This is a genomic window from Candidatus Vicinibacter affinis, assembly GCA_016714365.1.
Lineage (GTDB): Bacteria > Bacteroidota > Bacteroidia > Chitinophagales > Saprospiraceae > Vicinibacter > Vicinibacter affinis.
This window is the reverse complement of record JADJNH010000005.1, coordinates 897,843-955,513: the sequence shown is the minus strand read 5'-3', so window position 1 is coordinate 955,513 and position 57,671 is coordinate 897,843. Positions and strand designations below refer to the sequence as shown.

Genomic DNA, 57,671 nt, shown 5'->3' with positions numbered 1-57,671 from the left:
CGTACCCCATAAATAAATTATGGTTTGCGGTTGTATTAGCCGATCCGGCATTAGTTCCAAGAAATAAATTCGAAGACCCTGTTGTATTATGATCACCAGCTGATTTACCAATAAAGAGATTATCAGAACCTGAGGTATTTGCTATACCTGAATTTATGCCAAAAAACATATTATATGATCCTGTTGTATTTGAATTGCCTGCGTCATTACCAATTGCCATATTTAATTGCGAACCGGCCCCAAAATTTTGTCCAATTCGTCCACCAACATGAAATTTAGATGTTGCATTGGATGATCCAATTGAAACTGTAGTTCCATTATCTGTAATTTGACTATTTCCAAGTGTAGTTGAATTTGGTGTCCACTTTGGTATTGCATTCACAGTTCCTGATCCAGCAATACCAATAGGCAAATAGACTGTACTGTTATTGGGTATTAATGTTAATGCGCCACTTGATGTATCATAGGATAGTGTACTTGAATTAATAAGTGTTAAGTTTGAGCCAGATAATTGTAAATCAATTCCTGTTGAAGAACCACCTGTAAGAGTCACGTCTGAGCCAGTTGAGGAATTCAATGTATATACATTACTTGATCCTGTAAATGATAAATCAGTTGGAGAGTCCGCAGGTAAATTAAATGAACCGCCGTTTTTACTTAGACTTACAGTATTACCTGATAATGAAATAACTTGAATCTCATTTAAGGAATCTAAATCATTTCCACAGGAAACCCAGTTTGAACCATCCCACCAGAATGTCTTCTTAAAATAAGTGTCATAAACTTCAAGCCCGGGAACCTTATTAGCGATTGCTTTTCGAGCTGCAGTATCCATTCTGGGTTTCAAAAATCCTTTATTAGTACTATGCACTTCAAGCTTTGCAGATGGTGTTATGGTGTCTGTGCCAATTCCAACACTACTAATTCCATTTACTTTTACTTGTGCATAGTTTGTAACCAATAATGAACATTGGAAAATAAGTATAAAAAGATATTTTTTCATAAATTCAAATTTAAAGCTTAACATATTTACAATTTAATAATTTAATTCCACAATATTTGCTTAGAAGCGAACATAAAATGCCAGCCTTCAATCTAAAAAGATTTGAACACAAATATTTTCAATGAATAGCAACACACTGTTTGGTGATAACCATACAGAAAAAATAATATTTTAGAAAAACAACTGTGTTAAATTATGTCTATAAAATACCGAATCCGAACTAATCTTTTGCGAGTTAGTGAAATCAAATAATCATTGTCTTGTATTATTACGAACAAAATACACTACATAATTCAGTTGTTTCTTTTCATTTTAAAATCTTTCAATTTTAGATTCATGTAATTAATTTTTAGTACAATAAAATGAATAGAATTTGACAATAGAGGCTATTACATCCTTAGGCAATGATTGTTCATTCAATACAAACCAAAAGCCTATACCACATCTATCAAATAGACATAAGCCTATCGTAGGATCATTTTAAAATTTGTTTTGAAATTAGAAATGGGTTAATAATACTTCTCAAATACTTAGTAGGCATAGTGTTAATACCAAGTCATGTCTCTCTTTTCTTAATATTTCAGCAATAAACAAATGTAAAATGCTTAAAAATAAAATCCTAATTTTTTGTAAAATATTTTTAAATATTTATTTAACATATTCGTATTTTATTAAATATCAATAAATTAATTTATAATACAAGTCATCTAAAATAATATTTTTTGCTATATCTTAAATTCTAATTGAAAAAGATCATTAGAATGATTCAATTGAATTAAAACCCAGACAACAATCATTCAATTTAGTAATGAATAATTTAATTTATAACTTTATTTAGGACGAAAAACTATATTAATTGTTTAAGCTACATTTATTGATATATCTGAACATCTAATGTTTCTCTTTTATAGCCAAGTTCTTTATAAGTTTGATCATCCATACCGATGCCATGATGTAACTGATTTATTTTTGCTGCATTAATTCTCAATGCAGTCCTTAATTTTGTTTCTACATCTCCGGACATGTCAATAATGTAACAATTGTGTAATTCATATATGTAAGCTTTCTGTTTTCCATATATATTGATTTTGTCCATCCTGTGTAAATTCAATCCTGGCACTTTTATTTTAGATATTTCCCATTTTAATTTTTCTTCATCTATATTGTCAACACAGAATAAAATCGAATATTGACAATTTAACATTTGCATACGAACATAACACCTCCTAATTGAATTAAAATCAAAGCTACCTGCTTTACATTCAAAATAGGCAAGATTAGTATCTCTAAGTACAACCAATGAATCAAAATCACCTGATTCTTTTTCATTTGAATTTCTCTTTAAATCCTTAATTGTTACTCCATGAGATGCAGAAAAAGCAGCAAATTTTCTTATCATTAATTCACCCGCATACCATTCAAAAGTATTGTCGAATCGGCTTCTTTCCTTAACTATACACGGTTGATTAAGAAGCATTAAAATTTCATTCGAAGTAGGCACTTTTCTTTTGTAAAGAAAATCTTTTAATTCAGTTCTAAGGCTGGAATTGTTATAAATGTCGAATAGCAATTTCCAAATATCATTGTCTTGATTTGGTTCAGTAACTAAAAGTTTTTCTTCTGTATTGGTAGTTTTAATTTCAAAACCTCGAGATAATAGGATTTGTTTAACTGAAAAAAGTTCTCTTGTATTTACTTGACTTTGAGATATTTTTGTTTTAGCCATATTCAAAATTGATTTAAAAATCTAAGAAATATTTTTGTAGACGATATAATTATTTATTACAAATATTTGAAATTAAGCTTACATTTATATTTATTTGCCAGAGTGAAAATTCTCTTAGCCATAAATATTTTTCATAAAATTCTAGTATGGGTTTATATTTCCAAAGTTTTAATTTCAAATTATCTCATACTTTTTTCCTTAATGTTGCATGTCCTTTTTCCTGTTCGGTTCCAAGCATCTTACCATTGCCTGGGAAGGCAGTGTATTCATATTGCACAAACTCTTATGCCAATAATAAATGACCTTTAATAACACAGTAAATCGCTCAGCTACTTCCCTATCTAACAGATTGTCTTCTAGTGACATTTTGACAATCTCGAGCTTTTGCTCCTTGGTGAATTTTCTTTTCAATTTTGACATCTAATAAGATTTAATAGGTAAATTTATTAATTTTCTATCTTATATTTCTGTCCACTTTTATGAGGAAGTCTAAACACCGCACTTAGCTAATTTAGTAAACTAAACTAATTGATTATCATGTATGTATATAACATAGTCCCAAACAGATCACATAAAGCCCTTGTAAGTCATTGACTTGCAGTTTTTTTTTGTTTTAATGGGACAATTATATGGATGTGGTTGGCCTCCCGTTAAGGACTATAAGTTTGATTGCTTTTACCGTTTTGAGAGCTATACTCTAATTAAACTGAATTTCATTTTAATTTTTCAATTTGTTATTGGCCACAATTAAAGTTTCTGAACTAATTCTCTGGTATTCTTCAAAACTCAGTGGCTTCATTTGTTAGAACTGTGTATCTGTCCTACTATCTGTCAATTGCCATTGGTCACTATTAACAATAGCTTTGTGGAAAAAAGCATGACTAAACAAGGATTTGAGACATTGCAAGAAGGCTATAGGAATAGCATTGTGAGTTTGAAATGATACTTAACAGGGAAGAATCCGTCCTGCTAACTGCCACTTGTCATTGGTCGCTATGAATTATAGCTTTGTGCAAAAAAGCATGACTAAGGAAGGATTTGAGAAATTGCAAGAAGTCAATAGGAATAGAAATCAGACCTTAAAATGCTGCTTAGCATGGAAGGAAATGTCCATACCCCGTATTATTACTGAAAGAAAAAGTACAACCATTCCCCAAAGGAATTGTCCGGACAACTGGTAAACTTCTTGGCGGAAGTTTTTAAATTGGAATAGAAATTCTAATGCATAGAATGGATTTATCAAGACAAAAAAGAACAATGATACCAGGATGGAATTCAGGACAACTTTAGTGAATAACGGGGTCCGCAAAACTGGTTCTACCAAAATTATTAAATTGACCCTTTAGATTTTGACCATTCGGATTCTCGATTTGGAAGTTTCTAAAAACAAGAAATAGATTCCTGATTCCAGAGAACCTACATTCAATGAATTTTGATGAATGCTGGTCTCTTTTACCAATTTACCATTTGCTGAAAATATCCTACAATTTTCATCTTGGATAGGTGGATCAAAGTAAATCACATCATGACTTGGATTTGGAAATAAACGAATGGTCATTTTTTTGTCAAAATCAGCTACACTTGTTGCTGGCAAAACTTCTACGTAACAATCTTTTGCAATCATGTGACTTCCTAAACCGTTTTCAGCTTGCAGTCCAACTGTAAAAATACCTGGATTGAGATAACGAATACTCTTTGGATGTTGCTGATCAGAATGATCAATTTCCGCACCTTCAAATTCCCAATTCCATTTTTCAGGTACATACGATGATTGATCATAAAAGTCAATGGATTCTCCCGCCCTGATTCTTCTGACAGAGGCGCGAAAATCTACCACAGGACTGTGCGCTTTTGCAGTCTGATAGGCACGGATATTATATCCACCACCTGCTAAAACCATCACTCCCTCCTGCAATATTGCAGGCGCACAATAATGATTGCCCGATAAATTTAAATTCCATTTAACAATTTGTAGATCGTCTGTAAGGGCATAATATTTTCCTTCCTGATCATTCACATAAACGGTTGAATCCACCCCTACACAAATGCTTCCCTTTGGAAGATCCACCACACTGACCATCAAAACTTCTCCGGATGAATGACTGATTTTTTTTAAATAACCATTGTCAAAAATATAAATATTTCCATCCATGGCCTCTGCCATATTTCCGCTAAGTGCTACACCGGTAGTGATCTGTGGCATGTACTCCCACTTCTTTACAAAATCACTTCCGGTATCTTCGTATGCATAAAATGATCCGCCATCACGCCAAAAATAAATGATCCCATCACTTCCGATCATGATAGGATTTTCCTGATCTCCGTCGCCGGGTATAGGCGCGGATGAATATTTTGTTTTACCGGTTTCTACATCCATCGCTGTGAGCCTTATCGGCAGGGTAATTCCTCCTGTAATTCGGTACACCGTAGTTTCTGTTGCTGCAAGTCCAACAGCAGGTCCTATGGCAATCAACTCCTTGTTAAACCATTTTACTTGACCATTATGCTTATCCACCCTCATGGTAAAATTACCCGAAGCAACCGGTGCATTCAGTATCAAATCTCCATCACAACTGTAAACTACTCCCGGATACGCACCGAAAGTTTGTGACTTCACCTTACCTCGCCATTTAATCAATCCATTTTCAGGACTGAGTGCATAAAGACTGTCATTGTTGTAGTCATGAGCATATACCGCATCTTCTGTGAAACCTATGGCATAAAGGATAGAAGTACTTCTAATACTAGGAGATGTCCACAACAACATACCATTTGAAATTCTTCTGCATTCGATAAGTCCGGAGTACGGACTGAATTTAATGCGACTGGTAACAAACCGATCGCCAAATGAATAAATGGCTTGCGCAAGATTCGTTTGATTTCCACTGGCCACATTCCAAACAGGTGTACTTATCTCACCTGGACCTGTCATGCTGCTAAGCGCATTTCTGTAGCTGCCTCCTCCATAGGTGCTCCAGTTTTGTGCATCCACAAAATGCTCTATTACCAGAAGAAAAAATAAACTTAAAAAAAAAGTTCGTAAAATCATCTCCCATAATTTAATTCAAATTCAAATCGGAAATCAACTTTATATTGGTGCAGCTAAAAACTCACTACAAATAACTCAACCACCATTTTTCTTTGTGTGCGGTCTTATACCGATCATACCATTTGCACAACGGATAAAGTAAAATCAATACCAATATCCACACTCCATATACCACCGGCAAACCATATCCTTCTCCCTGCACCAAAAAATAAAATGGAAAGTGAGATTCCTTATGATAACCCTCAGCAAACGTATGGCCGCGCATAAAAAAACTTATCGTAGATAATTGGTGAATGAGATAAATGTGGACCAAATAATAGAATAATGATACACGCCCGAATGTCCTGAGAAAATCAGTAAATATATTTTTTACCGACTCCACCCAGGCCAATACCATCATCCCCAATCCGATCATCAGACTCATGAACATCAAAGACGGCGGATACTTGTTGACATTTATAAAAGATAAAAAACTTTTTATCCCATCACTTTGATAAGCCCAGGCATGAGGATCTCCATATTGATTGATCCCACGAAGCAACACAAATAATCCAATCAACAAAATACCCATACCAAATATTTTCTTTCGCCGGATGGATGGTTCCGGAAAGGAACTAAAATATTTCCCAAAACAATAGCCCAGCATCATCAATCCTGTCCAGGGAACAAAAGCATAGATGATTAAAACATAATGATCTCCATCAAGAAAGTAGGGAGTAAAAAATCCATGATGAAATAGGTTCCAAAAAAAACCGACCTGAAAGCCTTCTGCGGATTCTAAATAATCCAATCCATTGTGTCCAAGCACAATCAAAGCTCCTATGGCCAAAATTGCATTAAATGGTAAATTAATCAGCAGACCCAGCACAACCATACTGATTCCAATAGCCCAGATTACCTGCAAAAATATACCATGATAGGCAGGGTTAAATGACCAACCAAAACTGACGACCACAACCTCCAGAAAAATCAACCACAAACCTCTTTTAATAAGAAACAAACTTAATTCCTTTTTCGTCTTCCTGAGGGATTGCAGATAAATGGACGTCCCTGAAAGAAATACAAAAACCGGTGCGCAAAAATGGGTAATCCATCGTGTAAAAAAAAGTGCCATCGTCGTCGTATTCAGATTCAGGGGATCATCCGTGTTGGCAGTAAGGTGAAAATAGTCTCGCACATGATCCAGTGCCATGATGGCCATGGCAAGTCCCCTGAGTAGGTCAATGGATTCAATCCGGTCTTTCATTTTGGTTGTTTGAAGAGCTAAGCCAGAATAAATATAGTTCTATTATCATGCCTGAGGTACAGAACGTAAAAAAATATTACAAGCGATCTCGCTCCGCTCGTACACAGACCTCAAGCAGCTGGCAATCCAATTTGACCTCTATCCCATCAGATAATTCATCCCCTTTTCTACAAATCAAAAATGCACTTTTCCAAATAATCCATACCTTTAAGACCTCGATAAAAATTCTTAGGTCTCCATGAAAATAATCAGCATCCAGGCCCTCCGCGGACCCAACGTTCACAGTTTCAATCCCTACAAACTCATCCATCTGAGACTTGACCTCTCAGAGGAAAACCTCCTCAATGCGGACGATCTGGATCTCATGCTTAAGAACTTACCGCTGATACCGGAGGAAGAGATGGCACTCATCATTGAAAATCAAATTTCAGAGCCAACTCCCCAGTTGGATCTTTTGGCAAAAACCGCCGGACGATTAGCCCTGGAGTTACAAAATAAAAGTGGGCTCCACGTCCATTTCCTCAAAATATTGAAGACCATTTATCCCGGCACCTATGGGGTTATTTTTGAATACAAAGAGGAAGAAGCCGGTAAAGCTGCAGCTCAAGCATCATTTGACATCCTTCAATCTTTGTTAAACGGTCAACAACTCGACCTGGAAGCATACATCGAAAAAATTGAAAATATTAAATTAGCCAATGCCATTTCGCCAGGAATAAAAATGATCCTGGATGCTGCAGCCTCCAGAGGAATTCCCGCACAGCGATTATTCGGTAATGAGTATTTTATGTTGGGATACGGAAAATTTCAAAAGACCTTATACAAAAGCTTAAATTCACACACCAACGCGGTGGCATCACGAATGGCATCCGACAGAGATTCCATGATGGAATTGTTGTACGAGGCCTCCATACCATTCACCCGAAAAGCCATTGCCTCCAGAGAACTTTTCATAGGATTCAGGGTGCTCATCCTGAATCATGAATTTGCTAAAGTAATCATCAGCGACGGAACTTCTACCCAACAAACGCCGAATGAATCCACCGTTTTTCGTCTGGAAAGGATCAGCCACATTTTGAATATTCCGGACCTGGAAATCTGGATGCATGGTGAAAATCTGAACGACCCAAATTTACAAGTGGCGGATGTCAACATTACACCTGACCTTGAATTTTTTGCCCAAGGATCTGCTGCTCAAAGTCAGGAGATCGCAGGCTTATATCTCAATGGACTTTTCCCGCCGGGAACACCTTTCCGAATACCCATCATTTCGGTCACCGGAACAAACGGGAAAACCACCACCACAAGACTCATTGCGCACATCATCGAACAAACAGGGACGCGCACCGGATTTACCACCAGCGATGGGGTTTATGTAAATGGCGTGCTGGTAGAAAAAGGAGACAACACCGGACCCGGTAGTGCAGGTATGGTGCTGAGAGATTCGTCAGTAGCATATGCAGTTCTGGAGACAGCCCGTGGAGGATTGTTACGGGCAGGCCTGGCTTTTAGCCAATGCGACATTGCCGTGATCACCAATGTTACTGCAGACCATCTTGGGCTTTCAGATGTTCATACCTTAGACGAATTAGCGAAAGTCAAGGGGTTGGTAGTGGATGCAGTCAAACCGGGAGGCTGGGCAGTTCTGAATGCAGAAAATGAATATACTTATCACATCGGCCAACAATCAAAAAACGAAGTCGCTTATTTCAGTCTGGATAAAAATAATCCTGCACTTACCGAACACCTCGGCAAAGGCAAAACGGCTGCTTATGTCGAAGACGGTTTGATTAAAATAATGAAAAACACGGAAGCCGTTTCCATCATTCATGTAGAAGACATTCCGCTTACATTTGGGGGGAGGGTTGGATTCATGGTGGCCAATGCGCTTGCTGCCAGTCTCGCATGTTACGTAGCCGGATTTACAAAAGATCAGATCGCATCAGGTCTGAAAACTTTTCATGCTTCCGCCGAACAAACACCGGGAAGACTTAATATTTTTGATTTTCCTGATTTCAAGGTGATGGTTGATTTTGCGCACAATCCGGAAGGGTTCAGTGGTATCAGGGATTTTCTAAAAACAATTAATTCCCCTTACCACATCGGCATCATTACAGGTACCGGTGACCGCCCGGATGATTCGATCATAAAACTGGGTTACCTCTCTGCAGAAATGTTTGACCACATCATCATCCATCAGGCAAAATTTCATCGCGGAAGAACACCACAAGCCATCGTCGACTTACTGGTCGAGGGCATCAAGTCCTGTAATCCGAATTGCAGTTTCGAATACATCCCGGATGAAGTCGAACCCCTTCAATATGCCATGTCCAAGGTGAAAAAAGATGCTTTCATCACAGCCCTCAGCGATGTGTTGAACAATCCCATCGAACTCATCCGCAGCTATCAGAATTCTTATAAGAAATAATTTGGAAGAACTTTAAATACTAATTTCAATTTGTCGCATTACAAATCCAAAAGAGAAATATTATCATTTTAGCATTTTCCAATTTGCAATTTCTTCATGCACGTATTCAAAAATTATTACTCTAAGATTAAAAACAATTACACTTATAATTTTTGATGAATTTATTAATTTTCTATCTTATCTTTCAGTCTACTTTTATGAGGAAGTCTACCAATCACATCTTCACTCATCTCAACTGAGTAAATAGTATCATATTCGCTGCCAAATAGGGTTTTAATTCGTTTAATGATATCTCAAGAATAATATCATCGGTAAGAAAACTGAATAGAGAATTAGCATAGATGAATATCATTTTGCTCTTTGTTATTGCAATATTATTGGTAATTGGAATGGTTGTTTTTAAAACCTCTTTGGTAAAATCTGCATCAGATTCAAACATTTCAACAATACGTTCTTTAATTATTCTTCTGACAGAATCAAGTTTACAGCTATCGAAAATATCCTTTGGCAACATTTGTTTTCCTGTTTCTACGTCAAATATGAATCCAAATCGCTGTCCAAACATTCTTGCTCCTCCACCCTTTTTTTCAAAGTCTTCATGAATAAAGGATACTAAATAATTTGAGTTAAAAAGCATCTCTAGACTTTCATCATCACTTTCAAAATATTCTTCCTTTTGATTACTTTTTTCATGAATGATATAATTATCGACATACTTGTCTGGATTTTCAAATCCATCAAATATTAAATTCTGAATGAGTAAATTTAATTGCCTGATTCCAAAAGAGACCTCCTGAAAAACTACATAACTAAACAAAGCGGAGTACTTTTCTCTAGTTCTTTCTTGGATAATTTCATTATAGAGCAATGTGTCGCCTATAGTTAATTCTCCATATACCTTTTCAAATGCCATGTGTTCATTAAAAAGCGTGTCAACAGTTAGATTCAGGTTAATGGAATCTGATCCATTTATATGTTGATTATCACTGAAACTTAATAATAAAATTCCAACCAAGAGAATCCTTTGTTTCAAACTAAATTTATAATTTGCCATTTCAAATTTCTATTCATCACAAATAGTTCTTCAACATAATTATTCTGCAAAAGGAAAGGCGCCTTAAAATATATTGTTTACATTTGATATGTGAATATCAAGGTTCATTTCCAAATTTAATCAAAATTTTAAAATTCTTCATTAATCCAATTAAATACCTATGTATGAATATTCGTTAAAAGTAGAATTAATTAATACCACTATGATTAATAAATGGATTTTGAAATTAAAACCTCTTTCTTTCAACAAACTTACCTCCAAATAATTAGATTAACACTACCCATTACCGGAAAACAAAAATTCGCATACTATCGCTTAAAATATGGTATCATCTACTTAATTTTTGGCAATACAGCTCTTTCAGAACACAAAATAAGAGAATTAACTTTTAATCATTCTTTATATAAATATAAAATAATTATCAATCAAGAGTATTTATTTCAGCCAAATAAATATAACTTTGCAAACAAGCTAATTAAAAATTAAACAATAATCAGGATACAATATTTGAAACCTTACTAAAATAATCCTAATATTAATAATATTTTAATTCAACAGCATTGGAATCAATTTAAATCATATTATACTAATATATAAAAAATAAAATTTTAAACCATTAAAACGCTTAACATATGCAAACCAAGCCAATACTTATTTTATTTTTAATCAATTTATTGACACCAATTATTGCCAATAGTCAATTCTCAATTTCAAATCTTTCTGAAATTGCAAAAATCAAAAGCGGCACCACTTATATTGCAATGAAAGATCCTAATTCTGAAAAGACTAAAGAGTATATTGAAGTTTTTAAAAACTATTGGACAATATCTAAAGCAGAATTTATCAAATATTCAGAAATTGAAAAATACCTATCTCCAGAAAATTCCTTTCTGACAATAGGTGGGTATGAAACGAATACAGAATTTACAAGACTTTATCAAAATGGAAGCCAAAAGCATGGAATAAACTATTCAAACACTCATATATTTCTTGAATTATGGACATGTGATAAAAAGTATTTCACAAGTAAAAAAAAGAACAAAATATTTGGTAATGGTGATAAAATTCAAGTAGCCAGAATTGAGCTTTTTACTGATTTCGAAACTTTGTCTAATCCAGACTTACTCTATCAATCAGAATTTGATGGAAATGGACATATCCGTAACTGGGGACCTGGAGTATTAAAGAACTATGTGCAAGCATTAATGGGCTATTTAGCAAAGAATGAAAGCCACTCACTTTATACAGGAAGCTCTAATGCTAAGGAGCTGAAAAAACTAAAGAAGGAATCATTATATATTCCAGAATATGTTTTAACTAAATTCAATAAATTCAATGGAAATGAAACAAAAAAGCATGATGAAAAAGACATTTTTGAAGACTTTAAACTTAAATATATACTTTTATCCGGAGCTGATTTGAATCATAAAATACTTACAGATACAACAGGGTTTTATTATTTGATTTATATCAAAAGCAGCACTGACAAATATATCAATGTTATCCATTCACTAACTGGAGAAATTATATATTCTAAGTACAAACCTCTATCATACAATATTAAGTCAGATGATTTTCAAGACTTACAAGAAAAAATATAATTAGCTCATTCAAAGAAAAGAGCAGTTTCAGCAATTTAAAATTAATATAAAGGAGTTTTGTAATCAATTAATTTAAATATCCATTATTAGGTTTTAATAATAAATTATTTATTCATTAGAAATATAAGGGCTTGGATATTTTTGACTATAATATTCTATTGGTATAAATTTTTGTTTTTTGCTATTAAATAAAAATATTAGCTCAATGGGTATTTTTCGGACAGTTACAGAATATTCAAGAATGGAATCAAACAAAGATATTTCAGGAAAGTTACCATATTTCTCCTGATTGTTAAACTGTTCAATATCTCGCAATATAGTTCCATAAAACTTGACATCCGTATAGCCATCCTTATTTTCATCTGCTAGTACTAATTTTAATTCATCGCTTTCAATCCAATCGTCGTAATGATTACTATCATAGGTCCTTGGATAATTATCTATAATTGAATCTTCCAAAAAGTCGACTATCTTATTGTTTTCCATGCCACACAAATTATGACCTCCATTTCCTTTACTGGTGGAGAATGTAGCCAATAAGAATACATCCTTATTCTCAAAAATTTCAACTTGTTTTATAAAAAGTGCATCGATAATAAGTAAAACATTTTTATCATTGTTAAATATAACTTGCCATTTCCATGGAAACCCACTATCTGAAATCTTTCTGTAACCAAACTCAATATAGTAACAGTCTTCAATACATCCATAAGCCTATATTTTTTTATACTCCGTTATTTGCCAGTCCCTTTTATATCCATAGGAATTAAGGTGACAATTCACTTTCAGTTCCTCAATAAAATGAATAGTGTCAACAATAATGGGAAAATGTTCAAGTGCTTTGAATGATTCACCTTGAGTTAATGCAAGATCCTCATTGTAATAAACTGTGTCGTCAGGCACAACTTCCATCTCAAATGTTTCTTCCAACGGTTTCTTTTGTTGCGAGAATCCTTCATTTGGAAATTTGCAATTAGAAACAGTAAATAACAGCAAAATGATTATTAAAGGAATATTTTTTAAAATTTTATTAAAATTCAGGTAACCTGATGAATTTACTAAACAAATTTAAATCTGTTACAACTCAATAGTTGCCATTCTTTCGTTAATGCTGCTAAAAAAGATAAAATAGACAAACATAAAGTCAAATAAATATGTCAATTTCACTTAGTTTCTACTTTGCAAAAATCTAATTATGTAAAATTAGCCTATTAATTCAAATATTCAATAATTCTCTCTATATATTCCTTGCTTAAACTCGGATTTTCAATACATCTCAATTGTTCTTTTTTACTGGATTTTTTCTTGAACACGATGCTTTTTCTGTCAGTAATATATTTAAATACCCAGTCCATGGATCTTGTCGACAGAATGTTTTGCAAATTCGGCCCAATAAAATCCATATGTCTTTGATGGCAAGAAGCACAATAATTACGAAATAAACTTCTACCAGATCCATCAGGAATTAAATTAAACTTATCATAAGTTAATAATGGATTTTGGGTCTCATCACTTTCTGAAAACATAATAGATTTAAAAATGTCAAGTATCGTATCGGTATATATAATATCTCTTCCACTGATAACAAACCTTTGTTCTCTATTTTTGAAACTCTCAATACTCATCCCTATTCTTCCTTGACCAGCAACAACAGGAATTACAATATATGCGATTAGACCATTGACCGTATCTCTTTTCAATTTGTGTTTATTGGGTTCATCATTGTCGCAGACTGATCTACTATACAAGCCCAGATTGAAATTCAAAGTGTCTCTTCTATTGGTTAAGGAGCCAGCATAACTATCTATTCCTTGTTGATCTATCTTCTCCCAGTCCGACGGGGTTTTAAGAGTAAATAATCCGAAATCAAGTATATGCATATCCTGTTTCGGTATTTCGGAAAAGCTAATCAATGAAATCAATAATAATATATATAGTTTTATGGTCATTTGAATTAGGTTTACTAGATGGTACAGAATATTATTTTAAATAGTTTTTCTCTGAACTTTTATATTGATAAAAAAACTAGACAAAACAACAATCTAAATTCAAAATAAAAAACTACATAATAATAACAGAATTTTTCGCAACCAAGGACTCCTGTTTAGGATTTCTTTCAGGCTATAGTGCAAAATGGAATTTGCGCAGACTTTCAACAAATAATTCTTTGCAATTTATTATTATAAAACCTTCTCGTACTTTAGAACATCGTTACATATCAAACCGATCCTGATTTATGTGGTTGACTCTTACTATTGGTGGAGCTTTACTTTAATTAACTTGAAATGTGATTACAAAATATGTAAACTTTAAATGTGCAAATTATTTCATTTTGCTAAACATATCTTTAGACTTATTGCTTCAAGTAGCAACTATCACAACTGAATTGTTGGGAGACTTATGCCTGCCAGGATAAAATAAACCATTTTTAGGAATAGTTATTTTTCACCATAAATACATATATTTAACTGTATTTCACTTAAATTAATTATTTTTTACTACTTTTGTTTTTCAATTTTCACCAAAGTATATGATTAATAATCGTTTTTCACTAAAAATCACTGTTTTTCACGGACGGATGTCTCCTGAAGAAGGATTTCTTGTAGGTTATGGTGCTTTATTGGAAGCATACAAACTGGAAGTGCCGGTTCCTGATGTACTTGCACTTATAAGCACTAAAAAACGAGAATACAAGACCGATGAATGGCAGGTGTTCACATCAAGATACCTACCGGAAGATAGTTTGTATAAGCATTTGATTTTTGCTTTAAAATATGAAGGGATCAATCTCCTGTTACTGAAAAAACTATTTGAAAAACTTTCAGAGGAAGAAACATTGGCATTAATAAAACAAGAACCGACCGGACAATATAGCAGAAGACTCTGGTTTTTGTATGAATGGTTATTGAAAAAACAATTAGACACCGAAGATATACAACTAGGGAACTATATACCCTTGGTAGACATGGAATTGCAATTTGCTATAACAAAAGGAGAAAAATCAGTACGACATCGCATTATAAATAATCTACCCGGGATTAATGGCTTCTGCCCGTTGATTCGAAAAACGGATAAACTGAACCAATATATTGAAAAAAATATTTCCACCCATACAGAAAAATATATTAAAGATATTCATGCAGAAGTATTAAAACGGGCATCCGCATTTTTATTGCTGAAAGACTCCAAAGCATCTTTTACTATTGAAGGAGAAAGTCCTAAAAGCAAAAGAATGGCAAGATGGGGACAAGCTATTGGGCAGGCAGGTAGGATTGAATTAAATAAAGAAGAGTTATTGAGATTACAACAAATAATCATTGAAAATCCCCGATTTGTGGACATGGGTTTTCGTAACAAAGGCGGATTTATAGGGGAGCATGATCGAATTACCGGAGAGCCCTTGCCAGATCATATATCGGCCAAATGGCAAGACCTGGATCATTTAATGACAAGTCTGATACAAACCAATCAGATGCTATTAAAAAGTGATATGGATGCTGTGCTGTCAGCTGCAATTACTGCATTTGGTTTTGTATTCATTCATCCATTTGAAGACGGTAATGGTCGTTTACACCGCTACCTGATACATCATATACTTTCAAAAAAACAATTTTCAAAACAAGGTATGATATTTCCTGTGTCAGCTTCTATTTTAGATCACATCGTTGATTATAGAAAAGTACTGGAAGCCTATTCTTTGCCTCTTCTTGATTATATAGATTGGCGGGAAACCAATGATCACAATATTGAAGTGCTCAATGACACTATGGATTATTATGCCTATTTTGATGCGACCAAACAGGCCGAGTTTATGTATGATTGTGTCATGGATACGATTGAAAACATTATACCACGCGAAGTAAACTATATCATACGATATGACCAATTCAAGCGCTATATTGAAGATGAATTTGAAATGCCGGATAAACTGGTTGCGCTTTTGGTGCGGTTTCTGGAACAAAATGGAGGCTCCCTTTCAAAAAGAGCAAAGGAAAATGAATTTGACAAACTTAATGAAGAAGAAATAAGCAAAATTGAAACTGAATACCAGAAAATATTTACCTAAATAATAACCATCTGTTTGTACATGGCATTCCCATTGCTGGCGCAAGTTTCTAACTTGCACCTCTTTATCAATCTTTATCTTCCAGTATAAATATATCCAACTCTACTTGCCGGAACATCTAATATTTCTACTTCTATTAGTCCAATCTGACCACAATAACTAGATGCACTGCTAGATAAGTAATGTTCGGCTTCTGAAAAAATTCCTGATTCAACCGGATTGTTATGTAAATAGCTAAGCTTCTGAGAAATCACCTATGGACTATAAATTTCAATAGGATGATTATCTTGTTGCCAGAAGGGGTATTCTTTATTATTAGAACTATTTTTTCCTGCATCAGATAAAATTTCTATTATCCATTCTTTTCTACTCTCAAAAGGATTGTCTAGGATTGATTCTATTATTTTCTTTGAAGTAAATTTCTTTAGATCGCGAAGTATATCAGAATGTTTTCCTTTCTCTTTGCAAGAAAAAATAAGATGTTCATGATTGGTCATCAGACACCAGGCATGAATAATCATTCCTTTGTTTTCTGACAATACTTTAAACTACCAATAAACATTTCTTTGTATTCTTATCTGGTAAATACATCAATCCAATGAACCGTTGCGAAACTTACAAAATATATTCCGTCTGAATCTAAGAATTTATATTTGGTGCTCATTGGACGAAGATATTATAAAATGCTAATAAGGCACAAGTCGCAGACTTGCGCCAGGAGGGGGAAAAGTATTATTTATTCATCCAATAATTGAATGCAAAAGATTATTCTCTTTGCAAAACAATATTTTTATAAAGATTTGTCTCATTTATAGGAATTCTTAGCAATATCAGACCTGCAGGATACTCAGATAAATTCATCTTAAATTTTCGCTCTGAAATCATTTCAAATTTTTTTATCATCTCTCTGCCATCTGCAAATTGAATAAATGCATAATTTAAATTCGTTGGTTCACTAAATTCAAGATAAATATCTTCAGATGCAGGATTAGGAAAAATGGAATAATCAGCTATTCCTTTTTGTTCTGTGTCTGTGATTAATCCGATAGTAAATGGTGCCGACTCAGTACGAAAACATCCGTTATCTACAACTGCATGATAAGTCCCTATATCGCTTGAGTCAAATGATGCAGTAAGGTGAATTGGAAGATCTCTGCCTTCGTAAACAAGAATACTATCTCTATAAAGTTCTAATCTAAAATTAATACCTGAAAAATTTCGCAGTGCTAAATCGAGCTTTACATCATCGCCAAGGTGAAAAGATCTGACAGAAGGCAAAGATAAAATAACCGGAGGTCCGATAACATAAAAACCAAATTCAGTGCCATTGCCAAAACAATCATTCGTAGATACAGCTTCAATAATTCCCAAAACATTATCACCAATCAGATTGTACTTTAATATACATGAATCACCCTTTGGAGTAATGGACCAACTAGGACTACCCTCAAAAATGCTCCATACAACTGTATCTAAAGAAATTGCTGCTATTGCCAAAGTATCGTAATAATATATGCTGCTATCACCAACACAATAAGTATCCTTATAGGTAAGATTATTCATGATGATCCCTTGTAGAATTGGCTTATGAATAATCAATGAATCTGAATAACATTCATTCGCATCTCGAGCTATACAAGATATTCTACCCTTCAAATAAGTATTAGAGTCTCGGTGTTCCCAAGAATAAATTAAACTGTCCCCCCTTGGAAAAAAATAATTTACTTCACTGGTGGGCTCAATATTCCAGTTATAGCTCAAATTATTTACATGTTCCAATCGAATGGTATCGAGTTCGCCAGCACAAAACTTAATTCCATCGCTTTTTTGTGTAGTCAATTTTGGTCTCGGATTAGAAATTACGTTTCTAATAAAACTATCTTGAACACCATTTTTTGTTGCTACTAATTTTACATTTACAACGCCTGAATCATTAAAGTAATACGCTGCATTTGAATCTTTTGAAAGTAAGGAATCATTGATATACCACTTATAAGATTCGTACCCATTAATGTCTGAGTTATTTATAAACGTAACACTACCAGGTGCACATATATTTGAATGTTGGAAGTAGGGTCCTTTTGTAAGTTTAAGAATCTTGGGAAGGTTAGTATTGCTTTCGATCCCTGAGATAAATATTTCACTATTCATATTCAATGCTAAAGACCTACATGATACGATATTGTTGTCTCTAATCTGTTGAATAGTCCAGCAATTACCTCCATTTGTTGTTTTAAGTATATAGTTAGTACCTAAAATAAAGCCATTATTCAAATCAAGCATTTCTATACTCAACAATTGGGTATTAAATAAATTTACTTGCTTCCATACTTTTCCACCGTCATTTGAAAATATCAGTAAGCTACTGTCCGTAATGGTGTAAATATTATTTTCATCAATTGCGGAGAGGTGAGTAAAAGTATGGTTAGTAAGAATTGCTTTCCAACTACTTCCTGAATCAATTGATACAAAAATGATCCCTTTTGATTCAGTCAAGCCCCCACAAAACAATATTCCATTTTTCGCCACTTTAATCTCATTGATCACGGAATCGGTTTCATAAACAAGATTCCAATTCATTCCACCATCTATGGTTCGATATATTGCACTAGTATATATTTTTAATTTGGCATCTCTTTTTTTAACAGCAACACCGATCTTATCATTGATCATTTGAATATAACTTACCCCATTTACTTGTTGTTGAGGCTCTTGCCAAGTCAATCCTCCATCATTGGTCTTATATATTCCATTAGAAGCAACAAATCCTACACTATCACTAATAAAATCAATGGATGCAAAATTAGATTTACTAATATTTAAATTTTTTAATTGCCATGAATCACCTGAATCAGTTGATTTTAAAAAATATTTACCATTTGCGTCAATCGCAAACCCATGCCTAGTATCAATAAAATCAATATCCGTGATGTTCATAACAGATTTTGGCATCTTTGCATTGGCCCAAAGCTCTGGGGGAGACAATTGAATGTTGACATCTATAAAGCCAGTGTCCCGGCAATTTTCACGACTTTTGGCAATGGCCATCAACCTGGTAGAAACATTTCCTGAATATTTAAAATTTGATGCACTACTCAAGATATTTGAGGTATTCAAGTCAATCCAATCAATGGTAAAAATATTAGGGTCTTGAATATTGAAATGATATGAATTACCACTGCACAAATTAATTTGATTTGGCAATATGAGTTGAGGTTTTGGATAGACATTAAAATTTTTAAAGCTAGTAAAAGTATCGACACCATTACGTGAAGTAGAAACAAGGCTTATCTTATGTATAGCATTTTTGGTTGTTACAGGATAACTTATTTCAAAATCCGAAGAAAAGAGTGTGTCATCTAAATACCATTTAAAAGACCAGTGTGGATCCCCAATGTTTGTATAGAATAAAGTTAATGGCTCACAGACAGGAGGCTTTGGTGTAGCATGACTATACCCACCAATTGGCTTTAATCCTTGTAGATTCGAGGATTTTAATAAAACGCCATTATTTCCAATGGCCCAAAAAGTCGAATTAAATCTTTTGATCTTTTTTATTAACATACCTTTTGTTTCATTAAATACCTCCCAGGATCTACCTCCGGAGGATGAAAAGCATATACCCCGCTTAGTGGCGGCCAATAAAGAGTCCTGACCTATTGAAAGTAAATCGTCACATTCAAATACACTTCCAACTAATGTATCCCAATTAGTTCCGGCATTTTCTGTTTTCAACAAATAATTTTCAGTACTTACATAAAAAGTGGAATTAGAAGCTGCGCAAACAGATTTGATGTCTGAATTTGTGTTTAATGTTTTCCAATTTACACCACCATTCAATGTAAATGCGAATGTTCGCGATCCGCCAACAATTCCATGCGATACATCATTAAAATCGACATCGATCAATAAATCATCGGTTGAATATATGCCTGTCCAGGAGGAACCATAATCAGTTGTTTTTATTACACTTTTATTCTTTCCAACTGCAAATCCCACTTCATTAGTCGCAAAATCAAGTCCGTATATGGCACGTATAGGGCTGACACTAGAAATGTTTTCATAAGCCCTAATCCAGCTATTACCTAAATTGGTTGACCTGTATACAATTTGAGCATTACCTTCATAAAAGAAACCGGTCGCGACAAGGTAAGTTGAGTTTATAAATTTTACCCCAAGAACGTCGTAAGGAATGTCAAAGCCCTGATCAATATTTATAGTATTCCAGTTCAATCCTTGATTCGATGAATAAAATATACCTTTATAACTTCCAATAATGATCTGATCATTAAGCATATCAATGTCATATAGCTTTTCAGATGTAGGAATGGCTACCCTTTGCCATTGACCATTTAATGATATAATTGATAATAGCGCAAGAACGATAATTATCATTGGTTTATTTGAAAGATCGATACTTCTGTAATTGCTCCACTCCATGATTGTGATCTTCATAACTTGAATAGATAATATTATAAATGTAAAATAACTTGAATGTCCTAATTCACATAATTTTTTTATTGCAATAATGTTGTAATCATTCTACCATGAATACTTAATTCCTCCAATCCCATAATAATCCATAAATTCTTTAGTTGAATCAATATTTTTATAAATATTTCTTTGCAATCTCACCTCTATGGTTAAATTCTTTAAAACTAAATATTCAGTATTCCAATAAAATCCCACACGGTTTTCACTAGATTCTAAATCAAGATATTGAATACCAAATTGATTATTCCATTTTTCAAATAAAAATATTGAACCATTACCATCCAATGTAAATAATTTTTGACTAACATTATTTATAATTTGTTCCGGAATATAGGTTAAAGCCATTGAAATACCACCTTGTCTGAGTTGTAATGCTTGATTTATTCCCAACATTTGATATTTATATGCAACACCCGGAATATTACTATTCTGAGATTGTTGCACAAATTGAATAGAAGTATTTGATAAAATATTGCTAGTGATTTTTATTGGATAATTAAGCATTACGTTCCAAGATCTATTGTCCAATTCAAAGTTTTGACTACCAGAAATCAATTTATTATCTTGTGAGTATGGAGTATAGGATAGAATAAATACAGGCCATTTAGGAATATATAAATTACAATTCAAACCAAAGAACCGGGTATTGCTTCTGACCGTACTTAATAAAGGATTTAAACTATTGTTATCCTCCTTTGCGAAAATAGAAAATGCTATTTTCTTTTCCCAAAAGGATTGCCGTAATTCAGCTTTCCATCTGATGATATTTCGTATTAGAGTAGGAGATCCAAGGTTAATGAAATTAGGACCAATGCGCTCATGATTTAAGTTAATATCTGTACTATTTGAAAAAAGTTTAATTTTCGCATACATATTATAGGCATAGTCAAAAATGCTGCTGCTATTCATATGTTGAGGGAATAGAAATTTTAAAGGAATTGTATTAGAATTATATTCTGTGGAATTATTTGAATTCAATGACAGATCTCTTGTAAATAAAGATCCTACAATTTCCCCTCCTAAATTTATATGTTCTTTAAACAAAGAGAGTCTTCCTTCTGAACCAATGATCCTATTTTGATTAAGTGGAGATGTCGTCGTTACAACTCCTTTAGGTAATTGATCCTTAATATCAATGAAACAAAGATGCAAATGATTTCCTTGTTTGGATCCAATTCCAGTCTTAAGAGCAAATGTGGTTTGTGGCAATGTCAATTGTGGAACACTATAGCTAGTATTTAGTGCTTTTCTTGCCGATTGCCCATAATTAGTTTCTATATAAAATTTACCAGGATTATATTGCACGTGGACTCCATTGATCGCCAAACTGTTCAAAGTCAATTTTGAATAATATGGAAAGAAATTTCCAAAAGTTAAATTTTCAAAACCGTTTAATATTTTTTGCCATTTGTTCATCAAGTTAAATTCACTCAGCCCTTTTTGAATTGAATGAGGATCTCGTAAAATGGGATTTTTATTAAATTCCTTTGCTGATTTTATTTTAGTTGCTAATTTTTCATATTTATTGCCGAGTTGTTTAGATTTTTCCAGTACCATAACCCTCTGCTCTAGATTAAAAATCTCTGAATCAAATTGAATAAGACTATTAAGTTCAAGTTCCTCTCCTTCATTAAGTTTGTCTTTTGAATTTTTAAGCTGTTTTAATCTATTTCTATTTTTTCGAATATCAGGATTCGCAAGAACACTGTTTATTCGATTCAATTCTTTAAGCTTCTCTGCGCTATTTTTAATCTCTGGGTCATCCAGTTGTTTTTCCCATTCTTTTAACTTTGGAAACTTCTTACTTATTGCTGAAGCCTTAAGATCGGAAAGCCTTTGTAATTCAGCCAAATCTGTACCTGATTCAATATCCTTGATCTTAGTTTTCAATAAGTTTTGCATATTGTTTTTAAAATTTCCAGCATCGAATCTTAAGGCAATCTGATTTAGACTTTGTTTTTGTGCTGACTGTTCAGTGGATAGCAATATGTCCATTCCAACCGGAATAGAGGCAACACTTAAATTAGGATAGCATTCAGCGCGAACGAAATTTTTAGGCACTTTTGAATTAAAACCTTGTCTATCTGAAAATTGTCCAGAAACTCTGGCATTACCTGAAAATAATATTTTGGGTTTTAACTTTTCTCGAGCACTTGATTCATTATCAACTCCTATGCTCTTTTTAATTATACGATATTCAGCTATCAATTCATTTGACACATTGAATAATTTGATTAGTACATCTAAAGAGCGGTTTTCCAATGGCGCAGTATTAAGCATATCCACCTTCATTTGCAATGGCTGCAACATCGCTAAATTGAAATATTGTGTGCCGCTATTTAAAAGAAATAACTTACTTCTTGCTTCATAAATTAGGGTTGAATTTTCTCGAATAGTTACTACAAAAAATGTATTTTGATTTACCAACATTGAGTTTTCAATCTGTATATCCCAAACTTCATGGATTGATTTAATAGATTCATTTAATAAGCTAAACTCGACTTGCCCTCGCAATGTCTGCATGGATATAAAAAAGAGAACGAGTAATAAATTAACTTTTTGCTTCACAATATTGAATATTATTCATAAACAATCCGAATAAAAATAAACAATTAAAAATCACTTTCTAAGCCATGCTCCGGAGTTGTATTTCGTTTTCATTTCTTGAAGCTTGTCGTCAATATTATCTTTGATACAATCAAATTCAACCCCTACCCGATGAAATCCCATATAGTTCTCAGTAAATATCCTAAAACCATCCCTTTTAACCTGAGAACCAAGATTAGATGCTTTTTCGGAACTTTTAAATGAACCAACAATTACAATGCACGATGGCATTCCATTTGTCAGATTTTCCACTGTTTTCGGTATTATAGCATGAATATGTTTCAAAATGCCTTTGTCATGTTCAGCAATAGTAGCTTTTGAATACCCATTCTCTTTCAATATTAAACCAAGTTCTTTTGCTTCGTTAAAAGTATTAAAGCTACCAATGAAATAGTTATATTCTCCAGTTCCCTGATTTTTTTTGGAATAGATTGGTCCCAATTCAGATAATGAAATATAGGCGTAGTCTGACTCCTTTCTGGTTGCAAATTGTACAGTAAAGTAATGTGAACTATCAGTACTTGTATTGGATTCATCTTTAAACTTTAAATTCCCACTTTTATGGCTCTCCTTATCTTTAGTATTTTGTGGAATCTCATTCCTCGCCAATGGAATTGAGTGATTTTCTGCTGCTGTGGGCTTGGCATTAGTCTTGGAACTTACAGTACTCGGTGGACTTAAGCTAGTTGATTTATTAGTTTCTTTCTTTTTAGTCACTTCCTTTTTTTCAGCCATCTGTTCCTTAGTAAAAGTTTTCTTGAATGTCACTTTATCCTCCTTATATTTAATGCTTTTTCTTGAGTTAATCCTAAAAGAACCAGTATTTAAATCTGAAAGCACATTCCTACTGGTAAAATGTATTGTATTCGAATAATTGGTGTTACTGTTTTTGCAATCCAATTTCTTGCGAGCAACCCGATCCTTCCAGTAGTTTTGGCCATATCTCTTATAATCTTGAATAAATGCATCGAAATTTTCGTTGGCTTTCTGGCAATTTCCTCTGAAACTGGCAATTATAGCTTTATTGTAAAATCGGTGATCTGCAACATATTGTACTCCGAATTCCTGCCCAAAGCCAATACTAGCATGAAGAAGAAATAATCCAACCAACAGATTCTGACCTGTTCGTAAAGTTTGATTATTTTTCATATTTTAAATTTCATATATTCTACAAGCTTTTATGCAATCCTTGAACCCAACAAGTGTTAAGTACTAGGTTGTCCAAAAATAATTCATTTATTCAACCTCATACTATTTTCATCACGTTATATCTAAACATTATCAAAAATTAATCTATTACTCAAACGCTATGATACGAACAGATTTCTCCATTTTGCTTCATGATTAATATTTGTAATGAATCATTTCAAATTTGGCACCAATGGTTTCATTTTAGGAAGCAAGAAAGACAACTAGATTATCTCATAAAACCAGCAGGACTTACCATCATTCTAAATCAGAGAATTATTCATAAAATATCCTAAGGTGTTGATCTAAATTCTCTTAATTGACCATTAGATTTTAAAATACTCCACAAATTATAATACATTGTATGAAATTCCTATATGCAGTTCTGTGGTATAAATATTTCAATTTACTAATTAGAATTATTACTTGCATAAATTCCTTTTAACACATGGTTTCTTTTGTTTCGAGAATCCTACATTTGAAAATTTGCAATGATGAACAGTAACTAATAGTAAAATGAATATTAAAGGCACACTTTTTTAAATTTTATTAAAAATCAGGAAACCTGATGTATTTACTAAACAAATTTAAATTTGTTACAACTCAATTGTTGTCATGCTTGCATTAATGCTGCTACAAAAGATAAAATAGACAAACATAAAGTCAAATAAATATGTCAATTTCATTTAGTTTCTACTTTGCAAAAATCTAATTATGTAAAATTAGCCTATTAATTCAAATATTCAATAATTCTCTCTATATATTCCTTGCTTACACTCGGATTTTCAATACATCTCAATTGTTCTTTTTTACTGGATTTTTTCTTGAACACAATGCTCTTTCTGTCAGTAATATATTTAAATACCCAGTCCATGGATCTTGTCGACAGAATGTTTTGCAAATTCGGCCCAATAAAATCCATATGTCTTTGATGGCAAGAAGCACAAGAATTACGAAATAAACTTCTACCAGATCCATCAGGAATTAAATTAAACTTATCATAAGTTAATAATGGATTTTGGGTCTCATCACTTTCTGAAAACATAATAGATTTAAAAATGTCAAGTATCGTATCGGTATATATAATATCTCTTCCACTGATAATAAACCTTTGTTCTCTATTTTTGAAACTCTCAATACTCATCTCTATTCTTCCTTGACCAGCAACAACAGGTATTACAATATATGCAATTAGACCATTGACTGTATCTCTTTTCAATTTGTGCTTATTGGGTTCATCATTGTCGCAGACTGATCTGCTATACAAACCCAGATTGAAATTCAAAGTGTCTCTTCTATTCGTTAGGGAGCCAGCTTAACTATCTATACCTTGTTGATCTATCTTCTCCCAGTCCGAAGGGGTTTTAAGAGTGAATAATCCGAAATCAAGTATATGCATATCCTGTTTCGGTATTTCGGATAAGCTAATCAACGAAATCAATAATATTGTATATAGTTTTATGGTCATTTGAATTAGTTTACTAGATGGTGCAGAATAATATTTTAAATAGTTTTTCTCTGAACTTTTATATTGATAAAAAGACTAGACAAAACAACAATCTAAATTCAAAATAAAAGGTATACTTTTTTCTATTAATCTAGTCATTAATCACAAATATTTCTTACTTTATTACTAATTTCCTTCCATCTCTGCTTTTTGATATTATACTTGTATACATGCTCAGCTAAACGACAGGCACCACCCACTACATAGGTTGTAAGGGTTTTGTTTTTAGAGTTAATTGTTGACGGAAAAAACTGCATAGATTCAGATAAAAATGAGTCTAATAAAAATTTGCTTTCCAGGGCTTGAATATAATAATTGTAAGTCGAACCGCTACTCATACCTGATTCATGAATGACAGCTATATCTTCCCGACTATCAAAATTAAAATCTGCTATAATGATATCGCCATAATCTCCATCCAGAATTTCTGTTTCTAAATTAAAATTAGTACGATAAGATCGGCATTTTTCACAATTGCCAAAAACCCCAGGAAATAAGTACCCAGGAGAATTACTAAATGAATCTATTAAGTTATGAGTTAACTTTTCATATACTTCTATTTTGATAAGCCGATATCCTGTATCCTTTTCTTGAGCTTCAATCGATACAAGCTTTACCTTATAATCATATTTATCAGATAAATTCTTATAAATACAACCCACATTGGACAAACTATCCATATCAAAATAGTCTTCTCCAACTAATTCTTCTGACATATTCAGGAGACTGTCATTAAGCTCTGCGTCTTTAGAATAATTGAGTTCCTTGACTTTTGGTGAGTACATAAAATGGCAAGACATTAAAAGTAAACCCAGATAAATAAGATAAAAATTAAATTTCATTAGTTTATTGAATTATTGACAGTAATTGTATTTATAAACTTTCAGTTAATTCTATTTGCCATCTCATTCCACCGATTATAAGCAGAATTTCCCATCCTTGCCGTTTGCTCTCTCAACTTATCAGTATAATCCAATATTCTTGTTTCGTTTTCTTGGAGCATAAGAACAAAATTCTTAAATTGGAGATTTCCAAGCAAATTCTTTGTTAGAATCTCCGCTGCTTTCAATGTCATCTTGATTACGTTTCCTTCATCAATTGTGATTCCATTCTCTTCCCTTTCCAGCAATTTAATATTGTAATCAATGATAGCATGAATTATTGAAAGTATTCGAATTATAGAATGTGGATGTGAATTTTTATTGGTGTAAAATGGCATATCCATTGAAGGTGATGAAAGAATTCTTACAAATATCGCTGCAGACAAAATGCTTATTAGGCACTCGAGGTCATTAGAGGTTTTACGTTTATGCCATTTTTCGAAATACTGATAGATATGTGCGCCCAAATTCATCGCACTAAAAAGATCTGCATCAAACTCTAAAACATGTCTTTGGAAATCAAAACTTATATTTCTATCCAAATCTTCATTCAAACTCAAATTTAATCCATCCGACTTTTGGATCAAGTGCCCAAGTTCGTGGTAAAAAGTAAAACTCATACAGAATTGATTCATCAAATCATGAAATTTACGATCTGAATGTGCCTCTACATCTTTATAGCTTTCCAATCCTAAAATATATAGGATAGTTTTGTTATCCTGAAATAAATCCCTCAATTTATAAACCGTTCCTATATTAAATCTAATAATAAAAGTGTCTTTATATTTAGTTGCACCTGCATTCATGGTTAAATCGTCAGCAAATACAAAGACACCTGGTTCAATCCCGTAATGGTAGTGTTTGACTATATTACTTTGATAAAAATTGAAAATAAAGTTTAATTCCTTAGAAAGTGGCTTATCTCTGAAATCAAAAACTGGAATATCAGAATAGATTCCAAGTTCCTTACATTTATCGATAATTTCTTGATAGTCGTATTCCATTCTCAGAAGATATTTTAATTTTTGAAAAATTAGTTTCCACCAATTCAAGATAAATTTTATTGAATGAAAAATCAATACAATGATCCAACTAATGACAAAAAAACACTTCAAATATATAAATGGTTCTAAATTGACACAAGTTGCAAACTTTCCGCTTGCAGCGTCAGGAAACTTGCCAGCAAGGGAAATTTCCACCAACAGTAGTTACTTAATATAATTGGCAATAGTCAAACACTTGCAGCCAGCAATTGGCTGCCCAATTTTAAGCAATAGAAAAATGACAACTAAAACCCAAATATCAGTTGATAATTACCCAGGCAACTTAGATACTTTAATTGATTTGTATTATATTCTAGCTTCATTTAATATTTTTATTACTATTTATCAAATTACAAATTTTATATATATCGGATCGTAAATACAATCTGCGACCATCGGGGGTCTGTATGTTCAACTTCTTTTTTATTGCATTATTTTCGTATAACCTATTCACCTTTTGGTTTTTCCTCCGTTTTATACTTGAAATTTAGGTCTAGGATTGTTGTAGTTGATTCAAAGACATCTAATAATTCAGATTGATCTTTAGATAACCCTTGTCCAGACTTTACTAAATCCCAAACAGCTTTTGTAATTGTAATTTGTTCAGCTAATTTCTTATCACCACCATTTTTTACATATGTAATGGTAACAGCTTCATATAGATCTGATGGTATTTTATTCATCTTTTCTATATCTCCTTGAATTTTTAAAACTAACTTACTCCCTGAAAAAATTGTTTTACTTAATCCGCTAACAATTCCACTAACAGCATATATTACTTCTGTGGTTGAAGCAGCAGTAGCAGCTGCTCCAAAACTTAAGGCTGTCAATGTTACTCCAGCAGATAAGGCTACCACTATCCCTGCCCATTCCTGGGTTTCAACCGTCAAATAATCAATATCTTCTGCAAGTTTTGTTTGTTTGGGTGTAAATGCAACCCAATTGTTGTCTTTTAAATAATAATATTTAAATATATTTAATTCATCTTGTTTGCTTACATCTTGTCTAAGCACTGTAAATCCTTCAGATTTAAAAATGTCGAGATCTCTTCTACCATTATTATGGAATTCATTACTTAAAGCAGAATTATGACGCCAATTACAAACAGGCTTAATAGGCTGTAAGCCTTCAAGATCAATAAATTGAATAACCGAATTAGACGCAAAAATATAAGGTGAATAAGAATGTATTAATTTATAAAAAGGATCTACACTCAAAAAACATCCTAAACGAGGGTCATACATTCTGTATTCAAACGCATAACTATTTCCTGCTCCATTAATTTCATCTTCCTTTTCAATACCATTAAACCCAAAACGATAATTTGTAGAACTCTTGTAAGTACGTCCTGCCATCGGACTCCCAAACGGATAATAATCCTGTGCAGTAATCAAATGCGCAAATATTCCAATACCAGAGGAACCAACTGGAACTCTTCCTAATCGCTTGCGATCTGATATTGTAGCTAGCACATTTCCCAGATGGTTGGTAAGTTCGTATTGCATTAGTCCACGATAGCGTTGAAACTTTAGAGGTTTTGGTATTTTAATTTCACGAGCCGAACCACCGCCAGTTGGAGTAGAAGGATCTGAGGATCCACCTGGAAGTTCGATATCTGAATCAGCTGGGTTAAGTTTTTTAGTTCTGGGATACCATACTCCTAATCTTGAGCTGCCATAAAGGGTGATTGATTGTAGACTCCAGATCTGAAGGAGAGAATTAGATGGAGCTGTATTCATATAATGAGACATAACATTGCCGCTAGCATCTCTTATATACAAGGTTGTCGTGTCCTTAAATCTCTTAGAGATACGGTTGCCGAGCGCATCATATTTGAATACAATAATATCCCCGTTGTCCTTTTTGATACGACTTACCTTGCCACTTAGATTCCATTCAATGCTGAGTCCTTCTGCTTCATCACGTATAAGATTGCCTAAACGGTCGTACTTATAATTGTTCGCTTGCTGATCGTCGATGTCTGTGGAATAATTACTTACATTCACTACATCATCTACATGAGTCAATCGGTTGTTTTGTTGCTTAAAATTGTAGGTGAACCGATCCATTTTGAGTTGGTTACCGCCAGCAGTCGTACCGTTTCTATCCAGATTCAATATGTTCCCATTAGCATCATATGAATACCGGGTCTGGTAGTCATCTTTTTTAATTGCTGATATCCATGAGTTATTATTTAGTCCGCTATAATAATCCATACCCTTGATGCGGTTGAGTTGATCATATTGATAGCTGTAACCTGCTGGGCCATCCTTTCCATAAGCTCCCATAAATCGGTCTATAGCAGTGATCATCGCGCGGATATTGCCATTGTACAGATTTTTACTTGCCGTATTATAACTTGAGCTGCTGATTTCTGTTTCAAATTTTTTGGCTGGTGCATGTTGTGCGATGGAGTTATAATCGCCCTGATAGTAATTCAGGACGTAGCCTACCTCATCTTTTGCAAATGTCTGATGCTGTTGAGATGTCATGCCGTCTTTTCCCATATCTGTATTCACTTGCAGGTTGCCGGAGTTCATGCCCTTGATCCAACCTTGTAAGGTGTATGCATAATCTAATCCTTGTATTTCGTTCTCCCCTATTTCTGTCCTTGCCAAGGGTCCATGCGGATAATAGACGTAATGTGCATCTTCGTCCCAAAGTATGCCGTTGTGACTGGTGCGCACCAAAGTCAATCTATTGTCTGCATCATAGCGGTAGTCGTGTATAAACTGGTCAGATTTATTGCTCTGATAATATACTTTGTTTACTTTACCACTGATCAGATCGTATTCATATTCCATCAGTTTGGCAGGTGTATTTTTTCCATCTTGAACGAGGGATTTTACATTGCCGTGGATGTCGTAACTATAGTGTGTGATATAATCCGGCTTTAGATTATTATAATTAGTCTCTATATCATAAATGGCAGCTGCGCCCACACGACCTCGGAGATTGTCCACTGAGCTTAATGGAAATCCAGGTGGCAGCGTGCCGGTATAAAAGTCATGATCGTATGTAGTGGTAGTGATCTCGAATTTATTACCATTGTTTACAAATAATTTCCATGGTGTAGTATCCACCGGAGATGGAGGTGGTTGTGAACTTGCTGCAGTAAATTTTAATCCACCTACTTCTTTGATTCTTCCGAGCCAATCGTATAGGGTATAACTGAATTCAAGTTTCTTCTTTTGTTCAGGATTCTGAGAACATACAAGTCTTCCGAGGTAATCGTACCAGAATAGCGTTGGTTCTTTAACGAAAACTGTGGGAGAGGTTCCCATATATCCTTGATCAGGTATTTTTTGTGTGGTGAGTTGATTGAGGGAATTGTAGGTGTAATTGGAAGTCCAATTGTGTTCTATGCTCGTAACTGTTGGAACAGGATTTGGTGTTACAAGTGTACGATACTTGGTTCTGTAAGTAGCCATACTTGCCATTTCGTTTTGATTCAGGCCGATAACGCCATTAGGTGGCACAGTTTGAACCAGGTTATTGCTTTGATCGTAATAGTATAAAGTGAAGTGGTGTTGTGCAAATCCTGCTTTATCATTAAATGTTTCAACCGCTTGGAGGCATTTCATATTATATGCATGCAGGAAAGCAGATTCAATAGAATCAATAATTTCTTCATACAAGATATAAGCATTAGCTTCGGCTACATCGTATAAATTTTCAATACATGGATCGGGCATACTATCCAGAGTCATCGTGATCCATTTGGAAGTATCACACCATATACCATGACAATCCCCAAAATCGACCGTATCAAAAACACCTCCAACTAAATCGATGGGTATGCAATCACTACACAATGGATCATAAGGTTTTTGTGGTAGTTGAGGATCAGCAGGACCGGGCCAAGGATCAGTCTGTATGGGTGGGGGGAATTTCTTTTTACGGGATTTATCGATCACGATTTTTTTAGCCTCCAATTTTTTAGACTTTTTGGATTTCGGTTGCGAAGTTCTTTGCGTTTGAGGAAGTTCTTCTTTACAACAGCGGCCGATTGAGAAGCATCCATTGGTTGAACCCGCACAGGTTACTATGCCTCCATCTTGGAATTCCACATTAAATAGAAATTTGTCTGTATAACCGTTTGAGTTCATCTGGCCATAATCAGGAATTATATTAAAAAATCTAATAATTTTATTATTTGAAAAATGTGAATTATTATTTCCTAAATACAATATTAATTCACAATGAGTATTAAGTTTAATTTTAACAATAATTGGATCAATATAAACAGTAATAGGTATTTCAGTTAAAGCATCTTTCACAATATTTAAACTATCAATAATACACTTTCCTAATAGATTAACATTAACAAGAATTGTGTGCTGAGATGAAGGGTCTGTACTTGGATTTGTAGAAATTATATTATTATGTAGAATATTTATTATATTTATTAAATTATCAAGAGGACATAATTTTTCACATTGTACGGCAATACTATTTTTGCAATTAAAGCCACATCTAATTGAATTTCCATTACGCGTATATTCATTTCCAAAAATATCCTGGATGTTAAATGTAATATTAATGCGATTAAATATGTTATCATTGTATGGGCAACCAGTAGTATTAATTTTATTAATGTTTATAATATCATAAAGTGATAGCCTAGTTAAAATATGACACCAATTAGCTTCAGAAGTATTTTCGGATGGTAATGATGAATTTTCAAAATTTATAGTTAAAACTGCGTCAGTATTCATACTGAATTGTAAATCAGAAAAGGGATAGTGCAATAATTTAATCTTTGGAAACATAATTTCTAAATCTTCATATGGAATTGATTGATTTAGAACCTGATTTTTAAGAGTTTCAAAATTATTGAAATAATTGTTTAAATCAATAAAGTTATTAATTAAACTAACACCAGGTAATAGACTGAATCCTGGGATATCTTGAGGATTTATATATGTTGATAAGTCTATACCTTTTATAATGTCCAAATATTTGAAGTAATTTGAAACTTTTTGATAGTCAGCGTCTATGTCCAATAGTTTAGGCTTTAAAAAAGATACCAAAGCATACTCAATAAGTCTTGAGAATTCATCTTCGCAATTACAACTATCACATGTATTTTTTGGTAATGTTGGAAGTACATTATTCATCATTGCAGTCGGAGGATATGCCCAAAAATCAACATTCATGTTCGGTAGAATATCATATGGTGATGGAAAGGCTTTAACCTTATCTTTAAATAAATAATATCTGCTTGATGAACATGGTTCTTTTTCTTCAAGAAATTCATATTCATCAACCCAAAATTTATTGATGAAGGGATTAAAGTTTTCCTGACCAATGCATTCATTGTAACAGTTTTTGGGATCCATAGCATAACTTGTTCTTGCCTGGTACTCTACGCGCTCCTTACAAGAAATATATAATGACTTATAAGTACTCCAGAATGTGTTGGCTTCAACAACATTGGAAAGTAAATTTGCCCAAGTGACAGAAGAAATACATAAGGGATCAAATATCCCCGGTCCGGTGCAGAACGAATTTGCCAGAGCCAGATCTGTTATAGACGGATCTCCTGCATTTCCAATCGGAAAATGATCCATACAATTCAACATTTGAGCAATATGGTGTTGTCCCGGACCTGGATTATCAGTAACTGCTGTAGCTCCTTGTTGGAAAAAGTAAGGATCTTTGAGCATGATCTCATGATCATTTAATGCATTAATAAAAACAGGTGTAACACCGGTTGGTGAGTTCGCTTCCTGAAGACTTGAAGTTAGGTGTAAATAATTGGTATAGGTCTCTGAAGCTGCTAAACTATCACTGCATCTTTCATACATACAATACTCAGGGTGTATGGGAACCAAAGTATTCAGCCATTCTTCATCAAAGTTTTGGATAAATTCCTGAACTGTTAACGAATTCATTAGTCTGGTATCGCCATCAATGATTACAGTCTCACCAGATCCCCATATATTTTGATAATTTATTGATGGAACCTTTAGCTTGTTGTTTAGATTGAAAATAGATAGTGGATATGCATTTGCACTATAAGTACTGGGTTCAAATTGCGCATATTGTCCTCCCGGCATCAAATGGGATTTCATAACTTCATACGCAATGTCACAAGGATTAGTGAATAAAGTGTCGCACACTTCCTTTGCCAATTCAATATCGCTTTCATCCGTGCTACCGACGACATCTTCACAATCTATATGGCAATCGTCTTCATTGACATTGTCCAACTGTTCTTGCAAGATATCTTCCAAAATGTTGGTGCAAATATTATTGGGATCGTTGATGTAGTGATCAAGGTAAGCCAACGCAGCAGATTGATTTACTTTGAGCTTCTTGATGATGGAGTATGTACCTACAGGTAAGTCTCGAATTACAAATTCATTGTTTATCGGTAGTAGATTGGTGTTGAAATGCAAGGGAGCATTACAAGTTGTATTGATATCAAATACCAATGAATCCTGATTGTTAATGTCTAGTGCAATGGATGTATCTATAAAGGAACCTATGGTCTTGATGAGGTGGTAGAAGGTATCCGGACATTCGTTGCTTACAACTAACAATTCCAGGTCATATACACAATCGTAACAGACATTAGCCGGCATACAATTATCCACACGAAATTGTTCTGCAGTGACACCATAATAAAACGTATGATCTCCCTTACTATCTACCGCAAGCGTAAAGGTGGCATCTAGGCTATAATTGCTGCTGTCCACCCTATTGTAGGCCAAAAGATCAATTGTCATCGGAAATGGTTTATAACTTGGAAGCTGCTCCAGATTATCCGGAGCTTTAGCTGCCAATGCCGTTGCAATGGTGTTGCCCTTTGCATCAAGATAACTGATGCTTACTTGGGTGTTCGGATCAATGACCATATTCTTTTTATAATGGCTGGCGATTCCGACATTGGTACCAAATAAATAATCGAGTTCTTCCTGAGCAGGGGTTGCGTAAAAGTACTTTGTCTCGTGTCCGGACTCTAACTGAAAGGTTGGACCAGCTCCACCTTGTCTTTGAATGCGACCGGTATTATCGGGAGTGTATTCCGTTTGAATCATTGGAAAACTATCACTCTTTGGGATGTAGGCAAGATGTGTTTCTTTTTCAGCAGGGGTAAGTTGATTATAAAATTGTGGAGAATAATAATAAGCCGCTCCACTGGCAGAATTCATTGGTGCAATTTGACCATTGCATGCTGGGCCATCCAGGTCAAAATCAAGTTTTGAATAAGGCTGACCTGCCATATTTCGATTGAAATTTGCTCTAAACTTTAATGCGGGATCGTGTAATACCGAAGCAGGTAGGACTTGGACTGCTGGTCTTCCTTGATGGTCATACATAGTTTCGGCAACCAATACATTGTTATCTGAATTATTCACAGTGACAGTCTGACGAGTGCGCATAGTTCCATCCATATAATTGACTACATCTTTTCGTTTGCCTTCTTCGGCAAAAGAAGTAATCACTTGCCAGTTTTTATTGTCGTTCTCGTGTGGATCATTCACCCAATAAGCATGCAGCCAATTCGCCAAAGAAGGATTTATACCCTCATAACTATTACAAGTACCCGACATAGATCCACAGGACCATCTTCCTGTTACAGGATTGTCAATATCTGGAAGAACATAACCATGTGCCCTGACTCTAAACACCAATGCACCACTTTCATAAACGATAGGCATTTTGTAACAATTTTCAGCTATACTAACGCGTGATGCATTGGCTGAAAAGGAAAAAGTGCTACTTGTGATTCCCAAATTGGAATAAACATAAGGTATATTATATTTCTCTACAAATGACCATTCTAAATCATAATATTCAGTGCCTTGTATCACATCCCAACATACATTAAGTTGATTATTGGCACTATTGAATGAGAAATTCATTTGACTCCACTTCAAGGAATCATTATAATCGAAATTGATGATTTTGTCGTACTCCTGAACAAGTTTAAGCTTTACAGAATTGGCTATCTCCTTTTTTTGTATTTGTGTAAGATTTGGTGGGTTTTGATTAGAAGTTACAGTCATTTTTTCAATAAACAAATCCGAACTTTGTGTTAACACTTCAACCTGGAATCTGTAGGCCCCTTCTTGAAGATATAGATCCAATTGACGATGAGCACTTCCTTCATCTGGATTGTATTCAATGATTAGTTTATGATTCTCTTCATTCAAGGTATGATTGATATCCAGAAAACTGATTTTAATAGGAATGGTTAATTTATAAGCATATGTTAAAGGCATTACAGCCGGATCAATATATAATTCGACACGACTTTTCACCCATCGGATTTTATAACCATTTTCCCAATCCGAATTGCCTAAGGGATTAAAACTAGGTATTTCCAAAATTGACGTGTTGGTTACACTACCTGCACTTCCATATATAGCATAATGTAGAAAATCAACGCCTTGCAAATAAGACACGGTTGTTTCAATAGCTGCGTTAAGCCGAATTGCAAATAAAAGAAAAGATAGAATTAATGGAAGTTTTGTCATGGCTAATTTTCTATAACATCATTTTGTTAATTCTAATTTTGTTCAATGGCATTTCTATTTTAGTTGTATTCTATTGTCAATACAATGATATTTCTTATAGGAATTTTTTGCTTGAATCCGTTTACCATCAAAGCTAAAATAAGGATTAGACAAAATGGTGTAAAACGGTTCTTGAACCTTAATTATGGGTTTGTATTTAATAACTAATTTTGGTTTAGACAATTCATCTGGTTTTTCTTCATTCAAAGCAATTTCACTAGAATAAAAAAGCGACATATCAATTAAATGATATGTTTGTTTATTAAAAGTAAATTCGATTTTATCATACTCCATGTTACTCAAAGAAATTCTATATTTTTTTATAGGAAAACTAGAATGTAGGACTTCAATTTTAGTGATAGAATATAAACTTGTATCGAAGTTGATTTGGCCTATTAAATTAAAATAATTTCGTGGGCTTCTATCAAGAAGTATTGTTGATTCATTGAGATCCACCAATACCATATATTCAGGATCCACTAGGGTTATTATATTTTCAATATTTTGGTATAACTTATCATTTATAGATTTAACAATAGAGTGACTAGTGCTATAGACTTGATTGCTTTCATGGGTATCATACATATAGTATTCCGCTTCAATCTGCTTGTTATTTGTACATGTAAATAGTTCCATTATTGCTGACCAATCATGAAGGAATTCTGACCTTTGAGAAAATGAATTTCCACACAAAGCGATAATATTTCCAACAATTAATATATACTTCATAAATACAACTTTCAAATATCAGATATCAAATTACAAAACTTGCCTTTCATACTCCGAAACAATTAACTAATTTCCTTTTAGACATTTAATATTATTTACAATTATTTACTTTTCCAATTTTAGCTTCGTACAATAAAATATAATAATCAAGAATAATAATCTACTAAAAGTTTTAACTCATCAATATTAAGTTCCCATAGAATTTTAAGGAACCTATAATAGGCTATGTTCTGTACTTTGGGATCTAAACCATCAATATACTTACTTAAAGTGTAAGATTTTCTAGCCAGATATATTTCTTTTAAACATTTACTCATCCATACTTTATGGTACTCTGACTGAAATTCATTTTGAATATGAAGCATACATAAATACAAGCAATCTCCGTAGTATTTACTATTGAATAGATTTGGGGCTTGTTCCATAAATGCTTTGTATGAAATCTCCTTATATAATTCACTAACAAGATTAGAACTGTTTTGCTTTAATTCAGGAAATAAGGACTCCAAATAATTAATTCTAATTTTTACTTGCGGATGAGACAATAGTGAATCCTTATTGATTAACTTATCCTCTACATAAAAATCAATTTTCGAATATTCCACATTTGAGAATAAATATGGGTTAATTTCAACTCCTTCAATACCAAATAATTGAGAGAGGGTAGAAATCTTCAAGGAATCTATTTTTACAGTATCATATAATTCCATTCTAGACATAGCAATTTTATAATCATGAGAATTATAATTTGTATTTTTATACAATATATATCCTAAAGAATCAGCTTGCAATTCATTCCTTCTGCTTAGTTCACTATTTTCGTACAAAAAAGATCGATATAGGGTTAAAGCCTTTTCCGTTTTACCATATCCAGAATTTAATACCTTTCGTGTTTGTTTCTGTATTTTATTGTCCTCAACTGTTCTAATTTGAGACACTATCGAATGCTTCAATAAATAATGAGCGACTTCATGACACAACACACTCGCTACTTGATCTTCATTTTGCAACCAATGAAATACACCCAAATGTAATACAATAGTACCATAAGGTAAGCAAAAGGCGTTAAGACTGTGGTTCTTCGAAACCATAATTTGAAATTCACGAAAATTCAAATTATTTGGTAAACAAATCTCGGTCAATATATTCTGTACTAATCCGATTATTCTTTTATCATAAATAAACTGATTGGCTTCAATTTGATTTTGGTAATCCCTTGAGAATGCAACAGAATTTTGATTTATTTTGCTCCAGGTATTTCTCTTAACCTCACTTTTTAATGAGCGTAAAAAATTACTAACAGAATGTTGAAATATTTCTATGGCTTCCTTTTTTTGTAAAGAGTCAGAAGTTTCCAGAGGTATATATATTTGTGTATATGCTGAAAAAACTCCTATATATTGTAAACTAATAATAAAAATCAATGTTTTTCTAATGCTCCACATAAGTTAACTTTATCTAATTCAATTTTTCCAATCTAACTTCCAACAAATTATCATTTATATCTACTTCGGTCAAAAGCATATAACCGAATTTAGCAGGTATTGCAAATAGTCTATGGCTTTCTTTAGATGATAATGGGACTTTTTCTTCTTCAAAGCTACCATTAATAAATTTTCCAATACAAAGCTTCCAATTTGAAATATTGACTTCGTCTTTAACTTTATTATCATCTTGTCGTTTATAAAATAAAACAATTCCATCTTTATCATGCAAATACTGAGTATACATTAAATCAATAGATTCACCTTTTGTTACCTCCTTATTGATAGTAAATTCTTTTATAAGTGTAAATTGTGAATCCAAATGAAAAAGAATATAATCTTTACTTCGTGCAGTTCTATTCGTTGATGCTTCCAACACTTCTGATAAAAAAGGAATTGGCAGCATTAATCCACTTCTTTCTGGTTTAACTTTCTTAGTAAAAATTAAAGTTGACCCATCTTTAAGTAAAAAAATATCCTGCTCTCCAATTTGATATTTTGCTTTATCCACACCAAACTTATTAAAATGCTGATTTTGACATAGACTAGCCCAATTATTAAATGTTTTTCTCAATTCTTTACCAGACTCATCAACAGCAATTGAATAATAACCAAGATCTTTTATTTCAGACTCTGAAGAAGCCAATGGCTCTTCACTGTAATTGCCTAATATCAGCAATTTTCCATCCTTTTCGAAGAGTTTCATTGTACGGAGGTATTGTGACTCAATATCTACTAAAGGATAATTATATCTAATATCTCCTGTCAACGCATCAAAACATAAAATATTTCTATTTAATAATTTCCTAGGTCTACTATTTGATACTTTCCTAGTTAGCGTCAAAACATAAATAAATCTAGAAGTAGCTAATTGAACTTCGCATCCAACTATTGTTCCTTTTATGTCACTTTTATTAAAATCATGCTTCCATAATAATGAATTATCTGTCTTATGTATTCTAAGTGGTTCATAGCTGGTATTAAATTTATTTCTAATAAATCCATCAACCAAATAGTTGGCATTCTCATTAGTAAAAAATGTATAATTAAAGTTTTTGTAACTGTTAAAATAATCATTACTATACTTTTTGTTATATTTCAAGACCTCTAATCCATTTTTTGTTTGAACATATTCAGGATTTTCGGCAGATCCTTTTAAGGCCAGATATTGTATGCTGGTAAAACAAAATTGAGTACAATATTCTTGTTGCACAAAAAGGGAATCTCCTACTAAAAATATACGTCTTATTGAAGGAGTATAATATTTTAATTTAGGGTAGTTTATCACTTTTCTGAATGCTAGATTCAAGTTTTGATCTAACATGACATATTCAAGTTCTCTTGTTATTGGATCAGGATTTTCATGTGAATACACATAAACATAGCCTACAACTTCTTCCTTAGAATTGTATAGCACGCTACTAAAAATTCTTTCCCCTTGTACTAAATCTGACAATTTATTTATTTGGCCATAAATTAATCCAGAATTCAGAATTAGAATCACCCAAACACAATAGTTGACATTATAACTGAAAATATTAAAAACAAATTTCATAGCTTAAATAAATTTAATAATTAAAAAGATTGAAAATGATTGTTCCATAATTTAATTTTAAAATCTACTATATAACTAAACTTAAATTCAATTAATGTATCTTTTTATTACTAAATCGAGTTTCCTGAATCGTCATTACGCCTTTTTCAGTTTCTTTTTTCACTCGTTCCAATTTACCTGAATCATCATATTCGTATTTCGTAAAATAATTGTTCTCATCCAGTTCATACGTAAAACGCAACGTGATATCATCATAGACAAAAGACTTAAAGCTGGCATCGAAGGGATGGATACGAATGTCATCAAAGTAAGTCCAGTTATCTGGTGAAGCAATTAGGAAAATCTTTATCTTATTTTGTCCGGGAGGAATGACAAACTCTCCATATATTTTTTGCCAACCTTCTATAATAGGTCCTTTTGCCTTGAATTCATAATTTGTTCCGCCAAGTCGAATCATAGCTTTTGATTTATCAAATTGATGAATCAAAGGGTCTCGAGATTCATTGACCCAAGCACTAAAAATATATTTCCCAGGGATGGGATTGAATTGATTCAGACAGTCACAAGGTTTTCTTGAAATTGCAGTATCAGGCATTTGTATAAAACCATTTTGGGTATGATCTTCTTCTGAGCTCCCATTACCACTAGTTTGTGAATTTGTACAAACATATAAATCAAATGAAGATTGTGCCATGTCAGCCGGAGAAAGAGACAGAAAATATTTTCCACTATGAGCCTTAGATGCAGTCTTCGTAATTTTAGACCGTATGTCTAGAAATGAAAAATATCTAGGAACAGGACATTGATTGGCAGCGCTGCTTTGCCCAAGGGTGTAATGATAATCTTCAAATCCTTCAAATGCTGATTGTCCGTATCTTGAATTTCCAGCGACAGCGATAACCATTTGATCATTATATCCTAACATCTCGCAGGAGTATCTGTCCAATGGATCCTTGCTTTCTAATTCATTGCCATTGGGATGAATCTTGGTTACTTCTGCTGTCCAGGTCCAGTTATTTTTGTTCGGAACCCATAGGTTAGTTCCCATTGTTTTCTGCCAAAAGGAACTAAAGTAAGGATTGCCTGCAGTATTGGTAAAATAACCATCATTTTTTAAATCTGGACTGATGGTATTTAATGTTGTAGATTTTCGTAAGGCTAAGAATGTATAAGATCTTTTTGGAGTGAAGGTGCCTAAGTGATTAGTGGTATATGGATTGAAAACATTACCAAATGCATAAACACCGGGCGGAGGATTATCCAAATCAGGATCACAACAATCTTTACAATCTTTAAAAAATTTGAAACATGTGGATTTTATCTCATTATATTCATTGATTATAGTGCCATCCAGATAGTAATTTGCTGCAATCACTTTTGCACGGCAATTTGAACAAGATTTATCAGCCCCCCATTGATTTACTTTAATCTTATAAACATTAAATGAAGAAACAGAAATTTGAATTTTACATTCACATAGACTGCCACTTTTCCTAACATACAAGGTGTGATACAAATTTCCGTCTGAATCCGTTTCATTGATAGAACGATACTCAGAATTTCTCCAGTCCCAAATGGCACAATAACTAGTATCCATGCAATCTAGCTTTGATCTGTTAAATGCCATCCAACTTTGAAATGCCCCTTGTACATCCACAGGCATAGGAGCATAATTTGCACTTATATTATTAAAGTTTAAGTTATTGAAGAAATCATTCAGTATTGATTCAGGAATGGTACTGGGATACTTATGTTCCTTATAATCTGAAATGGTACAACTACATTGAACAGTTTCAATAGGCATGCAACAATGCATATTTCTTTTATCATCAAATTCAATTGCACTTGCATTTATAATTTTCTTATTTCCATTTACAACCAAACTAGTTCCAACTGGATTTTCTAAAGAAACAATGGCGCCGATGGAAGTAGATGCTTTGTTGCGATGGCCTGAACGGATGATCTTTATACTTGTTGGTTGATCCGTAATTGGGGCTCCATTAAAATTAATTAAAATAATTTTGTCATTGGATACTTTTGTTTTTACCCAAGCTTTCGTATCACCATTTAACAATACTTCATCTCCTTCCTGGAAGAAATCATTTGACGAAATAGTAATTTCATTATTAGAATTAATAGTACTTGCTTTAAAAACTGCGTTGATATTTTTATATGCTGGTCCCATCCCTTTATATGCCCAATGTGCAGGATAACTAAAATTGTAGATAGGATCTTCAAATTCGTTGAAAGTTTGAGTTGCCAATACTTCACCGGTGATGCCATCCCAGACTAGATTTCTAGTTTCAACTGTGGAGCCTAAATCATAAGAAATAGTATAATCGAGAATTCCAGTTTGTTGAATGTGCTTAGTCAAAACAATGGAACGAAATTTTGTATCTTCCATACTATAAAAAGGAAAAACTGTTAGAAAAGGAGCAATGGGAAGCAAAGGTGGAATAGTTATATTGTCATTATTTATATTACAACCTGCGCTATGAATTTTCGTTTTTGATTCTCTTTGATCCCCGATCATTGAATATTGGAAACCCATTGTTCCTGTTTTAAGATTACCGCTTGGATAAAGTAATTGCACTTCATTGCTTAGCTCGCCAATGCTATTTATTTTGTAAAAATATTTAATACTACTTATTAAAGTTCCGTTTTGATTAAAAATACTCTTTGATTTTTCTTTGCCATGCATATCATTTACAATAATTGAATATCCTTGTGAAGCAGTTACATAATTTTTGTTATATACCTTTAGAATTTCCAGTATTGGATTTGTTTTTTTGGGGATTTGCGAAAGCGTTGTAATTTTTTCAATAACTGGAAAATCCTTGGCGGTATAAAATTCAAATTTAGTCCAACCACTTGCTTTCTTATTTACATTTAGATACTGCAAGTTCCTAACTTTTACTTCGCTGTAAATTATTGTCGGTGCAGGATAAAATGGTTCTCCTATTGGTTTTTCAAGATAGTGTGAATTATCGGGTGCAAGCAAATATTCCTCCTTCCATTGGACTGCTTGTTTTAATGTATTTTCCTCCCCTCCTATAATGGGTTCATACGCCGCCACTCCTGAACTTATTTGAATGGTATCTTTATCTAAAGAATAATTAGTTGTATAATCATATTCTTGACCATACATACTGGCAGATGCACTGCCGTTTGTCATATCATCCCATTCGTCAGATATTACTACTTTAGAAACCCTATGTGTGCCGGCTAATTTTTTCCAATTTGGATTATACAACCTAAGCCATGACTTACCTTTCATGATTTTTTTTCCATACCCTTCAATCAATAATTTATTATTTGTCCCGCCCAAAATAAGATCTGCAAAACCATCAAATGCAGCTAGGAGTGCCTCAGCAATATTATAAACATCATCTTCATTGTCAGTAATTTCTAATGGCCCTATTGACTGATTCCCTAAATTACCACTTACTAATTTTGGATAATTTAATCTAGCACATTGCCAAATAGCCTTTGAAATTGGATTCGCTGGAAGGTTAAAAATACCGTTACAGTTTCCTGACACATCGGGCCATTCCTTATCTTTAGTACATTTTAATGCTAAGCGAATAAAACCTTTATTATAATTTAATGATCCATCCTTGATTGCACCCCAATCATCTATTTTAGTATACCCTTGGACAAAATCATATCTAGATGTGAAATCTAATGATGCAAATACTTTAAAAAGCATATCTTTACCTAAGCTTAAATCCCGAATGTAATAACTCTGAATTGAATCTCTAATTTGTGAAGCTGAACAAGAACCTGTAAATTCATGGTACAAATCAAAATAAATGTACCTATAAGGTTCTAATCCGTCAAATAAATCTAATTCAATACCGGAACTCATTAATCCATTGCTATGTTTTGATGTCCCCGTAATTTCTATCATTTGCATTGCTTCCTTATTTTGAATATATGCATAATCGTCAGCTTCATAAGAAATTGAAATTTTACTTCCAGATGGTAACTGAATATCGGTAAGACTCCAAGCCGAAGAGTTTTTGTCTGCATTTTCTTCTTCGGTATTAATATTGTCCTTCTTTAGCTGCGGAATGTATGGTATCATAGTAGTAATTCTTTTGTGAACGTCAACGCAATCATCTATATGATCAGAATTTGTATTGTGGTTCATCGGCTGGTAGGTACCCCAGCGATTATATGATTTTAATGAATATGTAGGATTTATGCCGTTATACTCAAACTTATATGGGGAAAATTTTCCTTTTTCAGATAATCCATAAGTAAAGTGTAAACTAATTAAAGTGAGCTTACCCTTGTTCATATTAGAATTATTACTTTCCGCAATTCCGTCATTAGTACTAACATTAGGGCACAATGAATAAATGTAGTTAAAATAAACTGATTTAATGGGCGTTCTACTGTTCGGACTATTACTCATCAAGTCCGGAAGTGAATATAAAGTAATCCTATCTAACTTTTTTAAATGTCTTACTGCATCTTGACCTCCAGATTCATTTCGTACACCATGACCATCCCTCCTATCTGAATAATAAAATTCAGCTTTTTGGGTCTTACTTTCTATTGATTGAATTATCCATATATCTTTTTCACCATATAGATAATTTCCTTTATCATCTTCTTTATTAGCTAAAAGGCCTTCACTAAAATTAGCATCTGTATAAGGTACTCTCCACTTATAATCTGCATATAATCGTGAATAATTAATTTTAGTATAAGTCCCTAGATCATCTGATGAAGGCCCGTCACTTGTGAGATCCACATAATCTTCTGACAAAATTGCTGTCAATAAATAGCAATAAGCATAAGGAGGCGTTTCATCACGAGACAAATAGTGATCGGATCCAAATTTGTGTTTCGGTCTTCCATCTTCAGTGTCATACTTAATTAATCCAGATCCACAATCTGCCGAATAACTTTCGTTATCTACCGCAAAACTAGTCTCAACTTGTTTAACATTATAGGCTGGGATTCCATAAACATATCGCAATCCATCAGGTCTAAGTGCAGTAAATTCGGAAATATGAAAAGGTTTTCCTCTTTCTGCCCTGGAAATGATAGTAATATTCAAAATAGGATCTGCCGGTGAGGCTTTTACGGGATATGACTTAATGCTTTTATCCAAGCCAGCATGCATTGCCTCAGGAACAAGTAAAAATGATAAATTTTGATTTCTTTTAGTTCTTTTATCGCGTTTTAATGGCGAAGCAACTGATGTATTATTACCAAAATTAGCTTTTAAATTACTAGTAGCCCTTACAGTTGATTCAGATCCATCTAAAACAATTTTAACAGCTTCCTTTCCACCAATCTGAGATAACAAATTTTCCTCAATATTATCAAAAGGACTTAATTCCCCTGCTGCTTTCAAAGCTACGTTTTCAAAATTTGGATTATTCAAAGAATTGGTTTGAAAATCCATATTATTAAAGATATCCGGTTTCAGATCATCACTGTTATTAAAATCCCATTTGCCTGAATATGATTGAGAATATATCGAATGTATATCACCACCTAATCGAAAAACTACGCCCGCACCTGCTTCAAAACCTAAGCTTGTGTTGCTAGAAAAACTTTGACCTTTTTTATCATTGACAATTCCAATATCTCCTCTTTGAAACTGATAACTTCCGCTTATACCTTGTCCAGAAATTGAATAAATGTCATTAGTCAATATTGTCAATGGCAAGCATGGTTTGTCGACTGAAAAAACCCCATCCATATGACGATTAAAATCTTGAATACCATCAAAACTTTTCCCTAATTCTGAATATAAATATCCAAAAGAAGACACACTTTGTTTTTTATCTAACATCCCTTGCCGTGATACATATCCTGACAGCTGACCGTTTGATATAAAAGATCCTTGAAATTCTTCTCCAAGCTTTACACTAAATGTAAATCCTAAATTTAACATGTTCGAATTGATTTGTGGAGAATACGATTGCGTGCTAAAACTAATTTCTGAACCAAGGCTTATTTTTGGGTTTTTAACATACTTTAATGATTTTATAGATGACTTCAATGGGGAATGAACTGACCAGCTTAGATCTCGAAGTCCATTCCTAGTATTTATGGATGTTCCAACTTGTCCTTGCGTTGATATTTCCCTTCTATCTTTAAATGTTTTTTTATAATCAAATGAAAGTGAAGGAGAAAGACCTAATCCGTTTGTAGTACTCGCTGATAAACCTAGTTCAGCATTTAGAGCCAATCCGACTTTGCTCATTAAACCAAAGGCAGAAATTACATTAAACTCAAATCCAATTCCATTGTAATTATTATAGTTTAATCCCGCTGAAAAATTTTTAATAAATTTTGATTTTAAATTAATGCCAAATAGCTCTATATCTGGCTTTGATCCTGAAATTCCAAATGTATAATCGTCTTTAAGGTCACTTTCTTTTTCGATTTTATCTCCATTAAAATCATCCGGTATTCCCCTTACCGATCTAGTAATAACTCCAGGATTAATATTCCAGCCCAGACCAACGTTACTGGCTTCCTGATCCATAGTGATACCTGCATTATAAATCAAATTGATGGGATATCCACCAACTTCCATCAAAGGAATATTATATGAAAAATCGCCTGTTGCCGGGTCAACCATATCCGTAACTTCTATAGGTTGAAAAGTTTCTACTTCAGGTTGACTGGGGCCACCTGTAAGTGCAAATGTACTTGTAGGTATTATGTTGAAACATATAAGGAATAATAAGATCCATGCCCATTTTTTTCTTTTCGCTTGATTTAACTTCATTAGACTTTTAGTTTTGGCAAATTGCGAATGGTTTGAATTGGAATAGTAAACAATACCGGCTTATCATTTTTAAAATGGTCTACACGTATTGAGCGTTCATGCAGGCTGTCGGTAACAATATCAAAGGCAATCGAAAAAGTATAGTAAGGGTTAATCCCTTGTGAGTTTTCAAATTGAAACATTGCCGGCTCGATTGAGTCCAATGATACCATTCTGATGGATTGTTGAAACTCAAAAGCCATATAGTTCATATCAATTTTTTCTAAGCTCGTTGCATTCTTATTCTTAATTTTTAACGTATAATATTCCAAGCCCTGGTATTCGTTAATTAAGGATGTAAGCTTGAATTGATTTACGGATTTCCCCATTTCCATAATTGCCATAAACTCCGGGGATCTATATTGTAGAAAATATTCAAAACTATCTGTTACTTCCTGGACAATCAGTTTATTTTCTGGATTGTTACAATACTGAATATATTCCTCGGCAGATAGAGTACGCTGCTTACAACTTGAGATTATTAAAATTAGGCTAAACAACCAAGAGTAATATATTAATTTAGACTTCATTTTATATTCGAATAAATCTGAGAAATTGTTTTTCTTTTAATCCATTGATGATCAAAACATAAGGTTTGTTCAACTCTATGCTGGATGGCAACTCCACAATAAATTTATTCTCACCATAAAATTCAGTTAATGGCAAATCCGGCAAATCGTGCGGAATTATTTCGTTATAAAATTCAGCATTCAAATTAATTTCAGTTCCACGCTCATCAACAATAATGTAACTTAGGTTTGGCAATTCACGATAAGGATTATCCACAACAAATCTCAAAGTGCTTGAATTAGAAATTTCATGGTAATTTCCAGCATTTGTTAGACTGGTTTTAAAGTAGATGGGTGTTACGGGCTCAGAATTTATTCTTTTTGCACTCTCCTCGCTATTAACACAAGCAGTTTTAAAAGTCCAAATTTCAGATTCCTGATATATTGCTGGTGCTTTGTTAAAAGTGGTTCCACCAAATCCACGATCTAAAGAATAACTAACTCTCCATGCAAATTGCTTGCATTTTTCAAAACTTCTGGATGCAATGGGATATTGTAAAATATTTGTCTTTAATCGATCCTGTTCGAAAAAGATGGGATTGGACTGAAAAGCATCCCATGCACTTTGTTGATCAAGTAACTCCACAATTTGTAATCGATAGGCACCAATTTCATAATAAGGAATGATAGGCGTCCATGTAAATAATGGTAATGCTATCTGGATTTCGGATTCATCGTATGGACTCACTAAAAATAAAGTACTAAGTAACTCCTTGCTTGCTGTATAACAGGTTTGAGATAAAAAATCGCCAGTAGGCTTTGTAACTACTACTCCTTTTTCAGTGTATAAACTCAAGCATACTTCGAATTGTCCAGGTGGAATACATTTTGTTCTAGAAATAAGTTCCTCCAGGTTTTTATCAAAAAATGTGATTTTGCGATTTGGATATATCGAGTTAAAATTAGAACTATTTATAATTGATACTCCAGGTATAAAATCAACTGAGGGCATGCCTCTAAATAAGACTTCTGCAAGTCTGATCGATTGACCTGAAGAATTAGTATAATTGACTTCTCCAAACAAAAATGTAGAAAAAGTGCCTTTACTAAAATTTGTAACACTTCCGGTAAACAAAGAATAAAATTCTGTACATCCAAATGGAGTAACTATAGGAGGTTGAATGATGAGTTCTTGGGAAAATCCAGAACTAGTCAACAAAAGTAGACCGGATAAAAAAGTAAACTTTAATTCCTTCATTGTAATTGAACTTAAAGCTTAAAAAATTTAGTTAATATATGGTCTCCTATAATATTCCACAATTTAATAATATACGCTCCCGAATTTAATGACCTAATATCAATCACAGTCTGATTTGTTAAGTGCGACTCATTCAAACACATTAATTTCCGGCCATCCAGATTATAAATTTCCAACCTATTAAATGAAATTTGTGATTGAATTTGAATTTTTTCATGGGCAGGATTTGGAAAAATAAGAATGTTTGTCCCTAAAGGATTATCCGTGTCGACTGTTAGTTTACAATCATTATTAATTTGGATATCAGAACAAATAGTACCTAAAAAACAAGAACTGTCTATCCCTTCCTTTATCGTTATACAGACTTTGAATTTTCCAGGACCTAAATATTCATGGATAAAATCGAGTGTATCTGGAAATTTTCCATTGGTTATGGTGCCATCTCCCCATCTGAGTTGACCTATGTATTGGCAATCACTCAAATTCGGTGGGTATAATTGAATTTCACAATTTTGAGCTTGGCTCCATCGCGATTCTAATGTAAAGTCATTATTCAATAATTTATTAAATTGTATCTCATCTTTGCAACATGTGTTGCAATCAATTACATCAACTTTAAAACTACATCGACCTAAATTACCTGATACATCTTGCACCGTGCAGGCCACAATAGTAGGTCCACATGGAAATAAAGACCCGCTTACAGGTGTACAAGATTGAAAATTTACAGTGCAATTATCAAATGTGGAAATTGAAAAATTCAAATTGGCACCGACTTCATTGCTTGCTGAAATAACTGTATCTCTACCTATACAACTTGGATCCGTACGGTCCTCCACTTTAATAATAAACGAGCAATTCCTCTTATTTCCAAAAGCATCTTTCATTTCAAATTGAGCAGGAATCGTTACTCCTATATGAGTGCAATTAAAACTAATTCCAAAGGGGGAAACGGAAACGGATGAACAATTATCATGAACAAAATTTTTAGTAAAGTCTTCTCGGAGTTCAGCAGTACCCGAATTGTTTAATACAATTGTATATATAGACAAATCACAAACCGGGGGAATCGTGTCTTTTACTTCAATTTGAATTTTACAAACATTGCTATCACCAGATGCAGAAATTGCAGTGCAAGTTACGTTTGTGATTCCTATGGAATAAGCCTCATCCAACATTTTAAGATCATCTCGTTTGCAGATCGGGAGAATGTTCATTTTAGTACAGGAATCAAAGGCGAAAACATTTATAGGATACTTGGCCTCACAGCCGTAGAGTATTGTTTTCTCTGGACAACTCAAAAAACTTGGAGGACCTGGTATATGGATATTGAGAATTTGACAAAACACCGCTTCACAGGTTCTGCTTTTGACGGTCAAGCAGATTTCGTATTTTCCCGTTCCTTCAATAAAAGTGTATTCAGGATTTTTTTGATTTGTATTGAAGTTAGTATTGGTTCCAACCCAGTGATAAGTTAAGCTATCATTATTAGGTTGGAAGGCTGGTAAAGCAAAAAATTTAACTTGGTTGCAACTTAAGGATTGTACTTCAAAGTTTACTTTACAATTTTTATTGAGACAAGTGCTATCCAATTGTAAAGTGTCACTGCAAACTATATTTGAAGTTTTACCATTTAAGTTAAAATTCCTTAATAGGCCATGATTCAATTTAGGAGAATAATCGATTATTGTACCAATTATTGAATTATTTCCTTCTGGAATACCTTGTTCAATAGTATAATAGGTAATTAAACTATCTTCATTGCCTTTCAATTGACAATAAAGTTGATTTTGAATTTCAAATGCACTTTTCTTATATGCCCATATTCTAAATTCATCTATCTTTCCGCGGAATGTATTGCCATTGTTCGACGTATAACTATTTCCAATTCTAAAAACTTCCGGCAGAATAAAGTTAGATTTACCTAAATAGAAAAAATGTTTGCCATCAATCCACATATCAGCGCCACTGGAACTATCCTTTCCAAATGCAAAATGATGCCATTTAGTATCATTGATAGGAAATGATGGAACAGTTTCACAGTAAGAGTTTCCAGTTGGACAATAGGGAGAATATATTAATTTAAGGTTTCCTTTACAGTCTCCTAATCCGAATTTATCCCCAGCAAAGCTAAAAATCCAATTAAATGCTGTTAAACTATTGGTGTCACAATTACCTTGTCTATTATTTTCAGATTTAAACCAAAATTCAATCGTAAAAGCTGTTGATCTTATGTTTGGAGTATTACAAAGGACTTGATCGTTTATCCCATCAAAATCTAATACTCTATTGCAGATCATTGATTCTAATTGACTTGATTGACTTTTATCGCTATTTGCATGAGAATTCTGAAATCGTACCTGATTAGTTATTTGACAAAATACATGTTCATTGAATGAACCAATTACCACCAATATTATGTAAAATCGATAAATTAAATTGTTTACCTTTATAACGCTGTTACTATTTTGGTTAAAAGTGTATACCATTATGAAAAACAGTTAATTTTGTCAAAAGTAAATAATTTAAAACTATTTTAAAAAATAATTATTCGAATATTTATCATTGATACTGAAAAGTCAATTTTGCCTTTCCGCTTGTCAACAACTTCATATTACCTTTCGAATTATATAAAGCACAATTAAATTCTGATTCAGTAATTATAAAATCTTCACCTAAAATTTTCATTGGTTCAATTTTTGTAAATCGAAATGTTGATCCGTTCTGGACACCTAGAGTAGTACTCCAAATGTCATTTTTGTCATCCATAAAACTAATTTCAATTCCATTGATTCCTGAAGGTGAATAACTGTTATTTTGATCATTCATAAAATCTGCAAATTGAAGACTACTAGGAAACCCACCTTGCGGAATAGCCATTGTACCTTTTGTAATTATGAATCCTGACTGATTATTATCTGTTTCATACAGTCCACTACTTAACTTAAACAATGAAGTGCCCATTCCTAGTCCAGCTATTGAAGATTCAATGTGCAAATATGTTTCTACTTTTTCTAGACCAGAAACAATAAACAAATTATACTGTTTCCCGTCTAATTTACAAAACCAATAATCACTTGCATTACTTGGTGGATTATCATTGGAAACTTCATCTTTATCACATGAAATGATGATCAATAATAATGGGATTAAAAAAAATAATTGCTTCATATATTCTAGTTTACAAATGGTTATTTCAATAAATATCAGAGCATAATATGCTTATATATTCAAGCTACATTTACTATTTTACAACTTCAAACTTAACATTACTTACATCACTTTCAGAATGCATCTTGATAAAGTATGCACCAGCAGTTAAATTTGTTATATCCAAAAGCAATTGGTTCAATCCTGCTGATTTTCTTTCCTTGACCAGTTCTTTTACCAATATTCCATTCGAGTTAAATAATTCCAATTTAATCATTTGTGCATTACCCAGAATATATTCTATAGTCAGATCATTTGCAGCAGGATTAGGATATACAGAAATCAAATTTTCATTAAAAGGATTATCCTTTTCATCAATTTCAATAATGCTTGTCGAAACATCCGTAGTCAAATTATTTACAATGAGCGTATCAGAATAAATAATTCCACCTTCATCATCAAATAATGTAATCCTTAATGGCGTGGTCTTTCCCTTCTCTTTCTTGACCTTAAGAACCAGATTAAAAAGTCCAGAAGATTCACCTTGCTTTAAAGGTCTTGGGCAACAAAGGCCAAAAAATGCATTGTTATTGCCCATCTGAGCAAGTTCCACGGGCTCCAAATAAGTTGGAAATGAATCTGAAGAATGCATGGCTCCAGAAATTGCAAATATCTTTGGACAGTCATTAGTATCCATTCCAATAGAACAATATTTGGCTGCAATAGGATTGTTACCACTTCCTTTTAATTGGAATTGGTATGCAGAAAGACCATAACCGGTTTCAATCTGTAACGGAATCTGAACAGGTCTTATAGTGCTGGTAGGTCCCGATTTTCCTTTCCACTTAACAGTAAATGTACACATCGTGGAATCACATTTCATAACTGTTATTGTAATATTACCAGTATAACTAATATCAGTAGCAAGGGAAAACATAATGTAATTCAATACTGATATAGTTCCTGTACCAGGAATCATCATAGGGTTCCAAAAACTTCCTGGTATTAGTGTATTGTTATCTATCATTAATCCGGAGTTTGAAAATGAAGTAGATGGGGATGCTGATATTTTTACTTTGCAAATTGGTGAACTAGGGTCTAAATTTGTGATCGTAAACTTTCCATGAAGTAGATCATGCATAGGCTCACATACAGTAAATAATGATTGCACTTTTGCACAACATGGCGGATTGGGTGGGCAAGCACATTTTAAAATTTCCTCAGACGAGCATACTTTTCCACTGGCCATGGTTATTTTAAAAATCGCTAATACAGGTTTTGTACAATCCTTTGCGGTAATATTAGCAGTAATGTTTCCTCCAAAAGGAATCAAGCATACTTTAGTAATATTCACAGAATTATTACCAATATAACTTATTGGGCTAAATACTAATCCCGTGCAAGTTGATGTAATTCCTCCAGGACCAAAATTCCCATTATCTAAAGTAATAGAAATGGACCGTATTGTATCTGTACATGGGTCTTGTTGCCTCACCCATTTTATACTACAAGATGCACTATCTTTTGTAGCTCTAAAAACAGGACAGCAATCTAAAGTGCAATCAAATGCAATACTATCTAATAGGATTCCATAGCGGTTATCAAATCTATTATATGTAAAGGATAATGATGAAATTCCAACAGCCATAGTCCAATTAATCCAGCCACTTCTCCCTTCCCCAGTTGGTTCTACATTTGTACCATTTATTGATAATCCTAAAGAAACACTAGTTGGAGGCAGAGAAAAGCTACTTAAATATTCTTCTGGATCCAGACTTGAAGTATTACCACCATCGTTGTCCAAATCCAAGATCTTAATCCTTACATTTGTGACTGGTGTAGAAAGTAAAATTCAAATTGCTTAATAAATTTGAATTCCCCATAGCTATACTCCCATTTGCCCCAATACTAACAGAGGTTGTTGGAAAATTTGCTCCTGAATACAGCTTGTGTTGAAGCTCAGAATTCAATGTTAACTTCACATCGGGACCACAAGTATTTACAATTGTGCTACTTGTATTAGTTAAAGCAGTACTAGCCCAGCCAAAAGACAAATTTGTATTTTGTGCATTTAGGCCAAAAGATAGCACTACAAGAATAAAGGCAATCGAAAATTTCATTTGTTATTTTTAAAATTATAAAAAAAATACTTACCTCTTAGATTCAGTTCCAGCCCTCTATATAAACTAAAAACTGAAACTGAACATTAATATTGAATTATTAAGTCACTTATAATTACAATGTCCAAATTATTAATTTTTGGTGAAAATCCAATCAAATTATCATTTGTATCTTACTGGGCTCTTGCCTAGTACCGCTTTTTTCACCTATTGCCAACCCAACAGTAGAGCGTTTAGATTACAGCAAGTCGCAAAGAATAAAATAATGAATAATCGCATAATTGTAATTTTTAGTAAAAGTAAAGTAGTGGCATCATAGATATAAGTATGAATTATAATTCGGTGATGGATAATTCAAATAGTATGGCAAAAAGTTAAAATATACAACAATCGAATAATTTTGAATGCCGTCTAAAATCTTCAATATGGATTGACAGCGACTCTATTCCTGTAATATTCGTTTTTACCGAATTTTAAACGTTTCTAACCAAATTTACAATAGAGGAAATAATTCAAAACACGTAATTGAATATTGTTTGTTATTATTTCAAATTGACATTACAAATTCTTATTTCATTAAAAACATAGAATCTGACTAATATTTTCAAGCATTTAAAAAAGAGTACAAATCAATATTAAAGTGCAAATAGATTATAATTGTTACTTGTACAATGGCAGTTCCAAAATTCCAGGTGTTATCCATTTAAACACTGAATTTCTTACATTTACTGTACGCGGGTTTGAACACACTAACCTTAATTTAAAATTAGCCTATACATCTATTTCAAATGTAAATAACTACAATCTATTTAATATTGAAACGGCGGGACTAAGTATTCTAGATATCCATGGAACAAAGATTATCTTTATTTTAGATGACCACCTTTTCCTTTACACTCAATTACAAAAATTAATCAATTCAAATCAATAATTTAATGAAACTTAGCCATACGTTCTTTAAATTCATCCTTCTTGCGTCTTGACAAGGGCAATGTTTCTCCATTTTTCAATACCACTACGTCACCATCTTCTGATTTACCAAGGTGACGCACATATTTTAAATTTACAAAATAACTTTGATGAATTCTAAAGAAATCTGAAACATCAGACAAATATTCAAACTCTCCAATATTCTTAGAAATCAGAATTTTCTTTTCAGATGAGCCAAAATGTAAATACGTATAGTTTCCTCCTTCTGAACAAATGCAACTTACCTCATCCAACAATAGATAATGAGTACCTTCGGAATTGTTAACCGATATTCTACTGATTCTTTTTTTGTTGTAAATCCTGCTCCATATACTTCAAATTTGTCAAATTGGAAAAATTGGCATCTGTCTTCTTGAGCCTTACAAATGCCTCACTCAATTCTTCCTCATTGAAAGGTTTTAATAAGTAATCTACCGCATTAGCTTTAAAAGCTGCCATTCCAAAATGATCATACGCAGTAGTAAAAATAACCTCGAAATTTCTATCACCAATATGTCTCAACAAGTCAAAGGCATTGCCATCTCCAAGATTAATATCCAGAAAAATTACTTCCGGCTGACCATGTTCAAGTAATTTTATTGCCTCTTTATAGCTCGCTGCCTCACCAATAACTTCAATCTCTATCATTTTTGATAACATATCATGAAGCAATATTCTGGCATCTATTTCGTCATCAATGATGTAAGCTTTCCACTTCTTCATGTCAATATCTTTATAAGTAAGCTAATTTTTGTTCCTTGTTCCAAAAAACCATCAATAGGTGATTCCACAAATAAATAATTCTCCTTAGCATTATCATTAAATAACTTCAAACGTTGTCTGGTCAATTCCAATCCCAACTGAATTCCTTCTTTTCCCATACTTACCTCCTTATCTATAACTTTTCCAAACCCCATCCCATCATCTGATATTTCTAGTTGCAATAATTGCTCATTCAATTTTTCAATGTTGAGCTTTATATTTAAAATTGTTTCATCATTTGTTATTCCGTGTTTAATAGAATTCTCCACTAATGTTTGACATAACATGGATGGTAAAATTAATAAATGAATATCAATTTTTTCATCAACATGAGAAGTAAAATATATTTTATTCTTCAATCGTAAATTTTCAAGTTTAACATAATTTTCCAATAGGTCAATTTCTTCAGCAATTGTCCAATTTTCTTTTCTAGTTGCACTCAATGTTGTTCTCAACAATTTAGAAAAATATCCAAGGTATTTCTCTGCATAAGCATTATCTTGTCTTTTGATCAATAATTTAATTGAATTCACACAATTAAAGATAAAGTGAGGGTTAATTTGAGAAATTAATGCTTGATTGGTCAACCTAAAAATAGTATTCTGAACTTTCGTTTCTTTATGAATTGCACTGATCTTACTCTTTACAACCAGCCAAAGAGTTAATAGAAATAGGATAAAACAAAATAAAATAAAATAAAATGATTTCCACCATGGTTGCAAAATCTGAAATGGGATAACCAAAGATTGACTCCATTGTCCATTTGAATTTTGAGCCTGCACCTGAAGCTGATAATTCCAAGGTTTTAGAGACATCAGTAAAATTTTTCTATCATTTGTTTCAATCCAGCTGTCCTCCTCCTTTATTTTATATCGATATTTTATGTTACCCAATTTTTCAAGATCAAGAGAACACCAGGAAACGGAAAGATCATTATGATCAGATTTAATACGGTAAGGAGAAATTAAGGAGTTACCTTCAATGTATTTGAATTCAACCAACAAAGGCTTGTAAGTAATATTCTCAATCTTAGGAATTTGTGCTATATATATATCTTTATATGTCGCAATCCAAAGTATAGAATCATAGGCTGTTATATCTGTAACAGATTCTTTGAACAAATCACATAAATAATTTAAATTTCGTATTTCCCATTTAGCATTCTTCAAATAAACTAAGTCAATACCTTTATTTGATAAGACATAATAATTACCTCTATAATCAGAAATAATTTTAATAATTTGATTAGACAACAAACCTTCTTCTTTTGTCAAATGATAAATTATTTTATTATGCTCAATATATATTCCCTCTGAATTTGTGCCAACCCATAACCCACTTTCACCTTCGCTAAATAAAACACTTATAGTTGATTTAATTAATGTATCCAAGTTAAAATATTTTACAAAAGCACTATCCTTAAGCTTATATAGACCATCCAATTTTGCAATAATAACTGATCTATCTACACCCGAACAAATGTCTAAAATACGGTTCTTTGATGAAGGAGAAGTATTCTTAAAAATCGGAAATAAGGTATCTTTAGTCAAAACAAATGCATCCGTTCCATTAAATGCCAATGAACTATCCAGACTAACGAAAGGGCTAAATCCAGTTAAATAAAAGTTCTCAAAATATTTATGCTTTATTGAATACTTGATCCCCTCACAAATTCGAATAGCACCATTTCTAAAAGCCACATTTACTCCGGTAGAAGAAAAACGCATACTGCTAATAAATGGGTCACTACTTTTATACCGTACACTTTGTAAACTAGCTAGGTTAAACTCTTGAATATCATTGGAGAAAGTGTTTGTATAAAATAATTTATTCAAAGTGTCAATGCAAATTTTTCTACTATAAGGAAATTTAACTTTATCCAGGTTAAAATCAAATTTTCTCAAATAATTATTGC

At 33.0% G+C, this 57,671-nt stretch carries 33 protein-coding genes and 1 pseudogene (2 of these 34 cut by a window edge); 4 read left to right on the top strand and 30 right to left on the bottom strand.

Going from position 1 to position 57,671, the window contains the following annotated elements:
- The 5 genes from IPJ53_03975 to IPJ53_03955 form a co-directional block, all read right to left on the bottom strand.
- Window positions 1-1,003, bottom strand: the 5' portion of a protein-coding gene (locus IPJ53_03975) for a hypothetical protein (GenBank protein ID MBK7798247.1). Its footprint begins 245 nt before the window's first position; the window shows 1,003 of its 1,248 coding nt (coding positions 1-1,003); its start codon is at window positions 1,001-1,003; its stop codon lies off the left edge, out of view.
- An 871-nt stretch (window positions 1,004-1,874) separates the two neighbouring features.
- The gene (locus tag IPJ53_03970; protein ID MBK7798246.1) at window positions 1,875-2,729 is read right to left on the bottom strand and encodes a hypothetical protein; all 855 of its coding nucleotides are present in this window, start codon (window positions 2,727-2,729) and stop codon (window positions 1,875-1,877) included.
- 198 nt (window positions 2,730-2,927) lie between these two features.
- Window positions 2,928-3,149, bottom strand: coding sequence for a transposase (locus IPJ53_03965; GenBank protein ID MBK7798245.1), 222 nt, complete (start codon window positions 3,147-3,149; stop codon window positions 2,928-2,930).
- Between the two features lie 922 nt (window positions 3,150-4,071).
- Window positions 4,072-5,778, bottom strand: a complete 1,707-nt coding sequence (locus IPJ53_03960) for a PQQ-binding-like beta-propeller repeat protein (GenBank protein MBK7798244.1) — start codon at window positions 5,776-5,778, stop codon at window positions 4,072-4,074.
- 64 nt (window positions 5,779-5,842) lie between these two features.
- Complete coding sequence (locus IPJ53_03955; GenBank protein ID MBK7798243.1) at window positions 5,843-7,024, bottom strand: DUF1624 domain-containing protein; 1,182 nt, start codon at window positions 7,022-7,024, stop codon at window positions 5,843-5,845.
- 238 nt (window positions 7,025-7,262) lie between these two features.
- On the opposite strand from IPJ53_03955, the gene IPJ53_03950 reads away from it, so the two are divergent.
- Window positions 7,263-9,452 carry a hypothetical protein gene (locus IPJ53_03950; protein ID MBK7798242.1) on the top strand — a complete coding sequence of 730 codons (2,190 nt, stop codon included), beginning with the start codon at window positions 7,263-7,265 and terminating at the stop codon, window positions 9,450-9,452.
- 226 nt (window positions 9,453-9,678) lie between these two features.
- Here the strand turns inward: IPJ53_03950 and IPJ53_03945 are convergent, their stop codons facing one another.
- Entirely contained in the window at window positions 9,679-10,506 is an 828-nt protein-coding gene (locus IPJ53_03945) for a hypothetical protein (protein ID MBK7798241.1), read from the bottom strand.
- Between the two features lie 213 nt (window positions 10,507-10,719).
- Here IPJ53_03945 and IPJ53_03940 point away from each other — a divergent pair, with 213 nt between their 5' ends.
- Window positions 10,720-10,992, top strand: a complete 273-nt coding sequence (locus tag IPJ53_03940; protein ID MBK7798240.1) for a hypothetical protein — start codon at window positions 10,720-10,722, stop codon at window positions 10,990-10,992.
- Window positions 10,993-11,138: 146 nt separating this feature from the next.
- Entirely contained in the window at window positions 11,139-12,107 is a 969-nt protein-coding gene (locus IPJ53_03935) for a hypothetical protein (protein ID MBK7798239.1), read from the top strand.
- Window positions 12,108-12,215: 108 nt separating this feature from the next.
- Here IPJ53_03935 and IPJ53_03930 read toward each other — a convergent pair whose 3' ends face one another.
- The 3 genes from IPJ53_03930 to IPJ53_03920 all read right to left on the bottom strand — a co-directional run bounded on the left by IPJ53_03930 (window position 12,216) and on the right by IPJ53_03920 (window position 14,056).
- The gene (locus IPJ53_03930; protein MBK7798238.1) at window positions 12,216-12,593 is read right to left on the bottom strand and encodes a hypothetical protein; all 378 of its coding nucleotides are present in this window, start codon (window positions 12,591-12,593) and stop codon (window positions 12,216-12,218) included.
- 228 nt (window positions 12,594-12,821) lie between these two features.
- A complete protein-coding gene (locus IPJ53_03925) occupies window positions 12,822-13,103 on the bottom strand; it encodes a hypothetical protein (GenBank protein ID MBK7798237.1) in 282 nt (93 codons plus the stop codon).
- 215 nt (window positions 13,104-13,318) lie between these two features.
- The gene (locus tag IPJ53_03920) at window positions 13,319-14,056 is read right to left on the bottom strand and encodes a c-type cytochrome (protein MBK7798236.1); all 738 of its coding nucleotides are present in this window, start codon (window positions 14,054-14,056) and stop codon (window positions 13,319-13,321) included.
- Window positions 14,057-14,637: 581 nt separating this feature from the next.
- Here IPJ53_03920 and IPJ53_03915 point away from each other — a divergent pair.
- The gene (locus IPJ53_03915) at window positions 14,638-16,173 is read left to right on the top strand and encodes a Fic family protein (protein MBK7798235.1); all 1,536 of its coding nucleotides are present in this window, start codon (window positions 14,638-14,640) and stop codon (window positions 16,171-16,173) included.
- Window positions 16,174-16,247: 74 nt separating this feature from the next.
- Here the strand turns inward: IPJ53_03915 and IPJ53_03910 are convergent.
- The 21 genes and pseudogenes from IPJ53_03910 to IPJ53_03810 all read right to left on the bottom strand — a co-directional run.
- Window positions 16,248-16,837 (bottom strand): annotated as a pseudogene (locus IPJ53_03910) (transposase).
- Window positions 16,838-16,938: 101 nt separating this feature from the next.
- Complete coding sequence (locus IPJ53_03905) at window positions 16,939-20,628, bottom strand: hypothetical protein (protein ID MBK7798234.1); 3,690 nt, start codon at window positions 20,626-20,628, stop codon at window positions 16,939-16,941.
- 87 nt (window positions 20,629-20,715) lie between these two features.
- The gene (locus tag IPJ53_03900) at window positions 20,716-23,235 is read right to left on the bottom strand and encodes a hypothetical protein (GenBank protein ID MBK7798233.1); all 2,520 of its coding nucleotides are present in this window, start codon (window positions 23,233-23,235) and stop codon (window positions 20,716-20,718) included.
- Window positions 23,236-23,286: 51 nt separating this feature from the next.
- Entirely contained in the window at window positions 23,287-24,423 is a 1,137-nt protein-coding gene (locus IPJ53_03895; protein MBK7798232.1) for a hypothetical protein, read from the bottom strand.
- A gap of 769 nt (window positions 24,424-25,192) precedes the next feature.
- On the bottom strand, window positions 25,193-25,681 hold the full coding sequence (locus IPJ53_03890; protein MBK7798231.1) for a c-type cytochrome: 489 nt from the start codon (window positions 25,679-25,681) through the stop codon (window positions 25,193-25,195).
- A gap of 386 nt (window positions 25,682-26,067) precedes the next feature.
- On the bottom strand, window positions 26,068-26,811 hold the full coding sequence (locus IPJ53_03885; GenBank protein ID MBK7798230.1) for a hypothetical protein: 744 nt from the start codon (window positions 26,809-26,811) through the stop codon (window positions 26,068-26,070).
- Between the two features lie 41 nt (window positions 26,812-26,852).
- Window positions 26,853-27,854: a hypothetical protein gene (locus tag IPJ53_03880; protein ID MBK7798229.1), complete on the bottom strand. Its 1,002-nt coding sequence runs from the start codon at window positions 27,852-27,854 to the stop codon at window positions 26,853-26,855.
- Window positions 27,855-28,339: 485 nt separating this feature from the next.
- Window positions 28,340-36,382 (bottom strand): hypothetical protein, encoded by an 8,043-nt coding sequence (locus tag IPJ53_03875; protein MBK7798228.1) that lies wholly within the window; start codon window positions 36,380-36,382, stop codon window positions 28,340-28,342.
- Between the two features lie 54 nt (window positions 36,383-36,436).
- Window positions 36,437-37,150, bottom strand: coding sequence for a hypothetical protein (locus tag IPJ53_03870; GenBank protein ID MBK7798227.1), 714 nt, complete (start codon window positions 37,148-37,150; stop codon window positions 36,437-36,439).
- A 146-nt stretch (window positions 37,151-37,296) separates the two neighbouring features.
- Complete coding sequence (locus IPJ53_03865; GenBank protein ID MBK7798226.1) at window positions 37,297-38,595, bottom strand: M48 family metalloprotease; 1,299 nt, start codon at window positions 38,593-38,595, stop codon at window positions 37,297-37,299.
- Between the two features lie 13 nt (window positions 38,596-38,608).
- Complete coding sequence (locus tag IPJ53_03860) at window positions 38,609-40,090, bottom strand: hypothetical protein (protein ID MBK7798225.1); 1,482 nt, start codon at window positions 40,088-40,090, stop codon at window positions 38,609-38,611.
- 190 nt (window positions 40,091-40,280) lie between these two features.
- Window positions 40,281-46,949, bottom strand: a complete 6,669-nt coding sequence (locus IPJ53_03855; protein MBK7798224.1) for a hypothetical protein — start codon at window positions 46,947-46,949, stop codon at window positions 40,281-40,283.
- Complete coding sequence (locus IPJ53_03850; GenBank protein ID MBK7798223.1) at window positions 46,949-47,518, bottom strand: hypothetical protein; 570 nt, start codon at window positions 47,516-47,518, stop codon at window positions 46,949-46,951. Before IPJ53_03850 ends, IPJ53_03855 begins: the two co-directional genes overlap by 1 nt.
- 1 nt (window position 47,519) lies before the next feature.
- Window positions 47,520-48,755: a hypothetical protein gene (locus tag IPJ53_03845; GenBank protein MBK7798222.1), complete on the bottom strand. Its 1,236-nt coding sequence runs from the start codon at window positions 48,753-48,755 to the stop codon at window positions 47,520-47,522.
- 11 nt (window positions 48,756-48,766) lie between these two features.
- Complete coding sequence (locus IPJ53_03840; GenBank protein ID MBK7798221.1) at window positions 48,767-51,055, bottom strand: HYR domain-containing protein; 2,289 nt, start codon at window positions 51,053-51,055, stop codon at window positions 48,767-48,769.
- A gap of 262 nt (window positions 51,056-51,317) precedes the next feature.
- Window positions 51,318-51,926 carry a hypothetical protein gene (locus IPJ53_03835; GenBank protein ID MBK7798220.1) on the bottom strand — a complete coding sequence of 203 codons (609 nt, stop codon included), beginning with the start codon at window positions 51,924-51,926 and terminating at the stop codon, window positions 51,318-51,320.
- A 73-nt stretch (window positions 51,927-51,999) separates the two neighbouring features.
- Window positions 52,000-53,709: a T9SS type A sorting domain-containing protein gene (locus IPJ53_03830; protein MBK7798219.1), complete on the bottom strand. Its 1,710-nt coding sequence runs from the start codon at window positions 53,707-53,709 to the stop codon at window positions 52,000-52,002.
- 10 nt (window positions 53,710-53,719) lie between these two features.
- A complete protein-coding gene (locus tag IPJ53_03825; GenBank protein MBK7798218.1) occupies window positions 53,720-54,025 on the bottom strand; it encodes a hypothetical protein in 306 nt (101 codons plus the stop codon).
- Between the two features lie 932 nt (window positions 54,026-54,957).
- Window positions 54,958-55,248, bottom strand: a complete 291-nt coding sequence (locus IPJ53_03820; GenBank protein MBK7798217.1) for a LytTR family transcriptional regulator — start codon at window positions 55,246-55,248, stop codon at window positions 54,958-54,960.
- A 40-nt stretch (window positions 55,249-55,288) separates the two neighbouring features.
- Entirely contained in the window at window positions 55,289-55,717 is a 429-nt protein-coding gene (locus tag IPJ53_03815; GenBank protein ID MBK7798216.1) for a response regulator, read from the bottom strand.
- On the bottom strand, window positions 55,714-57,671 hold the 3' portion of the coding sequence (locus IPJ53_03810) for a histidine kinase (protein MBK7798215.1). The gene runs 1,006 nt beyond the window's last position; the window shows 1,958 of its 2,964 coding nt (coding positions 1,007-2,964); the start codon falls outside the window, past its right edge; its stop codon occupies window positions 55,714-55,716. Before IPJ53_03810 ends, IPJ53_03815 begins: the two co-directional genes overlap by 4 nt.

Excerpts from the sequence above, each read along its gene's own strand:
- IPJ53_03845 (MBK7798222.1), bottom strand. The coding sequence starts at position 48,755 with ATGAAGGAATTAAAGTTTACTTTTTTATCCGGTCTACTTTTGTTGACT.
- IPJ53_03880 (MBK7798229.1), bottom strand. The coding sequence starts at position 27,854 with ATGGAATACGACTATCAAGAAATTATCGATAAATGTAAGGAACTTGGA.
- IPJ53_03930 (MBK7798238.1), bottom strand. The coding sequence starts at position 12,593 with ATGGAAAACAATAAGATAGTCGACTTTTTGGAAGATTCAATTATAGAT.
- IPJ53_03935 (MBK7798239.1), top strand. The coding sequence starts at position 11,139 with ATGCAAACCAAGCCAATACTTATTTTATTTTTAATCAATTTATTGACA.
- IPJ53_03960 (MBK7798244.1), bottom strand. The coding sequence starts at position 5,778 with ATGATTTTACGAACTTTTTTTTTAAGTTTATTTTTTCTTCTGGTAATA.
- IPJ53_03875 (MBK7798228.1), bottom strand. The coding sequence starts at position 36,382 with ATGACAAAACTTCCATTAATTCTATCTTTTCTTTTATTTGCAATTCGG.
- IPJ53_03855 (MBK7798224.1), bottom strand. The coding sequence starts at position 46,949 with ATGAAGTTAAATCAAGCGAAAAGAAAAAAATGGGCATGGATCTTATTA.
- IPJ53_03940 (MBK7798240.1), top strand. The coding sequence starts at position 10,720 with ATGGATTTTGAAATTAAAACCTCTTTCTTTCAACAAACTTACCTCCAA.
- IPJ53_03955 (MBK7798243.1), bottom strand. The coding sequence starts at position 7,024 with ATGAAAGACCGGATTGAATCCATTGACCTACTCAGGGGACTTGCCATG.
- IPJ53_03870 (MBK7798227.1), bottom strand. The coding sequence starts at position 37,150 with ATGAAGTATATATTAATTGTTGGAAATATTATCGCTTTGTGTGGAAAT.
- IPJ53_03950 (MBK7798242.1), top strand. The coding sequence starts at position 7,263 with ATGAAAATAATCAGCATCCAGGCCCTCCGCGGACCCAACGTTCACAGT.
- IPJ53_03905 (MBK7798234.1), bottom strand. The coding sequence starts at position 20,628 with ATGAAGATCACAATCATGGAGTGGAGCAATTACAGAAGTATCGATCTT.
- IPJ53_03965 (MBK7798245.1), bottom strand. The coding sequence starts at position 3,149 with ATGTCAAAATTGAAAAGAAAATTCACCAAGGAGCAAAAGCTCGAGATT.
- IPJ53_03885 (MBK7798230.1), bottom strand. The coding sequence starts at position 26,811 with ATGAAATTTAATTTTTATCTTATTTATCTGGGTTTACTTTTAATGTCT.
- IPJ53_03835 (MBK7798220.1), bottom strand. The coding sequence starts at position 51,926 with ATGAAGCAATTATTTTTTTTAATCCCATTATTATTGATCATCATTTCA.
- IPJ53_03815 (MBK7798216.1), bottom strand. The coding sequence starts at position 55,717 with ATGAAGAAGTGGAAAGCTTACATCATTGATGACGAAATAGATGCCAGA.
- IPJ53_03840 (MBK7798221.1), bottom strand. The coding sequence starts at position 51,055 with ATGATCTGCAATAGAGTATTAGATTTTGATGGGATAAACGATCAAGTC.
- IPJ53_03825 (MBK7798218.1), bottom strand. The coding sequence starts at position 54,025 with ATGAAATTTTCGATTGCCTTTATTCTTGTAGTGCTATCTTTTGGCCTA.
- IPJ53_03920 (MBK7798236.1), bottom strand. The coding sequence starts at position 14,056 with ATGACCATAAAACTATATATATTATTATTGATTTCATTGATTAGCTTT.
- IPJ53_03850 (MBK7798223.1), bottom strand. The coding sequence starts at position 47,518 with ATGAAGTCTAAATTAATATATTACTCTTGGTTGTTTAGCCTAATTTTA.
- IPJ53_03970 (MBK7798246.1), bottom strand. The coding sequence starts at position 2,729 with ATGGCTAAAACAAAAATATCTCAAAGTCAAGTAAATACAAGAGAACTT.
- IPJ53_03865 (MBK7798226.1), bottom strand. The coding sequence starts at position 38,595 with ATGTGGAGCATTAGAAAAACATTGATTTTTATTATTAGTTTACAATAT.
- IPJ53_03915 (MBK7798235.1), top strand. The coding sequence starts at position 14,638 with ATGATTAATAATCGTTTTTCACTAAAAATCACTGTTTTTCACGGACGG.
- IPJ53_03895 (MBK7798232.1), bottom strand. The coding sequence starts at position 24,423 with ATGAAAAATAATCAAACTTTACGAACAGGTCAGAATCTGTTGGTTGGA.
- IPJ53_03945 (MBK7798241.1), bottom strand. The coding sequence starts at position 10,506 with ATGGCAAATTATAAATTTAGTTTGAAACAAAGGATTCTCTTGGTTGGA.